Genomic DNA, 50,190 nt, shown 5'->3' with positions numbered 1-50,190 from the left:
AGCTTGGTCCGTTCCGGGTGCATCCCGTCGACCATCTTGTTCCCCGGCGTATTGAGGCAGTGCGACCCTGGCTGGGCTGCGCACACCGGACACGGCCGCCACTCCTGCACCGGGCCGGCGTCGTGGCCCAAGGTCATGGCGATCTCGCTGATCTCGTCGGCCAGCTCGTGCAGCCTCGGGTCGCGGTGCCGGACAGCGGCCCTGTGGATCTCTTGAACCGACTGTCGCGCCCGCTCCAGGTTGCGCCTTGCCGATGCGCCCGGATCAGAGGACATGCGCTGCGCCTTCCCGGGAGGGGTGGGATGAAACCGGCCAAGCCGCGACCGCGGCCGCAAGCTCCCGGTCAGCGAGCAGCAGGCACGGTCGATGTCGGGAATGGCAGGTTTATTGCCTCCCGCCGCGGATACTCCGCCTCGTGTTCGGTGGCTCGAGGTGTCGGATTGCCGGGGCAGGCAGACGCCGTGCGCGCCTACCGCGGCCAACCAGACTGATGACGGATGGTTGAGCCGGGCAGCGATCGGCGCGTACGGGAGAAGAAGAGCTGGCACCGGGCGACCGTCCTCGAGCTGTTCTTCGATCTCGTCTTCGTCTTCGCGCTCAATCGGATCAGCTTTCGGCTCCTCGAGGACTTTCACTCCGGGGGGCTCGGGTTCAAGGGGTTCGCCGAGACCCTGCTGCTGTTCCTGGGGCTGTGGTTCATGTGGCAGACCACTGCCGCGTTGGCCAGCCGGGTACACCCGGATTCGCTGCCGGGTCAGTTCATCGTGTTCTCCTCGATGGCTGGTGCCACCGTGATGGCGGTCGCCGTGCCGCAGGGGTTCGAGCAGCGGGCGTTGGTCTTCGCCGGTGCCTGGGTTGCGGTCCGGGTCAGCCGTCTGTTGCTCTATTTGCTGGCCAGGCAGGTGAGAACCGGCGGGTCCCCGCTACCGGGGCTGCTGTCGCTCGCCGGCAGCAGCGTGCCGTGGATCGCCGGGGCCTTGGTGAACGACCCGCTGTTGCGGGGCGGGTTCTGGGCAGTTGCGCTGGCGATCGAGTTCCCCGGGTTCGTGGTCGGCTTCCGTCAGTGGGCCGGCGGACAGGTCGCCGGCGAGCACCTGGCCGAGCGGTTGCAGCAGATCTTCTTGATCAGCCTGGGTGAGGCGGTCTTCGTGTCCGGCCGGGCGTTCTCCGACAGCGATCTCGCCCTCCCGCACGCGATGGGGTTCGCGCTCGCCTTCGTCGGCATCGTGCAGCTCTGGCGCATCTACTTCTACCGGGCCGGCCTGGTGCTGCCCGCGGCCATCACCGCCGCCCGGGACCCGACCCGTCAGTCCGTGGCGGCCGCCATGGCTCATCTGATCATGATCTCCGGGGTTGTTCTCGCCGGTGTCGGCTTCGAGCTGTACATCTTCGAGCCCGCCGGCCGGCCGGAGCCGAACTGGCTGGTGGCCATTCTCGGCGGTCCCGCCCTGTTCCTGCTCGGGCGCGCTCCCTTCGAACTGCAGGTCTTCGGCCGGATCTCCCGATCACGGCTGTTCGGGCTCCTCGCGCTCGGCGTGCTGATCCCGGCGGCGTGGGAGACTCCTCCGCTGGTCGCCGGTGCCGGCTCCACGGCTGTGCTGGTGGCAGTCGCCGTCGCGGACGCGGTGCGCGCCCGCAGCCGGGGATTAGAGCCACCCGCCACGCTGTTGTAGCGGAGGTGCGCCGGCCCACCGCGGGACGGGCCTGGCCTATCGGACGGTCACCTCCGGGTGAGGTCGAGTGCGATGTCGAGGATCATGTCCTCCTGCCCGCCGATGAGCGCGCGCCGGCCGACCTCGAGCAGGATGTCCCGGGCGTCGAGGCCGTACTGCCGGGCGGCGGTTTCGGCGTGGCGCAGGAAGCTGGAGTAGACGCCGGCATATCCGAGAGTGAGGGTCTCCCGATCGACCCGGACAGGTCGGTCCTGCAGCGGGCGGACGAGGTCGTCGGCGGCGTCCTGGAGGGCGAACAGGTCGCAGCCGTGCTGCCAGCCCTGCACAGTGGCCACGGCGATGAACGGCTCGATCGGGCAGTTGCCGGCGCCGGCCCCGTGCCCGGCGAGGGACGCGTCGACGCGAGTGGTGCCCTCCTCGACGGCGACGAGGCTGTTGGCCACGGAGAGGGACAGGTTCTCGTGGGCGTGAATGCCGATCTCGGTGGCGGGGTCGAGGACGTCCCGGTAGGCGCGGACCCGGTCGCGGACGCCGTCGAGGGTGAGCCGGCCGCCCGAGTCGGTGACGTAGACGCAGTGGGCGCCGTAGGACTCCATGAGCTTGGCCTGGGCGGCGAGCTGTTTGGGCTCGGCGAGGTGGCTCATCATGAGGAAGCCCGACACGTCCATGCCCAGTTCCCGGGCGGTGGCGACGTGCTGCGCGGCGATGTCGGCCTCGGTGCAGTGGGTGGCGACGCGGACCGACCGTACGCCGAGGGCGTGGGCCTGCTTGAGGTCGTGGATGGTGCCGATACCGGGCAGCAGCAGGGTGGTGAGGCGGGCACGGGTGACCGCAGCCGCGGCGGCTTCGATCCACTGCCGGTCGGTGTGGCTGCCGGGGCCGTAGGTGAGGCTGCCGCCGGCGAGCCCGTCACCGTGGGCGACCTCGATGCCGTCGACGCCGGCGGCGTCGAGGGCGGTGACGATGCGGGTGACGTCGGCCGGGCTGATGCGGTGCCGGGTGGCGTGCATGCCGTCGCGCAGGGTGACGTCCTGGATGAACAGGCGGCGCCGAGCGGGTGTGATGGCGTTCATCGGAGCGCTCCTTGTGCTGCGGCGAGGCGTTCGGCGACGCGGAGTGCCGCGGAGGTCATGATGTCGAGGTTGCCGGCGTAGGCCGGGAGGTAGTGGGCGGCGCCTTCGACCTCCAGCAGGACGCTCACCTTGGTGGTGACCGGTGTCGTGTCGTCGGGCAGCAGGGTGTGCACCGGTTCGTCCGGGGCCAGCGGGGTGAACTGCACGGGCTGCTTGAGCCGGTAGCCGGGGACGTACGCGGCGACGTCCGTGATCATCTGGTCGATGCTGGCGCGGACGGCGTCGTGGTCGGCGGGGCCGATGAGACACTGCACGGTGTCCCGCATGATCATCGGCGGCTCGGCGGGGTTGAGGATGATGATCGCCTTGCCGCGCCGGGCGCCGCCGACCTGTGCGATGGCGGCCGCCGTGGTCTCGGTGAACTCATCGATGTTGGCCCGGGTGCCGGGACCGGCGGACCGGGAGGCGATGGACGCGACGATCTCGGCGTACGGCACGGGCGTCACTCGGGAGACGGCCGCGACGACGGGGATGGTGGCCTGTCCCCCGCAGGTGACCATGTTGACGTTGCCGGCGTCGAGGTGCGCGTCGAGGTTGACGGCCGGTACGACGTACGGCCCGATGGCGGCGGGGGTGAGGTCGACGAGCGCCTTGCCGTACGGGGCGAGGGCGGCGGCGTTGGTCCGGTGCGCGCTCGCCGACGTGGCGTCGAAGACCACGGCGATGTCGGCGAAGTCGGGCATCGCGACAAGTCCGGCGACGCCGTCGGCGGTGGTCGGCACGCGCAGGCGCCGGGCGCGCGCGAGGCCGTCGGAGGCCGGGTCGATGCCGACCATCGCGGCCATCTCCAGCGTGTCCGACAGTCGCAAAACTTTGATCATCAGGTCGGTGCCAATGTTGCCGGATCCAAGGACGGCGACCTTCGTACGCGGCATCGACTGCCACCTTTCGTCAGGGGGTGGTGAAGGTGGCCTCGACGCTGCCGAGGCCGGTGAGGTGTGCGCGGACGTGCATGCCGGGGGTGACCGGGACCATCGGCCCGAGCGCCCCGGAGAGCACGACCTCGCCGGCGCGCAGCGGGTCGCCGTGCGCCAGGGCCGTGCGCGCGAGCCAGGCGAGAGCCGCCAGCGGGTCGCCGAGGCACGCCGCGCCGGCGCCGGCCGAGGCGGGGACGCCGTTCACGGTCATGGTCATCTGCACCGCCGCCGGTTCGACGGCGCCGAGGGGAACACGGTCGGCGCCGAGGACGAACAGCCCGCTGGATCCGTTGTCGGCCACGGTGTCGGCGAAGCTGATGTCCCACCTGGCGATGCGGCTGTCCACGATCTCCAGGGCGGCCACCGCGTAGGCGACCCGCTGTCGCACCGTGGCAGCGGTGATGCCCGCGTCGGTGACGTCGTCGGCGAGGACGAAGGCGACCTCGGCCTCGATGCGGGGTTGCAGCAGCCGGTCAAGGCTGATCGCCTCGGCCTGCGAGCAGGCCATGTCCTCGAAGAGCATGCCGAAGTCGGGCCGGTCGACCCCGAGTTGACGCTGCACGGCCGTGGAGGTGAGACCGACCTTGCGCCCGACCGCCCGCCCGCCGTCCCGGATCCGGGCCTCGGTCAACCGACGCTGGACGGCGTAGGCGAGGGTCTCGTCGTCGGGGCCGATGAGGTCACGGACCGGCGGGCACGGCGTGCGGGTCCGGGCGGCGGTACGCAGCCTGCGGTAGGCGGCGGCGACAGGATCGGCGGTGCCGGTGGTCATGAGATCTCCGTGGCCTGACCGCCGGCGGTCAGGCGGGTGAGGGCGTCGTGGAGGGCGCGGGCGTGCAGGTCGAACAGCGGCCTGAGGTCGACGCTGTCGCCGCCGATCTCCTTGGCGATGAAGAGTCCGTCGGCGCCGGCGATGGCGTACGTGGCGACCAGGTCGATCGCGTCGCGGTCGGCGTCCGGGGCGAGCATGGCGAGCACGGCGGCGAGCCGGGCGCGGGCGACATCCCGGACCTGTAGGAACATGCGCCGGGCGCTGGGCTCCTCCGGGCGGCGCTCAAGGGTGAGCATGAGCCCGAGGCGGAGGAAGTCGGGCGAGTCCAGCAGGGTCTTGGCGACCTGACCCGCCAGCGCCGTAACGCGTTCCCGCGCCGGGTCGGTGTCGTCGCCGGGAAGGGTGAGCGCGTCGGCCCAGATGTCGAAGCTGCGCTCGATGACCGCGGCGATGAGGTCGTCCTTGTTCTTGAAATGCCAGTAGATCGAACTGGCGGGCAGGCCGCACTTCTCGCTGACCAGCGCGATGCTGGTGCCGTCGTAGCCACGCACGCCGGCGACCTCGGCGGCCGCATCGAGGATGCGGCGGCGGGACTCCTCGCCGTTGGCCCGCCGTTTGCGTTCGCTGCGAGATTCCGTCATCGCACCCTTCCCAGGTTTCCGGCTGATGTCTTGACGATGTCAGCAGTGAAGCTTACCGTAGCGGTCACTACAACTGTAACGCTCATTACATTAATGCCATCGGGCTGCGGGAGGTCACGTGAGCGTCGAGGAAATCACCGCAGATCAGCGCGTGGTGCGCGTCGGCGCGCGAGACATCGCCGTCACCGAGCGGGGAGCCGGCCAAGCGGTGGTGCTGCTGCACGGCGGCGGGCCGGGAGCGTCGGGGATGTCTAACTACGCCCGTAACGTCGAGGCCCTAGCACAGCGGTTCCGAGTGGTCGTGCCGGACCTGCCCGGCTACGGCCGGTCCAGCAAGAGCATCGACCAGTCCGACCCGTTCGGCGACCTCGCCGGCGCGGTTGGCGGCCTGCTCGACGCGCTCGGCATCGACCGGGCCCACCTCGTCGGCAACTCCTACGGCGGTGCCGCCGCGCTGCGGCTGGCGCTCGACCGGCCCGACCGGGTCGGACGCCTGATCCTCATGGGCCCGGGCGGGATCGGCACGACCCGGCGTCCGCCGACGCCCGGCTTGAGGCGGCTGTTCGCCTACTACGGCGGCGAGGGCCCGACCCGGGCCAAGCTGGAACGGTTCATCCGCGAGGACCTGGTCTACGACGGCAGGGCCGTCCCCGCCGAGATGATCGAGGAGCGGTACCGGGCGAGCATCGACCCGGAGGTCGTCGCCGACCCGCCGCTGCGGCGCCCAGCCTCGCTCCGCACCCTGCTGCGGATGGATCTGCTGCGGGACAGGCGGCTGTCCCGGGCCGCCACGCGCGCGCTCGTGCTGTGGGGCGCCGACGACAAGGTCAACCGGCCGTCCGGCGGCCGGCTGCTCGCCGAGCGGATGCCGCACTGCGACCTGTACCTGGTCGCCAGGACCGGCCACTGGGTGCAGTGGGAACGCCCGGAGCTGTTCAACTCCCTCACCGCCGCCTTCCTCTCCGAGGAGTCCACATGAACGTGTTCGGCAAGGTCCACCTGGGCTACCTGTGCATCGAGACCACCCGGTTCGGAGACTGGCGCCGCTTCGGCGCCGACGGCGTCGGCCTGCACGTCGACGAACTCGACCGCGACCGGATGCGCTTCCGGCTGGACGACCACGAGTGCCGGCTGCTGCTGCAACGGGGTCCCGCCGAGGACGTGACCACGGTCGGCTGGCACGTCGACGACCACGAGGCGTTCGATGACATCGTCGCCCGCATCACCGCCTGTGGCGTCACGCCGGAACACGGCCACGGCGAGGAGGCGGCGCTGCGCGGCGTGCAACGGCTGGTGCGCTTCCCCGGCCCCAAGGGCCTGGTCCAAGAGCTGTACACCACCTCGATCACCACCACCGCGCCGCTGCGCATGCAGGCGAGCGGCTTCGTCACCGGCGACGCCGGCATGGGCCACATCGCCATCACCTCGCGGCAGCCGGACGCCATCCACCGCTACTACGACAACCTGCTCGACGCCAGGCTGAGCGACTTCATCGTCGAGACGATCAGCCGGGTCCGCTTCCGGATCCGGTTCCTGCGGGTCAACGGCCGCCACCACACCATCGCCGTGGCCAACACCGAGGGTCTGCGGATCGACCCGATCCGCACCGCGGTCCAGCACCTCAACACCCAGGTGGCCACGTTGCACGACGTGACCGCCTCCTACCAGCGCCTCAAGCAACTCGGCTTCACCATGGCCCTGGGCATCGGGCAGCACACCAACGACAAGGAGCTGTCCTACTACGTCCGGACGCCGTCGGGATTCGAGTGGGAGGTCGGCTGGAATCCGATCGTCGTCGACGAGGCCACCTGGGAACCCACCACCCACCAGGGGATCAGCATCTGGGGGCACACCCCCGAAGGCCAGACCGTCATCGACAAGCTCAACCAGTTCCGCCACGGCGCGGCCTCGCTGCGCCGCGCGGAGATCACCGTCCCGGCACTGAGCGGAGCCACCCCATGAACACCAGTCAGCACGAATATGACGTGATCATCGTCGGATACGGCCCGGTCGGCGTGACCGCCGCCAATCTGCTCGGCGGCATGGGCGTACGGGTCGCCGTGGTCGAGCGCGACGCCGCGATCTACCCCCGCGCCCGGGCGATCTCCACCGACGAGGAGACCATCCGGATCTGGCAGGCGATCGGCCTCGCGGAGCAGCTCAAGGAGAACATGCTCGCCGGCCGACCGATCGACTTCGTCGACGCCCGCGGCCGGTCGTTCCTCAGCCTCGCACCGGCCCCCCGGGGCAACGGGCACCCGCCGCAGCTGTTCATCTACCAGCCGGCCACGGAGCAGGTCCTCCGCGACGGCGTGGCCCGCTACCCGAACGTCGAAGTCCTGCTCGGCCACGACTGTGCGGCCGTCGAGCAGGACGGCACCGGCGTCACCGTCACCGCACGTGACCTGGCCGACGACACGGTGCGTACCCTGCGGGGCGCGTACCTGATCGCCGCCGACGGCGGCTCCAGCCCGATCCGGACCCGGCTGGGCGTCGGCTTCGACGGCCGTACCTACCACGACCGGTGGGTCGTCATCGACACCAAGGTCAAGCGGGACTGGGACACCGTCGACCGACTGCGCTTCCACTGCGACCCCGCCCGGCCCGCCGTGGACTGCCCGACCCCGCTCGGCCACCACCGCTGGGAATTCCCCGTCCTGCCCGGCGAGGACGAACAGGATCTGGTCAGCCACGACCACATCTGGCGGCTGCTGCGCCGCTACGGCCGGACGCCCGACGACGTCGAGATCCAACGGGCGGTCATCTACAGCCACCACGTCCGCTTCGCCGCCCGGTGGCGCATCGGGCGGATCTTCCTCGCCGGCGACGCGGCACACGCGATGCCACCGTGGATCGGCGAGGGCATGTCCTCCGGCGTACGCGACGCGGGCAACCTGTGCTGGAAGCTGGCCGCGGTCCTGCGCGGCGAGCTAACCGATGAGGTGCTGGACAGCTACGAGGTTGAGCGCAAACCACACGTGCGGGACATGACCGCGCAGGCGGTCCGCTTCGGGCGCATCATCACCGAGCGGCGCCCCGGCCTCACGGCTCTGCGCAACATCGCGTTCCGCCTCGTCATGCGGGTCCCCGCCATCCGCGCCTACATGCAGGAGGCGAAGTGGTTCCCGGACACCGTCTACCGGAAGGGCCTGCTGGACCACAGCGGTGGCAACGCAGCGGTGGGCAAGCAGCTCCCGCAGCCCTGGGTCCAGACCGACGCCGGTGACCCGGCTCGTCTCGACGACGTGCTCGCCGGTCGGTGGGTGCTGCTGCACACAGGCCCGGCACGGCCTTGGCCGGCCTGGGCGGCCGGCGGCATCAGGTGCCTGCAGGTCACACCGGCGGGCTCAGCCCCCGCGCCCGGCACCATCGTGGACGACGAGGACGTGCTCGTCCCCTGGATGCGCCGGCACCACGCCACCGTGCTGGCCTTGCGCCCCGACGTGGTTGTCTACGCCGCTGCCGCCGGTGACGCCGACCTGCCCCGCCCGCCGTTCGTCACTGCGTCGCCGATGCCGGTCGGCGAACCGGCGCCCCCGCCCGCCGCGACGACGATGTCCTGACGCACCCTTTCCCAAGCCACCAAGGAGAGCCGCATGCTCAACCTCGCGCTCATGCTCGAAGGCACCGCCGAACGGCTGCCGGGCCGGGACGCCGTCGTCCTCGGTGACACCCGCCTGTCGTACGCCCAACTCGACGGTGCGGCGAACCAGGTCGCGAACCTGCTCGCCGAGAGCGGCATCCGGCCGGGCGACCGGGTCGCGCTGTCGTGCCCGAACCTCCCCTACTTCCCCGTGGTCTACTACGGCATTCTGAAGGCGGGTGCTGTCGTCGTACCACTGAACGTCCTCCTCAAGGCCGGTGAGATCGCCTACCACCTGCAGGACTCGGGCGCCAAGGCGTACTTCTGCTTCGAGGGCACCCCGGAACTACCGATGGGGGTCGAGGGCTGGCAGGGGTTCGGCGGTGCCAACGGGTGCGACCATTTCTTCCTCATCACCGCGGACCTCCAGGCGGCGAGCCCGATCGAGGATGCCCGCACACTGGGCGCCGCGCTCGCCGGAAAGTCTCCCCGATTCGAGACCGTGGTCACCGAGGCCACCGACACCGCGGTGATCCTCTATACCAGCGGGACCACGGGACAGCCCAAGGGCGCCGAACTCACCCACGCCAACATGGTCATGAACGCCCTCACCTGCTGGCGCCTCTTCGGCGCCGTCGAGGAGGACGTCCACCTGGTGACGCTGCCGCTGTTCCACTCGTTCGGGCAGACGGTGCAGATGAACGCGGGCCTGTACGGCGGCGCCACGCTGGTCCTCCTGCCCCGGTTCGACGCCGCAACCGCACTGGCGCTGATGGAGCGGGAGCGGGTGACCTTCTTCGCCGGCGTGCCGACGATGTACTGGGGCCTGCTCTCCGTGGTCGGCAAGCACGGCAGCGCTCCGACGATCGCGGCCAAGCTGCGGATGGCGATCTCCGGCGGCGCCCCTTTGCCGGTGGAGATCCTCGAGCAGGTGGAGAAGGTCTACGGCGTTCGGATCCGGGAGGGCTACGGCCTCTCCGAGACCAGCCCCGTCGCCTCGTTCAACCACCCCGGGCGAAAGGCCAAGCCCGGTTCGATCGGGCAGCCGATCTGGGGGGTGCAGATGAAACTCGTCGACACGGACTGGAACGAGGTCCCGGAGGGCGAGTCCGGCGAGATCGCGATCCGGGGGCACAACGTCATGAAGGGCTACCACGGCCGTCCCGACGCGACCGCGGAGGTGATCCGGGACGGGTGGTTCCGCACGGGTGACGTCGCCCGCCGCGACGAGGACGGGTACTACTTCATCGTCGACCGGGCGAAGGACATGATCGTCCGCGGTGGCTTCAACGTGTACCCACGGGAGATCGAGGAGATCATCCTGGCTCACCCCGACGTCAGCCTCGTGGCCGTGGTCGGCGTGCCGCACGAGTCGCACGGCGAGGAGGTGAAGGCCTTCGTGATTCGCGACCCCGGATCACGGCTGACCGAGGGCGAGTTGGTGAGCTGGTGCAAGGAGCGGATGGCGAGCTACAAGTACCCCCGCCTGGTCGAGTTCCGAGACGAACTGCCCATGACCTCCACCGGCAAGATCCTCAAGCGCAGGCTTCGCGACCAGGCGTGAGCTTGATCAATCAACCTGAACAGGTCGCAGGTTTGTGAAGGTTAGGCGGGGTAACCCGCGCCATGACCGCTGACCGGAGCCCCCTGCCCCGACCTGAGGAGGTGATGGAGCAGTCAAGAGACCTGGCGGCGCTGGCTCGACGCCGCGGTGGTGCGGCTGGCAGGCTGCGGCTACGTCAGGTGGAGATCATCCTGGTCATCGCGGCGCAGTGCGGGCTCGCCGCCACCCTCGCCTGGGGGCTCGCGCACGAGGTGGCGGGGCGACCATCGCCGGTCTTCGCACCCAGCGCGGCCGTCGGCACAATCGTCGCCGCACTCGGACAGCGCGCCCGACGTACCGTCGAACTCATGCTCGGCGTCGGTCTGGGCCTGCTCATCAGCGACCTTCTGCTGCGTTATATGGGGTTCGGAGCCTGGCAGATCGGCGTGGTGGTGGCCCTGGCCATCGCCCTCGCCCTGCTGATGACGGGGCGCAGCGGGGCGCTTGTCGCCCAAGCCGGCAGTACCGCCGTCCTGCTCGCCACGCTGTCACCGGTCCAGCAGGGTCTGGAGTGGGCGCGGCTCGTCGAAGCTGGGTCGGGGGCCGTCGTCGGGTTGGTGGTGGTCGCGTTGCTGGTGCCGATCAACCCTATGCGCACTCTTGACCGCGCCGCCGCGCCGCTGGTCGAGGCCCTCTCCGCGCAGCTTCGGGAAGTCGCGGAGGCAATGAGAGCGCGAGACCCGGACCGCGCGGTACGGGCGCTCGACCAGTTTCGCGGCATGGATGCCGATCTCGAGCGGATGCACGAGGCGCTGGGTGGCGCCGAGGAGGTGACAACAATCGCGCCGGTGCGCTGGCCCCGCCGACGCGACGTCCAGCGCTACCAGCGCGGCATCCGGCACATGGATCGGGTGACCTTCGAGTGCCGGGAGATTGCCCGCTGGACCTCGACCTTGCTGCAGTACGACGAGCCGGTGCCGGAGGAACTGGTCGCGGCTGTGGAAAGGCTCGCCGAGACGGTTCGGGTGCTGCAGCGGGAGGCGCGAAAGGCTGGACCGTTCGAGCAGACCCGCGGCGCGGTGCTGGATGTCGCCCGGCTGGTCGGCCAGGCATGCCGCAAAGGCCTGAAGTCGTACGGGCAGGCTGTCGTGATTCAACTCCGCACGGCGTTGAGTGACCTACTTCGGGCGACCGGGTACGAGCCGGACACGGCCAACCGTATGGTGCGGGAGGCGGTCAATCTCTAGCGTCCGTCGGACCCGGGACCAACGCTGGCCTACGGACGAGTGTCGAGGTCGGGCAGCGGGCGGTGGCAGATCTCGTGGGCCTCCTCGGGCGGCAGGCCGAGCATGCGCAGCACGTCCTCAGTGACCTGGTCGGCGGCTGCGGCGTCGTCACGCTCCGGGTGGTCGTGCAGCAGCTGCCCCAGGCACAGCGCCGCGCCGGCCACGATCACCATCGCCAGCTCGGGGTCGCGCACGCGGAACCGTCCGGCGCGGGCGCCATCCTCGATGTCGCGCCGGGCTCGCGGCGCGAGGCCCTTGTCCGAGCCGGCGAGGGCCAGGCCGGTGCTGAGCAGGACCCTGCTCAGCTCGGGCTGTCGGCGGTGGAGGCGCCCGGTCAGCCGGAAGCTCTGTGCGAACACCTGGGCCGGGTCGTCCAGGCCCACGGTCAGCTCGTCGAGCAGGGCGCCGTAGCGATCGAGGGCGTCCTCGACGGCGGCCTCGATGAGCTGCTCGCGGCTGTCGAAGTGGTTGTAGAACGACCCCATCCCCACGTCGGCGGCCTGGGTGAGCTCCAGGATCGGCACGTTTGGCTTGCCGGCCGCGATGAAGGTCTGGGCGGCGCGTACGAGCGCCGACCGGGTGTGCGCCTTCCGCCGTTCCAGCCGGTTGGGTGCGTGCCTGGTCTGCTGGGCCATACCTGCGTGCTCACCTCTCCCGAGCCGGTCTGCGAGACCACCTTAACCCAGCCGGAACTCAGATCTGACGAAATCGTCATCCACCCTTGACTGACGCTACTCTCGTAAGTGACGATTTCGTCAACTTGGAGGGAGCGGGACATGATCGAGCACCACGACCCGCACACCGGTCTGCACAGTGAGCACGGCGCGTTGCGGGGCGAGCACCCGGGGCGGGCAAGGAACCCGATCGTCAAGGCGCACGACCTGGCCTGGCTGGAGTTCGAGAAGCCTGATCTGGGGCGGGCCGAGCTGTTCGCCCAGGCGTTCGGCTTCCGCACGTCGCTGCGTACCCCGGACGAGCTGCACCTGCGGGGCACCGACCCGGGTTCCCCCTGCGCGCTCATCCGCCGGGGTCCACGCTCGCGGTTCATCGGACCCGCCTTTCAGGCAGCCGACGCCAAGGACGTGCTGCGGCTCGCGGAGGCGATCGGCGCGAGGGTCGCCCCGCTGCCGGAGAGCCTGGGCGGGGTGACCGTGGACCTGGCGGACCCGAGCGGGGTGCAGGTACGGGTGGTCGCGGACACGCACCAGCTACCCGCGCTGCCCACCCAGCAGCCACTGGCCTTCAACATCGGGCACGACGTCGCACGCGTGAACGCCACCCAGCGGCCGCCACGGGAGCCGGCCACGGTCCAGCGCCTCGGTCACGTCGTACTGCAGACGACCCGGTACCTGGAGACACTCAACTGGTACCTCGAACACCTGGGTCTGATCGTCAGCGACTTTCTCTACCATCCGGGGCAGCGCGAGCGCGGCCCGGTCATGAGCTTCATCCGCTGCGACCGCGGCAGCACACCCACCGACCACCACACCCTCGCGATGACCCTCGGCCCGGCCAACCGGTACGTGCACTCCGCCTACCAGGTCTCCGACCTCGACTCGCTGGCCGCCGGCGGGGAGCACCTGCTCGACCGGGGCTACCGGCGGTCCTGGGGAATCGGCCGGCACATCCAGGGCAGCCAGATCTTCGACTACTGGCGCGACCCGGACGGCTTCCTGGTCGAGCACTTCACCGACGGCGACCTGTTCGACTGCACGCTCGAGCCGGGCTGGGCGCCGATGACGGCCTCCGGGCTGGCCCAGTGGGGTCCGCCCGCCACCAAGGACTTTCTCGGCATGAGACCCGGCCGGGAAGCGCTTCGCGAGCTGCACGCGGTCATCGGCGCGCTGCGCGAGGACAACGAATTCGACCTGCACCGCCTGCGCGGCCTGATGAAAGCGTTTGCCTTATGAGCACCTCCGTCCTGCGCACCGCCGACGCCTGGTGGGTGCTCACCCCCACCGGCGCCGCCAAGGTGCACACCAGCGCCACCACCACCGCGGAACTGCTGGCCGACCGGCCGGCGCTCGCCGCGGCCGCGACGAGCCGCGACACCGTCCCGGTCGAGGACCTCGCGCTGGTCTCCCCGGTGACGGCGCCCTGCCGCGTCGTCGCCCAGATGACCAACTTCGCCTCGCACGTCAAGGACAGTGGTGGCGATCCCGCAACCGTTCCCCTGACCTTTTTCCGTAAGGCCTCCGGCTCGATCAGCGGGCCGTACGCCGACGTGGTCCGCCCCGCGCATGTGCGGCTGCTGGACTACGAGGTGGAGATCGGACTGGTCTTCGGCCGCGAGCTGCCGGTCGGCACCACCATCACCGACGACAACCTCACCGACTACGTCGCCGGCCTGGTGGTCACCAACGACATCTCGGCGCGTGACGTCCAGCTGCCCAAGACCCAGTTCTACGAGGCCAAGTCCTACCCGAGCTTCACCCCGGTCGGCCCCGCGCTGGTGCTGCTCGACGCCGACGAACTCAAGCGGTTCACCGACCTGCGGCTGCGGCTGTGGGTCAACGGCGAGCTCCGGCAGGACATGACCGTCGCCGACATGATCTACCGGCCGGTCCAGGCGCTGCAGGCGCTGACCCGCTTCCAGCGGGTCGACCCCGGCGACCTGCTGCTGACCGGCACACCCATCGGAACCGCGCTAAGCGCGCCGCCGAAGCCGGTCATGTTCCTCGTCTCGCTGCTGCCGCCCGCGGTGAAGTGGAGGATGTTCTTCAAGGGTCAGACGCGCAACCCCAGGTACCTCAAGGACGGCGACGTCGTCGAGGCCACCATCGCCACCGACGACGGCGCGATCGACCTGGGTCGCCAGCGCACGGTCGTCAGGTACGCCCCATGACCGGGCCGCTGCTGTGGCCGGACTACGCCACGCCCGCCGACCTCGCCGCGATCGAGGCCGTTCCGCTCGAGGCGCGGGGCCTGCCGGAATCGACGTACGCGTTGCTCGCGCGAGCGGCCACGCGCTGGCCGGACCGTACGGCGCTCAACGTCCTGCCGGACGCCACGCGCTGGAATGAGCCGCAGCGCCGTACCTTCGCCGAACTCCTGGCCGACGTGCACCGGGTGGCGAACCTGCTCCACGGCCTCGGGGTGCGGCGGGGTGACGCGGTCGCCCTGATGTCCCCCAACTGCGCCGAGCTGATCACCGCGACGCTGGCCGCCCAGCTCGCCGGGATCGCGGCGCCCCTCGGCGGCGGCCTGTCCCGGCAACACCTCGCCGAGCTCCTCCGGCGCTCCGGTGCCCGCGTCCTGGTCACGGCCGGACCCGAACTCGCACCCGCCACCTGGAACACCGCGCAGGCGCTCGCCGGCGACGGCCTGCTCGACGTGATCCTGGTGCTGCGGCCCACCGGCGCCGACGGCGAGCCCGAGCCGCTGCCCGCCATCGACGGGGTGCGGGTCGGCTACCTCGGCGAGCTTGCCGCGGCCCAGGACGCCGCGGCTTTCGACGGCGAGCTGCCCCGATCCGTCGACCTGGCCGCGATGTTCCATACCGGCGGCACCACCGGCGCCCCGAAACTGGCCGCGCACACCCACGCCAACGAGGTTGCCGACGCGTGGATGCTGGCCGCCAGCAACCTGTTCGACCAGGAGACGGTGGTCTTCGCGGCGCTTCCGCTGTTCCACGTCAACGCACTCGTGGTCACCCTGCTCGCACCGCTGTTCAAGGGACAGACCGTCGTGTGGGCCGGCCCGCTCGGCTACCGCGACCCCGCGCTCTTCGGGACATTCTGGAAGGTCACCGAGCACTACCGGATCGCCGCGATGAGCGCCGTGCCGACCGTGTACGCCACGCTGGCCCAGGTCCCGGTCGACGCCGACATCAGCAGCCTGCGATTTCCCATGGTGGGGGCCTCGCCGCTGCCCGCCGCGGTCCGGGACAGCTTCCAGGCCCACACCGGAGTCGCGTTGACCGAGGGCTACGGGCTGACCGAGGCGACCTGCGCCAGCGCGCGTACCTTCCCCGACGCGCCGCGGCCAGGCTCGGTCGGGCAACGCCTGCCATACCAGCGGGTGCGAGTGGTCGCCGTGGACGGGACGTGGGACGAGCAGCCCGTCGGTGAGACCGGGATCCTGGCGATCAGCGGTCCGACCGTGTTTCCCGGCTACGTCATCGACCGGGACGAGAACGGCCCCGTCCTGGACGGACTCGGCAAGCTGGTCGACGGCTGGCTGGACACCGGCGACCTCGGCCGCGTCGACGAGGATGGGTTCGTCCATCTCGCCGGGCGGGCCAAGGACCTCATCATCCGCGGCGGACACAACATCGACCCCGCCACCATCGAGGACACGTTGCTGACCCACCCGCAGGTCACCGCGGCCAGCGCGGTCGGGCGCCCGGACGTGCACGCCGGCGAGGTACCCGTCGCCTACGTCACCCTCACTCCCGGCGCAACGGTCGCCGAGGAGGAACTGGGCGCGTGGGCGCGCGAGCGGGTGCCCGACCGCGCCGCCGCGCCCAGGACCGTCACGGTCCTCGACGAACTGCCCCTCACCGCCGTCGGCAAGCTCTACAAGCTCGGGTTGCGGGCGGATGCCGTCCGCCGGGAACTGCACGAGGCGCTCGACGGGATCGACGGCGTGCAGGACATCGAGGCCACGATCGAGGGCAGCTCCATCGTGGCCACCGTCAACACTTCTCCCTCCGCCGAGGACGCCGTCAAGGCGACGCTCGGCCGCTATGCCATCGATTGGCGATTGGTGGTTACCTCATGACCCTCGCTGCGTCCATCCTCGCGGCGCTGCTCGCGCTGGTCTTCCTCGCCCTGGGCACGGCGAAGATTCTGGCCCTGCAAGCGATGCGGGAGCTGGCCGGGGAGGCCGGTTTCACCGTGGGCGCCTATCGGCGTATCGGCCTGCTCGAGGTCGCCGGTGCGGTCGGACTGCTCATCGGCCTGTTCCAGCCGCTGCTCGGCGTGCTCGCCGGCGCCGGGCTGCTGCTCCTGCTCGCCGGGGCCCTCGTGGTGCACCTGCGCAAGGGAGACGGCCCGCAGAAGTACGCACCCGCCCTCGTCTGCGGGCTCCTTGTCGCCGCCTACCTCGTGCTTCAGTTCCTGACGTGGTGACATCGGTTCCAGTGGTCATCGTCGGGGCGGGCCCCACCGGGCTCACCGCCGCGACGCTGCTCGCCCAGTACGGCGTCGAGTGCCTCGTCCTCGAGCGCTGGGAGTCGATCTATCCCCAGCCCCGGGCCGTGGCCCTCGACGACGAGGTCCACCGCATCCTGGCCCGCCTCGGGCTCCGCGAGGAGTTCGCCGCGATCTCCCGGCCGCATCGCGGCCTGCGGCTGCTGGACCGGAACATGCGCGTGCTGGCCGAGTTCCGGCGCGACCTCGCGCAGGGCCGGCACGGCTACCCCGAGGGAAGCCTGTTCGACCAGCCGGAGCTCGAGGCGATCCTCCGCCGGAATCTCGGCCGGTATGGCACCGCCACCCTCCACGGCGGCGCCGAGGTCACCGCGTTGACCCAGGACGCCAGCGGGGTTCGGGTCGACTTCACCGACCCGGCCACGGGCGAGCCCGACTCCGTCCGCGCGGCGTACGTCCTTGGGTGCGACGGCGCCAACAGCCTCACCAGAGCCGCCATCGGCACGACCATGCGGGAGCTGGGTTTCACCCAACGCTGGCTCGTCATCGACGTGGTCACCGAGGCCGACCTCGGCCAGTGGGAAGGGGTGCACCAGCTCTGCGACCCAACCCGCGCCGGCACCTACATGCAGGTCGGAAAGACTCGCCACCGGTGGGAGTTCCGGCTGGCACCGGGGGAAACCGCCGCCGACTTCCACGACATGGGTCGGCTCCATCCGCTGATCTCCGCCTGGACCGGGACCGTTCCCGTCGCGGAGCTGGAGATCGTCCGCGCGGCCGAGTACACCTTCCGCGCGCAGGTCGCCGACCGGTGGCGCGACCGCCGGATGTTCCTGCTCGGCGACGCCGCCCACCTCACCCCACCGTTCATCGGCCAGGGCATGTGTGCCGGGCTGCGCGACGCGATGAACCTCGCCTGGAAACTCGCCGGCGTGCTTGGCGGGACCCTGCCCGAGACCGTGCTCGACACGTACGAGATCGAACGCACGCACCACGCGCAGGCCATGATCAAACTGGCGAAGCTGATCGGCACGGCGATGACGGCCGGCGGCGAGCTGGGCAGCATCATCCGCCGCGCGGTCGCGCCGCGCCTGCACCTCGTGCCCGGCCTCACGGAGGTGGCCACGGACAGCCAGACACCCCCGCTGCACCGCTCCGACCTGGTGATGCGGCCACGGCTGCGCCGCAGCCTCGCCGGCCGACTGTGCCCCAACGCGATCATCGATGGCGACCGCCGCTTCGACGACGTGGCCGCCGGCCGGTTCGCGATCGTCACGACCACCGAGCCGTCCGCCGCACAACGAGCCGACATCCACCGGCGGGGAGCCGTGCTCATCACCGCCCGACCGGGCAGCGAACTGCACCGATGGCTCCGGACAGGGAACGCTCGCGCAGCCGTCGTGCGCCCCGACGGCGCTGTGCTCAGTGCCAGCCGCCGGCCGCTCCCCCACTCGATCGACACGCTGCGGTCGGTGGGCGGATGATCCCGGCCCCGGGGCGCCCTGCGGTTGCTGGGCAGAGCTCCCCGGCCGGCCCGGCCGGACAACACACCGCGGCATCGGTCTCCCGAACGTCGCCCGGCCACGCCGCCGCGGGCCGCGGGCGCGGACGGCGCGGCGGATGCGGACCCGCCCCGGGTCAGACCGCGAGGGCCGCCCGCACCTCCCGCTCCGCCGTGGCTCCCCCGTCGCCGTGCGAGGTGATCCGGCCGGATTCGAGGACGTGGTAGCGGTTCGCCACCCGCAGCGCGAACCCGAGGTGCTGCTCGACGAGCAGCAGGCTGAAGCCGGAATGCCGGGTCAGCTCGACGATCCGCTCCTGGATCTCGGCGACCACCGACGGCTGGATGCCCTCGGTCGGCTCGTCGAGCATGAGCAGCCGCGGCCGGGTGATCAACGCCCGGGCGATGGCGAGTTGCTGACGCTGACCACCGGAGAGCAGCCCGGCCCGCCGCCGCAGCAGCGGACGCAGCGCCGGGAACAGGTCCAGCACCTCCGCCGTCGCCACCGCGCCGTCGCGCCGGCCGTCGGCGACGAGGCGCAGGTTCTCCGCCGCCGTCAGCTGCGGGAAGCACTGCTGGCCCTGCGGGACGTACGCCATGCCGCGCGCCACCCGCTCGTGCGGCGCGAGACGGGTGACGTCCTCGCCGTCCAGCTCGACGGTGCCGGCGGTCGGGCGCAGCAGGCCCGCCGCGACCCGCAGCAGGGTGCTCTTGCCGGCGCCGTTGTGCCCGAGCACCGCGGCCACCCCGTCGGGCGGGACGGCGAGGTCCACGCCGTGCAGCACCCGGGACCGCCCATATCCGGCGTGCACCCCACGCAGGGTCAGCATCATGCCTCCAGACCGCTGGGGACCGACCCGGCGTCGACCGGGTGGCCGAGGTAGACCTCCTGCACGCGCGGGTCCGCCTGGACCTGCGCCACCGTGCCCTCGCTGAGCACCCTCCCCGCGTGCAGCACGGTGACGCTGCGCGCGAAGCGACGCAGGAAGTCCATGTCGTGCTCGATCACCACCACCGTGCGATCCCGGCTCACCGTCTCCAGCAGGGCGCCCGTGGCGTCGCGCTCCTCGTGGCTCATCCCGGCGACCGGCTCGTCGAGCAGCAGCAGCCGCGCGTTCTGCACCAGCAGCATGCCGATCTCCAACCATTGCTTCTGGCCGTGCGCGAGCGTGCCGGCGAGCTGGTCGGCCCGGCCGGTCAGCCCGATGGTCTCCAGCGCGGCGGCCACCTCGTCGGGGATCCCCCGCCGACGCCGGGCCAGGGTGGCCCAGCTGCGGCGGCCGCCCGCCGCGATGTCGAGGTTCTGCACGACCGACAGCTCCTCGAAGATCGTCGACGTCTGGAACGTCCGGCCGATGCCGAGCCGGCTGATCCGGTGCACCGGGCGACCCAGCAGCTCCTGGTCGCCGAAGCACACCGAGCCGGTGGCCCGCACCAGACCGGTGATCGCGTCGACCAGGGTGGTCTTGCCGGCACCGTTCGGGCCGATCAGGAACCGGATGTCACCGGCGGGCACCTCCAGCGAGACGCCGTCGACTGCGGTGAAGCCGTCGAAGCTGACCCGCACGTCACGGACGGACAGCCCGTCCAGTCGGTCGTCACTCATGCCGTGCCGGCTGGGCATGCGCTCACGGCCCTCACTGCGCTCGGTGCGTTCACTCATGCCGTGCTGGCCGGGCATGCGCCCACGGCCCTCGCTACGCTCGGTGCGTTCACTCATGCCGTCGGCACCTCCGCCCGCTCGGCGCGTCGTCGGCCCAGCGCTGACCAGCCGCGCCGGCTCTGCTCCTCGCCGACGTCGCGGCGGCGGGCCAGCGCCCACAGCGCCGCAAGGCCGCCGGGAAGGAACGCCACCACCACCACGAAGAGCAGACCCTGCAGGTACGTCCAGGTGCCCGGGAAACGTTCGGAAAGGGCGGTACGCGCCCAGGCGACCGCCACCGCGCCGAGCACCGGCCCGAGCAGCGTGGCCCGGCCGCCCACCGCCACACCGATGACGAACTCGATCGACGGGACGATGCCGATGAGGGCGGGCGAGATGATGCCCACCGCCGGCACGAACAGCGCCCCGGCGAGGCCCGCCATGCCCGCCGCCACCACGTAGGCGACGAGCTTGACCGACGCCGGGTCGTAGCCGAGGAAACGGACCCGCTCCTCGCTGTCCCGCACCGCCACCAGCAATTCCCCGTAGCGGCTGTGGATGAGCTGGCGGGCCAGCGCGAGCAGCGCGAGCAGGACGCCGGCGATGATGAAGTAGACCGTCCGCTGGTTGACCGGGTCGTCCAGGTCGTAACCGAAGAAGCCCTGGATGTCGGTGAGCCCGTTGGTGCCGCCCGTGGTCCCCTGCTGGCCGATCAACAGGATCACCAGGGCGGCGGCGAGGGCCTGGCTGAGAATGGCGAAGTACGCGCCCCGCACGCGGCGGCGGAACACCAGTGAGCCGAGCCCGAAGGCGAAGGCCATCGGCAGCAGCACCGTGGCCGGCAGCGCGAACCACGGGCTGGCGAACGGCCGCCACCAGACGGGCAGTTCGTCGAGCTGCCCGTACAGCTGCATGAAGTCGGGCATCCCACCGGGACCCGCGTCGGCGAGCTTGAGGTGCATGGCCATCGCGTAGCCGCCCAGGCCGAAGAAGACGCCCTGGCCGAGGGTGAGCATGCCGCCGCGCCCCCAGGCGATGCCGATGCCGACGGCAACCATGGCGACGCAGAGGTACTTGGCGAGCAGGGCCAGCCGGAAGTCCGACAGCGCCAGCGGCGCGACGGCGAACAGCAGCGCCGCGCCGAACGCGAACCCCACCGCCGCGCGCAGCCGGGACCGGCCACCGGACCGGCTCGGAGGCGCGCTGTCGGCCGGGGCCGGTGCGCTGGCGGTGCTCGGCGGCGCGGGTGTCACGGCGGTCATGCGAGGCTCCTGGTCCGCAGGGTGAACAGGCCCTGTGGCCGCCACTGGAGGAACGCGACGATCGCCACGAAGACGATCACCTTGGCGACGCTGAGGGTCGTGAGGTACTCGCCGGTGGCCTGGAGGATCCCGAGGGCGAAGGCGACGATCACGCTGCCCTTGAGCTGGCCGATCCCGCCGACCACGACGACCAGGAAGGCGTCGATGATCAGGTTGGTGCCCATGGTCGGGCCGATCGGGCCGAGCAGGGTGAGCGCCACCCCGGCGAGCCCGGCCAGGCCCGAGCCGAGGAAGAAGGTCGCCCGGTCGACCCGGGCGGTGGGGATGCCGGACACCGCGGCGAGGTCGCGGTTCTGCACGACCGCGCGGATCCGACGGCCCAGCGGGGTGAGCCGCAGCGCCAGGGTGAGGGCGACGACGGCGGCCAGGGCGAGGGCCAGGATGAACAGCCGGTTGTTGGCGACCGTCAGCCCGCCGGGCACCGCCACGTTGCCGGTGAGCAGGTCCGGAGCGCGGGTCTGCACGTTCGGACTGCCGAAGATGTCCCGGGCGAGCTGTTGCAGCATCAGGGACACGCCCCAGGTGACCAGCAGGGTGTCCAGGGGGCGGGCGTAGAGCCGGCGGATCAGCAGGATCTCCAGCAGCACCCCCATCGTGCCGGCGACCACGAACGCCACCGGCAGCGCGACCAGCAGCGACAGGCCGGCGCCGGTGATGCTCTGTTGCAGCACGTACGTGGTGTAGGCGCCGGCCATGATGAACTCGCCGTGCGCCATGTTGATGACGTTCATCTGGCCGAAGGTCAGCGCCAGCCCGAGCGCGATGAGCAGCAGCACCGCGCCGATGCTGATGCCGGTGCAGAGTTGACCGAAGAGGACTGTCACGGTGGGTACTCCCGTACTGCTGGTCGGGGGCCCGGGCGGGGCGCGTCGTCGCGGTGCCCGCCCGGGGCCGGCGTCGTCAGCTCAGGCCGCTCGCCCACGGATAGGTCTTGAGGTACGGGTCCGGCGCGACCGGCTTGCCGGAGTTCCACACCTCGGTGATCAGGCCGTCAGCGCCGATCTTGCCGATGCGGGCGGTCTTGGCGATGTGCTGGGTCTTGCCGTCGACCGTGACCAGGCCCTCCGGCGCGTCGAAGGTGATTCCGTCGGAGGCGCCGCGGACCTTCTCGACGTCGAACGAGCCGGCCTTCTCGACCATCGCCTTCCACAGGTAGACGCTGACGTAGGCGGCCTCCATCGGGTCGCTCGTCGGCTTGTCCGCGCCGTACTTCGCCTTGTACGCGGCGACGAACTTGCTGTTCGCCGCGCCGGGCGTGGTCTGGTAGTAGTTCCAGGCGGTCAGTTGACCCTCCAGGTACTGGGTGCCGATGCTCTTGACCTCCTCCTCGGCGATGGACACCGACACCACCGGCATCGCGGCGGCGGTCAGCCCGGCCGACTTGTACTCCTTGAAGAAGGCCACGTTGCTGTCGCCGTTGAGGGTGTTAAAGACCGCGTTCGCGCCGGACGACTTGACCTTGTTGACGATGGTGCCGAATTCGGTGGACCCGAGCGGCGCGTAGTCCTCGCCGACCACGGTCATCCCGTTCGCCGCCGCGTACGCCTTGATGATTTTGTTGGCCGTCCGTGGGAAGACGTAGTCGCTGCCGACCAGGTAGATGGATTTCGTTCCCTGGGCCTTGAGGTAGTCGAGCCCGGGGACGATCTGCTGGTTGGTCGTCGCGCCCGTGTAGAAGATGTAGGGCGACTGTTCCAGACCCTCGTACTGCACCGGGTAGAACAGCAGCGCCTTGTTCTTCTCGAACACCGGTTTGACCGCCTTGCGGCTGGCCGACGTCCAGCAGCCGAAAACGGCGGCCACCCGGTCCTCGGAGAGGAGCTTCTCGGCCTTCTCCGCGAAGGTGGGCCAGTCCGAGGCCCCGTCCTCCCCGACCGGCTGGATCTTCTTGCCGAGGACGCCGCCGGCGGCGTTGATCTCCTCGACGGCGAGCATGATGGAGTCGCGGACGGTGACCTCGCTGATCGCCATGGTGCCGGAGAGCGAGTTGAGCAGGCCCACCTTGACGGTGTCGCCGGAGACGTCGGCGGTGACGCCGGCCGTGCCGCCCTCGTCACTGGTCTTGCTGCCGCACGCGGTCATGGCCGCCGCGGCGACGAGGGTCATGGCGCCCGCCAGGATGCGGCGGCCCCAAAGAAGTGACATCTAATCTCCCTGCGGTGGGCTCAAGTAGCGAAAGGACGGTCGGTGCGGTCCGGTGAAGTTGGCGATGCCGAGGTCGACGGGTGGACGTCGCCTGTGGTCATCGCATCGGCTACGGGCACGCAAAGCGTCGACCGGCATGATTGCGTGCGTGTTTCCCAGTCCTTAATTGACTGTTTCCCACGCACGTGGAGAGAGCGCATGCCACAACGACTGACACCGTCCCACGCGGGATGGTTTCAGCCGTGATTAGTTCGAAGAGAATTGCCACCACAATGGTCGGCGGACAGATTCCGCCGACGGTGGACAGACATTCGTGGTATCCGCCCCCTGGACGGATACTTCACGCAGGAAGTATCTTAGGGCCGGGCCGGGTGGACGTGTCAAGGGTCTGTACCGGGCGGTCAGATCTGGGCGAGCACGGTGAATTCGAGACCGTCGGCCTCGGCGAGGTAGATCCGCTGACGCACGTGCCGTCGACGCAGCCGCAGCCGACCGCGCGGCCCGTGGTACGCCACCGTGTCGGCAGCCGTCTCGATCGCCCGTACGTCGAGGGTGCGGGCCTGCCCGATCAGGGCGGCGAGCAGCATCACCCCCTCGTAGCAGGACTCCCCCAGGCTGCCCAGCGGCGGCGCCTCCACCCCGAACCGGCGGGCGAACTCGCCGTGGAAGTCGAGGTTCTCCTGCGTCACGAGGCCGGCGAAGAAGCCCGCCGTGCTGTAGAGCCGACGCGTCGCGCCCGCCCCGCTGGCCAGCAGCATGTTCTCGTCCATCAGGGTGCTCAGCCGCAGGCAACGCTGGTCCATCGCGGCACGCGCGAACGCCCGGTTGAACCGCACTGCGTCCGCGCCGACGAGCAGCATCACCACGGCGTCGGCCTCGCTGCGCTCGATCCGGCGTAACACGTCGTCGAAGTCGTGCGTCTCCAGCGGTAGGAACGCCTGCCCCACCACGCGACCACCGTCGCGCAGCGCGTACCGCTGGGCCGCCCGCGCGGTGCGCCGGGGCCACACGTAGTCGTTGCCGACCACGAACCAGCGGCGCACGCCCTGCTCCCCCGCGAGCAGCCGCATCGCGGGCCACAGTTGGGCGTCCGGAGTCTCGCTGGTCAGATAGACCCCCTCGGTACGCTCACCGCCCTCGTACAGGGCGGTGTAGACGTACGGCACGCGGTGCGCGACCCGGGGCGCGAGCGCCTGCCGCACCGAGGAGATGTGCCAACCGGTGACGCCCTGCACGGCACCCACCGACACCAGCGCCTCCACCTGGGCGGCCACCTCAGCCGGCGGGGCGCCACCGTCGACCGGCACCAGCCGCACCTCGCGGCCCAACACCCCGCCACCGGCGTTGATCTCCTCGACCGCGAGTTGGGCGCAGAGTTCGCAGGTCGGGCCGAACATTCCCGCCGGCCCGCGCATCGGGTACACCAGCGCGATGCTGACCACGGCCCGATCGACGGTGAGCCACGGCGGTGCCGGCGCGGACATGAGCCCATGATTGCCCGGCCGAGGTGGGAAAACCATAGCTCACCACGGACCGGGACGAGTCGCTACCATGACAGCCACCGGCCCAGGGAGTTCCATGTCAGACATGCCCGGGGCGCCAGCCGATCTGCTGCGCTCGCTCACCCGCGCCGAACGGCTGCTCTCCCGCCGGTTGGCCGCCGTTCTGGCCGATGACGACCTGACCACCGAGGCGTGGCGGGTGCTCTGCCTGCTCGCTGACGGTCTAGGCCATCCGATGAGCGAGGTGTCCGCCGAGGCGTCGTTGCCGCCGGGGACCCTCACCAAGTTGGTCGACCAGCTCGTCGACCGTAACCTGGTGTTTCGGCGGATCGACCCGCTGGACCGCCGGCGGATCCGGGCCTACCTGACCGCCCGGGGCCGCCGCGAGCACGCCCGCCTCGACGAGCGGGTCCGGACCAACCTCCTCGAGGCGGGCGTGCCGGCCGACACGGCCCTGCTCGACCACCTCGCCGACCTGATCGCCCGACTGGACCCGGCGGGTCGCCGCGACCACGCCGAGGCGGCCGGCCTTCGCCGCTGACCCCCGCTTCACTCCACCTTGGTGAGCAGCGGCTTGCCCTTCTCGACGACGTACGTGGCCAGCTCGACGGCCACCCCGTCACCGACGTTGCGGGCCTGGTGGTGGACGCCGTACGGCACGGTCAGGGCGTCACCGACGGTGCACACCACCGGCGGCTGACCTTCGAGGGTGTACTCCAGCGACCCCTGAAGCACACAGATGATCTCCTCGCCGGGGTGGAAGTGCTTGAATGGTGGCGAGTCCGGCTCGAACTCGACCCGACTCTGGATGACCTCACGGCCCTCGATGCTGAGATCGTGCCGCTGGAGGTCGACGCGCCACAGCCCGGGAGCGCCCTGCACGGCTGTCGGACTGATGGCCTCGGGTCGAGCCTTGCCACTCATCACGGCCTCCTGTGGGCGATCCGGCGACCGGCGATCGCACGCTTTCCGAGGATAGGAGCGTCCCGACCGCCGGGGGCCGAGATGCCGCACAACGGCGTACCGGATCAGGCGGTGACCTCGGCGAGGGCCGCATCGCCGAGGTGCGCGCGCAGCGTGTGCGCATCGGGCGCGGTGGCGCTCCAGAGCGTCGCCGGACCACCGGCCAGGGGCAGCCGGGCGAGGGTGCCCTCGACCGTCGCGGGCTCGGCGGGGCGCGACGGGTCCACCACCAGCAGCGACCCGGTGGCCGGCGCGCCGCCGAGCACCGCGGGGCCGGCCCAGCCGGGCGCGCCCGGTCCCACGGCCAGCGACTGGCGCAGCAGCGGCCGGCCGTCGTAGTCGACCCGGGTGTGTACGACGGCGGCTCCGGGGGCCTCGCCGTACCGGCCGCAGATCACCTCGTCACGCCAAGTCAGCCTCGCCCCCGCGGCCAGCTCGACCCGGGACTCGGCGACGTGGGCGCAGCCGGCCGCCACGACCAGTTGCTCGGGCAGCCAGTGCAGGACGCCGCCGTCGTGCACCACGGCGTCGACCGTCATCCGCGACACGACGTCGGGCCGGCCGGGCAGGGCGACCGAGGCGGCGACGGTGTGCACCCGCACCGCCGCCCCCGGTCCCACGTCGATCTCCAGGCGCAGGTCGTCGCCGGCGAGCGGGCCGGCCGCCCCGCCGACGACGTACACGGTCACGACTCGACCGTCCCCGGGCGTCTGTCGCAGCAGCAGCGGCGTCTCGCCGCGCAGCTCGGCGAGGACCGTGCCGCCCCGGCCGTCGGCCCGGGCCACCAGCCGGGCGTGCGCGCGCATCAGGCCGGGCCGACCCGCGCGGCGATCGGGTGCAGGGCCGCGTGGTGGGCCAGTTCGTGGCGGATCCAGTCGGCGACCCGCCCCGCCGTCGGGTCGCCGACGATCGACAGGAACACGGTCGGCAGGTCGCCGCGCCGGGCCCGCGCGTCCCGGTCCATGACGGCCAGGTCCGCGCCCACCATGGGGGCCAGGTCGGTCTTGTTGATCACGAGCAGGTCGGCGGAGGTCACCCCGGGTCCGCCCTTGCGCGGCACCTTGTCCCCGCCGGCCACGTCGACCACGAATATCTGCCGGTCCACCAGGCCCCGGCTGAACGTGGCGGTCAGGTTGTCCCCGCCGCTCTCGACCAGCACCAGGTCCAGCGGGCCGACCGCCTCGGCCAACTCGTCCACGGCGTCGAGGTTGGCCCCGATGTCGTCCCGGATGGCGGTGTGCGGGCAGCAGCCGGTCTCCACGGCGCGGATCCGGGTCGGGTCCAGCACGCCGGCCCGCTTGAGGAAGTCGGCGTCCTCGGTCGTGTAGATGTCGTTGGTGACCACGCCGAGTCGCAGCTCGCCGGCGAACGCCCGGCACAGGGCTGCGACCAGGGCGGTCTTGCCGGACCCGACCGGCCCGCCGATGCCGACGCGCAGCGCCCGGCCGGGGAGTGCCAGCGGCGGATGCGGGTCCACCCCCGGTTCGGGATGGGTGTGCGGAACGGTCTCGTCGTGCGGGGCAGGATTCGGGTCGGCAGTGGGCGCAGCGGTCGGCACAACGGTGTCAGGACGCAAAGAGACGCACCTCCCAGGTGGCATGAGCTTCGGCATGGATGTCGGCAAGGGGAGCGGCTGCCGCGGGCAGCCGCTCGGGTGGGTCGTCGGCGGCCCGGGCCGCCTCGGCGGCGGTGCCGTCGCACCGGGAGGCGAGACCGACCAGCAGGGCCTGGACCTGGTACGGGTCGAGGCCGAGCAGGCGTACGCCCGCACTGGCCGCACCGGTCACCGTCCCGTGGGCGGCGACCGTGGCGGTCTCGGCGCGGCTCAGGCCGGCGGCGGCGCAGAGCAGCCCGAGCACCAACGGCTGGTGCGCTCCGCCAGGTGTGCAGGGCAGGTCGTCGAAGGACGCCGCCGGCCAGATGGCCCGGCCGGCGCGCAGCAGGGCCCGTCCCTGGCGACGGGACACCGTGCGCAGCGCCGGTGCCGCCGTCCGGGCGTCCAGCTCCGCGTCGAGCAACGCCAGCGTGGACCCGCGTACGGCGGGACCGGCCGAGGTCATCGCCCGGTGTGCCGCCGCCGCGAACGCCGCGCCGACCAGCCCGGCGGTGGCCAGCCGGCCGGCCAGGAACGCCTCCAACGAGGCCAGGTCGGTGACCCGGCCGGCGGCGACGGCGGCCTCCAGGCCGCCGGAGTGGGCGTGCGCGCCGGCCGGGAAGCGGCCGTCGGCCAGGAGCAGCAGCAGGCTCGACGTCGCCATCAGAACAGGAAGTACCGCTGGGCCATCGGCAGGCGTGACACCGGGTCCGGCTCCACCACCTGACCGTCGATCCGCACGGTGAAGGTGTCCGGGTCCACCTCGATCCGGAGCATCGCGTCGTTCTCCGGCAGGTCGGCCTTGCCCCGCGAGCGCACGTCGGCGACGGGCACCACCCGTCGCCGCACGTCGAGGCGCAGCCCGGCGTCGAGGGCGGCCGGCGCGACGAACGCCAGGCTGGTGGCCGACGCCGCGGCGCCGTACGCCCCGAACATCGGGCGCGGCAGCATCGGCTGCGGCGTGGGGATGGACGCGTTGGCGTCACCCATCTGCGCGTAGGCGATCATGCCGCCCTTGAGCACCAGGTGCGGTCGTACGCCGAAGAACGCCGGATCCCACAACACCAGGTCGGCCAGCTTGCCCGGCTCGACCGAGCCGATCTCGGCGTCCAGCCCGTTCGCCATCGCCGCGCAGATCGTGTACTTCGCCACGTACCGGCGGGCCCGGTGGTTGTCGGCCGCGCCGTCGCCGGGCAGCGCGCCGACCCGCTCCTTCATGACGTGCGCGCTCTGCCAGGTGCGCATGATCACCTCCCCCACCCGGCCCATCGCCTGGGCGTCGGAGCCGATGATGGAGATCGCGCCGAGGTCGTGCAGCAGATCCTCGGCGGCCATGGTGGACGGTCGGATGCGGCTCTCGGCGAAGGCCAGGTCCTCCGGCACGGACGGGTTGAGATGGTGGCAGACCATCAGCATGTCCAGGTGCTCGGCGAGGGTGTTGGCGGTGTACGGGCGGGTCGGGTTGGTCGACGACGGCAGCACGTTGGGCTCGCCGGCCACCGTGATGATGTCCGGCGCGTGCCCGCCTCCCGCGCCCTCGGTGTGGTACGAGTGGATGGCCCGTCCGGCGATCGCCCGCAGCGTGTCGGCCACGAAACCGGCCTCGTTGAGGGTGTCGGTGTGGATGGACACCTGCACCCCGGAGGCGTCCGCCACCCGCAGGCAGGCGTCGATCGCCGCCGGTGTGGTGCCCCAGTCCTCGTGCAGCTTGAAACCGCCCGCGCCGGCGCGTAACTGCTCCCACAGCGCCTCTTGCGAGACGGTGTTGCCCTTGCCGAGCAGCAGCACGTTGACCGGCAGCATGTCCAGCGCCTCGTGCATGCGGGCCAGGTGCCAGGCGTTCGGGGTGACGGTCGTGGCCCGGGTGCCCTCGGCGGGGCCGGTGCCGCCGCCGACGAGTGTGGTGATGCCGCTGGCCAGCGCCTCGGTGACGATCTCCGGGCAGATGAAGTGCACGTGGGTGTCGACGGCGCCGGCCGTGAGGATCCGGCCGTTGCCGGCGATGACCTCGGTGGCCGGGCCGATGACCAGCTCGGGGTGGACGCCGGGCATGGTGTCCGGGTTGCCGGCCCGGCCGAGGGCGACGATCCGCCCGTCGCGCAGACCCACGTCGGCCTTGACCACGCCCCAGTGGTCGAGCACCACCGCGCCGGTGATGACGGTGTCGAGGGCGCCCTCGGCGCGGGTCGCCCGCGACTGGCCCATCGACTCGCGGATCACCTTCCCGCCGCCGAAGACCGCCTCGTCGCCGCCCACGCAGTGGTCGGTCTCCACCTCGATCAGCAGGCTCGTGTCGGCCAGCCGGATGCGGTCGCCGGTGGTCGGCCCGTACAGGTCGATGTAGCGGTCCCGCCGCACGGCGCTCACCGCAGCGGCCCGTCGGTCGTCGGCGCCCCGCTCGTCGGCGCGTCCGTTCCCGGTGCCGTCGGCGACGCTTGGTCCAACGGCCCGGCGCACTCGCCGCGGAGGCCGGGCACGACGCGTGCGCCGCCGAGCGGGACCAGCTCGACGTTGCGGCTCACGCCCGGCTCGAACCGGACCGAGGTACCCGCCGCAACGGCGAGACGCTGGCCCCAGGCGGCGGCCCGGTCGAACATCAGGGCCGGGTTGGCCTCGGCGAAGTGGTAGTGCGAGCCGACCTGCACCGGACGGTCGGCGGTGTTGACCACGACCAGGGTGGTCACCGGCCGACCCACGTTGATCTCGACCGGGCTGGCCGCCGGCAGGATCTCCCCGGGGATCACGGGATCGGGTGGTGCACCGTCACGAGCTTGGTACCGTCCGGGAACGTCGCCTCCACCTGCACCTCCCTCAGCAGCTCGGGGATGCCGTCCTGGACGTCCTCGCGGCCGAGCACCGTCCGGCCGGCGGACATGAGTTCGACCACCGACCGCCCGTCGCGGGCCCCTTCGAGCAGGAAGGCGGTGATGATCGCGACGGCTTCGGGATAGTTGAGTCGCAGGCCGCGCTCGCGGCGGCGGCGAGCAACGTCGGCCGCGACGTGGACAAGCAGGCGGTCCTGCTCGTGCGGGCTGAGGAACACGGGATTCTCCGGTGGGGATCGGCGTGGCCCGCTCGCCGTCGGCTCCGCACGGAGCCGCGCCGGGCAGCACCACCCGGAGAACGAGCTGGAGTCACACGACCGCCGCGACGACCGCCGACGGGGTGGCCCGGGACTCCACCATCCCGGCCCGCGCGACGGGCATCCGGCGGTGTCGGTCGGATGCGGACCGCACCGCCCACCGCTTCAGCAGACCGTAGAGGATCGCCACCGGCGGGGGCAACAGTGTGCTCGGGATGAGGGGATCGAGCCGTGCCGGCGTCGGCGTCGGATGACCGGGGGCGGCCTGCCCATCGCCACGCGCGTCTATTTACAGTGGATAGGTTCAAGGCTTCATAGAAGAGGCGCACGGACACCGGGTCGTGCGGGCCGTCGATCGTCTGCTCGGCAACGCACAGGTCCCACTCCTCGTTCGGGCCGAACGGCGCCTTCCAAAGGTTCGTGACGTCCTCGGGGACGTCCGGGAACTGCGCGTACCCCTCGATGAGGTGCCGGCGCGCTTCGAGCTCGGGCACGAGCAGTCTGGTCATGGCCTCATCCTGCCTGGCTCGTCGCCCCCCGATCCGGGCGCCGGCCGCCGGGGAGCGTCGGCGCGACCGAGGCGACCGCCCAGGCGGGCAGCGTGAGGTCGATGTCGAGGACGCCGTCGTCGCCGACGGTCAGCGTGCTGCGGTGGAGGCCGTCGGCGACGTGGCGCAACTCGGCGGTCTGTTCCCGCGTGATGTTGAGCGGGGCGCCCATCTGGTACCAGGCCTCGGCGACGTTCCCGTGCTCCCAGTCGAGGATCTCCACGGTGAGCTCGGTGCCCGGGCGCAGCCCCTCGACCCGGTGCCGGACGCGGCGCTCGGGGCCCATCTCGGCGAGGGCTCGCGTCTCGGCGTAGCTGTTGCGGGACGCGAGCCCCGTCGTGCCCATCTCGGCGGGGTAGTTGTAGAAGATGGCCGACACGTCACCCGTCGCGGACGAGCGGGTGATGGCGCCGTCGGGCAGCTCGGCCAGGAGGCGGTCACCGAGGCGGTGGAGCATGGCCATCGCGTGGAACGTCGGCTTGTGCAGGCCGTTCTCGTTGACGAACCCGAAGCCTCCGTGGAAGGGGCCGATGCCGCCGCCGCCCTCCTCGAACACGTCGGTGAAGGTCCAGTAGGAGATCGAGTCGGCCAGCGGCGCGCCCTTGAGGAACGCCCGGACGATGTACGCGGCGGCGAAGAGCGTGTCGTGGATCGCGTCGCGGCTCGACGGCGAGGTCGACCACTCGGTGATGTGCACCTCGGCGTCCGGGTACGGGCTGTTCTCGATGATCGTGCGCAGGACCTGCAGGTCGACGTACGTGGCGTCCTTCTGGCGCGTGATCGCGCTGACGTTGCCCAGGGAGTCCGCCGCGTAGTCGGTCGGGTACAGGTGGGTGGAGAGGAAGTCGACCGGCAGCCCGCGCTGCGCGCAGTACTCGATCAGCTCGTGGATCCACACCGGCTGCCAGTCGAGCTCGTCGGGGTCGGTGGCCACCGCGGTCTCGACCTCGAGCGACGGGTCGTGGGTCTCTCCGGAGTAACGGGCGTCGGGCACGAACACGCTCGTCGCCGGGCCGCCGACCCGCAGCCGGGGGTCGATGGCTTTGATCGCGCGCGCCGTGGCCTCGTACAGCTCGAAGTACTCGGTGCGCGTCCCGGTCCAGAAGTTCGGCACGAGGTTCGGCTCGTTCCACACCTCGAACGGCCACTGCCGCACCTCGTCGATGCCGTACCGCTCGATCCAGTGCCGCACAGTGGCGTCGACCAGCGCGACCCAGCGGCCCATCTCCTTCGGCGGGCTGCAGTGCGCCTTCCACCAGAACAGCGTCTCGGTCTGGGTGGCGAGCTGGCGCGGCATGAACCCGAGCTCCACGAACGGGCGGGCGCCCGCGTCGAGGATCGCGTCGAACACCTTGTCGACATACGCGAACGTGTAGACCGGCTCGGGCAGCGGCTGGTTCGGGCCGAAGCCGCCGCCGTTGTCCGTCCGGTAGACGAACATGTCGTCGTGGAACAGGCCGTGGAAGCGCACGTGCCGGGCGCCCAGCACCTGGACGGCCTCGCGGAAGTGCGCCTGCCAGTCCGCCCGCAACGCCTCGTTCGCGCGGCCAGCACCGACGCACTCGTTCCACACGTGATGCAGCGGCACCTCGGCGGGTGCCTGCCCGTCGATCAGCAGGGCTGACGTCGCCTGCTCAGTCATGGACAGCTCCTTCGCTCTGTCGGCGAGTAGGGTTTGCGAGCCCGGTGGTGTCGCTGACACGGAACCAGTCCACGTCGACGTATCCCCCGGGCTCGGCAGTGGCGTAGTTGAAGAGGGCGAACCGGTACCCGGTGAAGTGCGCGAGGTCGTACTGCATCTGCATGGTGTCGCCCAGCCACGTCCAGTTGCTGCCGTCGTACGAGTACGCGAACGACGCCGTATCGACGGCATCCCGGAAGTCGACGTCCGCGCGCAGGTAGACGACGTCCGCCCGCAGCGGCACCGGTGCGCTGGTGAAGGCGATGACGCCGTCGCCGCCTGCCCGGCGCATCACCAGGCTCTTGGTCCCGGCCTCCATCGTCACGGCGATGTATCCGTACTTGCGCTGGTAGGCGGAGATGCCCGCGACGTCCCCGTCCTTCATGTGCGAGACGTCCAGCGAGATGGCGCCGGAGCTCGTGGGTCCGAGCGTGCGTTGGGTGAGCGTGTTGCGCGCATCGAGGATGCTCGAGGCGACGCTGCCCGTGGTCAGCCGCAGGTGTCCGGGCCGCTCGGTGAGCGACCAGAACCGGTTGTCCGGGTTGTGGTTCCACTGCCACTGGAGCCCCAGGTCCGACCCGTTCCATGCGTTCTCGGCGGACTCTGCCAGGAGGTCCGCGTTGGCCGTGTTCCAGTGGCCCGCACGCTCAAGGAGGTTGTCGAAGTCGTCCGAGGCGACGACGGCGGCCCCGTCACCGGCTGTCCGTGCGGCGGCGGCGGGCGCTTCCGGATTGAGAGCGAACACCGGCCACCCGTCGTCATCCCAGGTCACGCCAACGAGCTGAGGCGAACGACCCAGCGGGCCCTCGTCCTGGAACAGCATGGCGTACCACTGCCCGTCGGGCGTCTGGACGACTCCACCCTGGGCCACGCCGGTTCCGGGTCGGCCCCCGACCGTCACGCCCTGGCTGAGCACGACCCGGCCCTCCCACACGCCGCCCGCCGACTGCGGCGTCAGTGACGTCGACCGCCACAGCACCTCTTGGCGGATGCCACCCGACGGCCACTCGATCATGAAGACGTAGTAGTAGTCCCCGATCTTGTACGCGTGAGCGCCCTCGGCATTCAGACCGCTGGTCTGGTCGACGTTGGCGTCCTCGACGAGCCGCGTCGCCGGGCCGTCCCAGGCAAGGGTCCCGTCCTCGTGTCGCCGCAGCCTGCGCAGGTCGATCGACCCGCCACCGTAGACAAGCCAGACGTCGTCGCCGTCGAACAGCAGCGACTGATCGTGGGCGTACCCGTCGAGCACCGACCTGCTCCACGGCCCGCGCTCGATGTTGGGAGTCGAGTAGATGTACGTCCGCTGCGTGGTGAGGCTGCCGACCGACACGTAGTAGGTCCCGTCATGGAACCTGATGCTCGCTGCCCAGCTGCCCTGGGCGTACGCGTCCTGGCCGTTGCGCAGCGCCAGCGCGTCCGTGTCGTCGAGGATCGCCGCTGTATACCCAGCGATGGACCAGTGCACCAGGTCGCTCGAGCGCATGATCGGGACGCTCGGCGCGAAGTACATCGTCGTGCTGACCATGTAGTAGTACCGGCCGTCGAAGACGACGTCCGGATCGGGCACGTCCGCGAAGATGACAGGGTTGGTGAAGCCTGCCCCCGCCCCGCCGTCGCGGATGTTCAGGTTCGGTCGGTCCATCAACGCAGCTCGAGCGCCACGGTGACGTAGGAGTGGGCGGGCAGGTCGACCTCGAGCCCTCGGGGGTGGGGGCGCACCCCGGCATGGTCGGTGGGGGCGACGGCGTCGGGCTGCTCGGGGGTGTTGTGCGCGTCGAGCGCGGTGGCGGTCAGCACCCGCGCGGTGTGCCCGACGACGTCGCGGCCGCGCAGGTCCAGGACGAGGATGCGGTCCGTCTCGGCGTCGAGGTTGGACAGCGAGACCAGGGCGGTGTCGCCCTTGACCGACGCGGACGCCGAGACCAGCGGCAGCTCGGTCGCGTCGACAGCGCGGGTCTCGACGTCGCGCAGGTGCACCGCGAGGGCGGCGGCGTCGTGGTGGCCGGTGTTCATGGCGAAGACGTGGTACGTCGGGGTGAGCACGAGCGCCCCGGTGTCGGGGTCGGTGAGGATCATGGCCTGTAGCACGTTGACGGTCTGGGCGATGTTCGCCATGACCACGCGCTCGGCGTGACGGTGGAACGCGTCGAGGTGCACGGAGGCGACCAGGGCGTCGCGCAGCGTGTTCTGCTGGTACAGGAACCCGGGGTTGGTGCCCTTCTCCACGTTCCACCACGTGCCCCACTCGTCCACGACCAGGCCGACCTTGCGGTGCGGGTCGTAGCGGTCCATGACCGTGGAGTGCCGGGTGAGCAGCTCCTCCATGCGCCGGGCGCGGGCCATGGTCACGTACCACTGGTCGGTGCTGAACCCGGTGGCGTCGCCCTTGTCCGACCACGACCCGGCCATCGTGTAGTAGTGCAGCGACACGGCCTGGAACGGGCCCGCCGGCTCGGCCGGATCCGCCGCCAGGTCGTCGAACGAGCGCAGGAGCGTCTCGGTCCAGTGCAGGTCGGCCTCGTTCGCGCCCGCCGCGATCCGGTACAGCCGGTTGCCGCCGTGGTTGCGGGTGTAGGTCGCGTACTGCCGGGCCAGCGAGGCGAACTGCTCGGCGCGCAGGTTGCCGCCGCAGCCCCACGCCTCGTTGCCCAAGCCCCAGAACGGCACCCGCCACGGCTGCTCGCGCCCGTTCGCCCGCCGCAGCGCCGCCATCGGTGAGTCGTCCGCCCGGGTCAGGTACTCCACCCAGTCCGACATCTCCGCCACCGACCCGGACCCCACGTTCCCCGACACGTACGGGTCCGCACCGAGCAGCTCGCACAGGTCCATGAACTCGTGCGTGCCGAACGCGTTGTCCTCCACCACGTCGCCCCAGTGCGAGTTGACCATCCGCGGGCGGCTCTCGCGCGGGCCGATGCCGTCCCGCCAGTGGTAGTCGTCGGCGAAGCAGCCGCCCGGCCAGCGCAGGTTCGGAATCGAGATCGCCCGCAACGCCTCGACCACGTCCGAGCGGATGCCCCGCACGTTCGCGACCGGCGAGTCCTCACCCACCCAGAACCCGCCGTAGATGCACCGCCCCAGGTGCTCGGCGAAGTGCCCGTACACGTGCCGGCTGATCGTGGCGCCGGGCAGGTCGAGGTCGATCACTGCGGTCGTGGTCGTCGTCATTGTCTTCCCATCAGTTGCGTGTTCCGTCATTGCAGGCCTCCGCGAGGAGCTCGCGGAAGCCAGACGCGCATCGGGCCGGGGGCGCGGTTGCCCCAGGTCGAGAACGGGATCGCTGTCACCGCGTGCTCGTCGCCGAACTCGGTGGCGGTGTCGGGGCCGTAGAGGCCGTCCGCGGCGTTGATCACGCGGCACCTCAGGACGAGCGTGTCGCGCTCGCCGACGGTGATCGGCGCGGGCAGGACCGCGAGGTCGTCGACGTCGAACGGTGCATCCAGGTCCGCCTGCTCGACGCAGTACACAACTGGTCCCCGTTCGACGGCCACCGCTCCGCGCAGCGCGTCGACGCGGTGATGGGCGGTGGTCAGCCGCGGCGTCAGGTCGAGGTCGAGCACGTAGCGGGCACCCGGCTCCAGCGGCGCCCGGGCGTACCCGTCGCCACCGCACTCGCGAGGGCCGTCGGGGCCCACCAGGGTGGAGCGCGGCGACCATCCGGGGATGCGCACGGACAGCTCGGCGCCGGGGACGACGTCACCCTCGACGCGGATCTCGACCCGTCCGTCGGCGGGATAGCCCGTGACCATCCGGACCGTGCCCGTCCCGAGTTCGGCGGGCAGGTCGATCTCCGCGTCCGCGAGCTGGTGGAGCCAGAGCGCGCCGTCGGTGACGGTGGCGACGTAGGCGCTCAGCTGAGCGACGGTGCGGGCGATGTTCGGTGGGCAGCAGGCGCACACGTACCAGGGCGCCCGCTCGCGGGGCGCGTTCTCCTCCGAGTGGTGGTCGCGCCGCTGCTGCAGCGGGTTGGCGTAGAAGAACCGGGTGCCGGTCGCGTCCACGGCGGCCGCGAGCGCGTTGTGAACTTCTCGCTCGATGGTCTCCGCGTACCGGGCGGTGCCGGCGCCGCCGTCGGCCAGGAGCATCCGCCAGGTCCACAGCAGGTCGGCGACGGTGGCGCACGTCTCGGCGTAAGCGCGCTCGGACGGCAGCTCGTAGTCGTCGCCGAACGCCTCGTCTCGGTGGCGGGATCCGAACGCGCCCGAGAGGTACATCTTGCGGTCGTGCGCGCTGTTCCACTGGGCGTCCATGGCCCGCAGCAGGGAGTCGTCGCCGGTCTCGACGAACACGTCGGTCACGCCGGCGTTCAGGTAGAGCTGCCGGACGGCGTGTCCGACGGCGGCCGTCGACTCGCGCACCGGGCGGTGGTCCTGGAAGTAGTGGGCTCCGAGCGACCCGGCGGGCAGCAGTCCGTGGCCGCGCAGGTCGATCATTCTGGATGCGAGGTCAAGGTACGTGCGCTCCCCCGTCAGCCGGTACAGCTCCACCAGCGCCGTCTCGATCTCGGGGTGTCCGCAGATCCGGTCCTCGCCCCCGGGACCGAACCGCTCGACGAGCAGGTCGGCGAGACGGCGGGCGACGTCGAGCAGGTCGGTGCGTCCGGCGGCGCGCACCAGTGCGACGGCCGCCTGGATGAGGTGCCCGGCGACGTACATCTCGTGCGTCCACTCGAGCGCCGCGAACTTCTTCTCCGGTGCGACGCCCTGAATCCACGTGTCCACGTACCCGGAGGGCTCTTGCACGCGCGCCACCAGGGCGATGACGTCGTCGAGCCATGAGTCGAACGCGCGCGTGCGGGTGCGGGCGATCTCCCACGCGACGGCCTCGATCACCTTGTAGAGGTCGGAATCGGCGAACACGAGGCCGCGGAACTCCGCGTCCGACTCCCCGAGGAGCCGGCGGAAGTTGTCGAGGACACCGGAGACATCCAACTGCTCGATGCAGTGCGGGATGGTGGCCTCGCCGTTCCGCTGCTGCCAGGCTGCCAGCGGACCACCGACAAGGCGCACGGACGGGATCGGCAGCGGCCGGTGCCGCGTCCCGGCGATCGGGGATGCGGGGACGGCGCGCACGGCGAAAGTGCGCGCAGGGGCGCTCACAGCATGGTCTCCTTCGACCGGAACGGGCTAGCGGGGCGCGCGGCGTTCCGCGCATGAGTGCACGGCCCTACGCGCCACCGCGGGTGGAGCCACGCACCACGAGACGGACGGGCGCGACGACGTGCTCGGCCGGGCCGGTCCAGCCCGCCATTTGCCGGTGCAGCAGACCCACCGCGGTCTCGGCGACACCTTCATGGTTCGCATCGACGGAGGTGAGGCCGGGCGGGACGAAGCTCGCCATGTCGAGGTTGTCGAACCCGGCGAGCTGGACGTCGACGGGCACACGAAGCCCGCTCTCCGCCAGGGCCGCGACGGCGCCGAGCGCGATGACGTCGGTGACGGCGAAGACGCCGTCGAAGGGCAGACCGGACGCGACGACATCGAGCAGGGCATCGCGTGCGGCCGCCGGCGTGTAGGTGGAGATGGGCACGACATAGCGTGCGTCGACGTCGAGGCCGGCATCGCGAAGTGCGCGCTCCCAGCCAATGCGGCGGTCCGACGTCATCATGTGCGCGGTGTCGAACGTGCAGCCCAGCGCAAGGATGCGCCGCGAGCCGTGCTCGATCATGTGCGCCGTTGCGAGGCGGGCGCCCTCTTCGTTCGCCAGCCGCACGTGGCTGAACCGGTCGGGCACGTCACGCTCGCCGAGCAGCACGATGGGCTTGGAGGTGCGCACGCGGTCCAGCTGGTCGCGGTCGAGGCCGGCGACGGACAGCAGGACGCCGTCGTAGAGCTGGAGTCGCGCGACGCTCAGCGCCGCCATCTCATGCTCCGGGCTGCCGCTCGTCCGCTCGAGGACGAGGTGCCGGCCCTCGGCCTCGATCAGCGGCGCGATCTTGTCGGCAACCTCCCCGAAGTAGTCGTGGAAGCTGGGCACGATGAAGGCGACGGTGTCGGTCCGTCCCGCGCGTAGGTGTCGCGCGGTCAGGTTGACCTCGTACCCCAGAGCCTCGACGGCGGCCATGACACGGGCACGGGTCGGCTCGCCGACCGGGAGGCGCTCGTTGAGAACGTTCGACACGGTCATGGCCGACACGCCCGCCTCACGGGCGACGTCCGCCATCGTGACCATGGGTATTCTCCTTTCCGCGAGGTTCTGCCAGCCCAGCAGCCCCTGACGAGACGCTCGCCGCCCGGCCACAGCACGGGGTGCCGTCATATTATCGATAAAATACTGCTTGGCAAGTGCGTCCAACGAGCCTGATGGGGCGAACTTCTGGTGACCCGGTGACGCGGTCGGGCACCCGACACGCCTACGGCGCCACCATGGTCACCATCTCGCCGGCCTGCACCGACACCCTGCGCCTGATGCGCACCTGCCCGTCTCCGGGCACGTCGATGACCACCTCACGCGTCGCCAAGGCGTGGAGCACCACGCTCGACAGCACCCCGTCGCGCCACTCGAGATCGACGGCGCGACCGCACCGAGGTTCCCGTCGATCTGGAAGACCGCTCCGCCGGGCCATCCCTCGAGCGGGTGCAGGTCGAGCAGCGAGCGGGACGACAGCGGGCCCAGCAGCGTCTCGATCGCGCGCTCGGCGCGCACCCCGTCACGCAGCCGCGCGGCCAGACACAACACCCACGCCTGGCTCCACCCGGTGTAGCCGGAGCCCTCGGCAAGACGAAGCGAGAGCGCGGCGCGTGACGCCTCGACCTCCTCGTCCGGCTCGATGGCGGCCCACCGGCTGCCGGGAAAGACTCCGTAGAGGTGAGACAGGTGCCGATGCCCGAGCTCCTGCGGCTCGAGGTCGTCCGCCCACTCTCCCCGGACGCCGCCGAACGTCGCGGGCGCACGCAGCCTTCCCAGCGCGGCGCGCGCCTCGCACACGAGGTCGGCATCTTCCGTGTCCCGGCCGTGGCCGCCGAGATCTTGCCGCTCTGGGCCCGATCGTGCTCCCACTCGATCCATCCGAGGGGCTGGAACGCCTGCACCCAGCGGTCCGGCTGCAGCGCCCGGGCGACTTCGTCGGCTCGCCGGTGATCGCCTGCGGCCACGGCCGCACGCAGCGGCGCGACGTCTCCCGGGTCGCACCAGACCCCGGGGGCGGCGGGCCCCCCGGACCAGAGCGTGTCGAGGTTGAGGTCGAGACGCTCAGTGCCCGGGCGGCCGTGAACGGCGGCGGCCCAGGGCACCGTTACCGAGCAGGTAGCAGTCGGCAAACCCGTCGGCGGGGGCGTCGTTTCTGGAGGGTGTGGCGCATGCGGCTCCTTGCGTGTGGACCGGGACGTCACGGCGGAGTCTCGGTTCGTGCGCGGGGCTTGACGGAAGCCGATCGCCTCTCTACTTTATCGCTAAAATTACGCCGGGATTAAGACACGAGGCCGAATTCGTGTCCGCAGCGCACAGCTTCCGGTCAACATCGCCCGGACAGTTGCCCCACAGCAGAGACGTCCGGACAATTCCCGTAAGGAGACACATGAAGCGCACCCCAAGACTCGGCGGCCTGCGCTGGACCGGGCGGCGGCTCACCGTGGCCGCCACGGCCATGGCACTGATCGCCCTGCCTGCCTGCTCGCCGGACAAAAAAACGGACGACTCAGCAACGCTGAGCCCCAGCAACCCGACGACGCTCACGGTCTGGATCACGACGGCCCAGCAGGCCCCGGCAGACGACAACAAGATCACCAAGCTGCTCAAGGACAAGCTCGGTGTCACCCTCAAGTACGAGATCGTCACGCCGGACAACGAGGACCAGAAGATTGGTGTCACGCTCGCGGGCGGTCAGTACCCCGACCTCATCGGCACCGGCGACCTGAAGCAGCGTTTCCTGGAGGGCGGCGCTCTCCTGCGCCTGGACGACATGCTGAAGTCGGGGAACTACCCCAACCTCGCCGCGCACGTCAAGGACGACATCAAGAAGATGAGCTACTCGGGCGACGAGGTGGACAAGGGCCTGTACATCTTCCCGAACTACAACCGCTTCTACGGCGACGTCACCGGCGGCATCTACTACGGTCCCGCGTTCTGGATCCAGAAGCGTGTGCTCGCGGACGCCGGCTACCCGGACCTCAGCAACATGACGCTCGACCGCTACTTCCAGCTCATCTCGGACTACAAGGCGAAGCATCCCCAGACCAACGGCGCCCCGACCGTCGGCTTCGAGATTCTGGCGTCCAAGGGCAAAGAGTGGGGCATGACCAACCCGCCGGCGCTGCTGGCAGGCTCCCCGAACAACGGTGGCGTCATCGTCGACAGCAACAACCAGGCGTCGATCTACGCCGACAAGGACGTCGCGAAGAACTTCTACAAGGTCCTCAACCAGCAGTACAGCTCGGGTCTCGTCGACCGCGAGTCCTTCACCCTGACGTACGACCAGTACACCGCGAAGCTGGCCACCGGCACCGTCCTCGGCATGCACGACCAGGGCTGGGACTTCACGACCGCCACCCAGTCGCTGCAGAGCGCCGGCAAGGACGAGTACACCTACGTGCCCCTCATGCCCGTCTACCCCGGGGCGAAGCCCTACTACGCCGACCGCCCCGTCATGAACATCAACCAGGGGTTCGGCGTCTCGGTCTCCAGCAAGCAGCCGAAGAAGGCACTGAAGTTCCTCGACACCATGCTCAGCGAGGAGTGGCAGAAGATCCTCTCCTGGGGCATCGCTGGCGAGGACTACCAGGTCGGCGCCGACGGCGTCTTCACCCGCACGGACGAGCAGCGCAAGAACTACAAGGACATCACCTGGCGTTCCCACAACCGTCTCGACGCGCTGCTCGACATGCTGCCCAAGCACAACGGCAAGTTCTCCGACGGCAACGCCTACAGCCCCGACGACCAGCCCGCCGAGTTCTACGCGACGCTGAGCGACTACGACAAGAACTTCATGGCGAAGTACGGCAACAAGAAGACCTGGCTTGACTTCATGAACAAGGTGCCGGAGAACCCCAAGTACTACCCGGCGTGGAACATCAAGCTCTCCGACGAGGCCAACCAGGTCAACCAGCAGCTGACCGACACCAGCGTGCAGAACCTGCCGAAGATCATCGCCGGCAAGCCCGCCGACTTCGAAAAGAACTGGCAGGCCTACCTCGACGCCATCCACAAGGTCGACGTCAAGGTGTACGAGGACCAAGTCAACGCTGGCATCAAGGACCGTCTGGCCAACTGGTAACAGTCCGCGAGCAGTCGTGGTGGGCGGCGTGCGCCCCCCACCACGACTGGGTTCTCGATTACCACCCACTGCTCCTGACGACGAGGTTGGTCAGATGACGGACGCCACGGTCAGCACCCTTGTGACCGCCACCGGGCTCGAACCGGCCCTGGAGCCCGCGAGCAGCTCGCGCGCCCAGAAGCGCAAGGCCCGAAAGAATGCAGCGAAGGATCCCAAGCGCAAGATCACCTGGGACAGGGTCTGGGCGCAGCGAGCCCTGCTCGCGATGTCCGTCCCGCTGCTGCTGTACCAGATCCTGTTCAAGTACGTTCCGGTCTACGGCTGGGCGATCGCCTTCCAGCACTACAAGCCGGGTCGCGGCAGCATCTGGAACCAGCAGTGGGTGGGCCTCGATAACTTCCACAACCTGTTCACCGGTGTCAACGGTGAGCGGTTCCGCCGGGTCGTGGTCAACACGATGGGACAGTCGGTCCTGACCCTGATCGTCGGGACCCTCGGGGCCATCGTCCTAGCGCTGCTGCTGAACGAGGTCAAGAACCTGCCGTTCAAGCGGATCCTGCAGAACATCACGTACATGCCCCACTTCCTCAGCTGGGTGATCGTGGCGAGCCTGGCATCGGTGGCGCTCTCGCTGCCCTCCTCCGGCGGGTTCATCAACCAGGGCCTCATGAACCTGCACCTCGTCGACCATCCGGTACTGTTCCTGACCCAGCCGAACTACTTCTGGGAGATCGTCGCCGGGACGAACCTGTGGAAGGAGCTGGGCTGGAACACGATCCTCTACCTGGCCGCGATCACTGCGATCGACCCGGGCCTGTACGAGGCCGCCGAGGTCGACGGAGCAGGCCGCTATCGCAAGATGTTCAGCATCACGCTCCCGAGCATCAGGCCCACGATCGTCGTGCTGCTCATCATCAACAGCGGCTGGATCCTGTCCACGAACTTCGAGCTGCCGTACTTCCTCGGCAACGGCCTGGTGTCCGACAAGTCCGAGACCATCGACGTCTTCGTGCTGCGCTATGGCTACCAGCTGGGCAACTACAGCCTCGCCGTCGTCGCGGGCATCTTCAAGACCATCGTCGCCATCATCCTGGTGGGCTCAGCGAACCTAGCGGCCAAGCGCCTCAACCAAGAGACGCTGGTCTAGGAGGACTTCATGTCAAGCACCCCTGTCGCGAAGCCTCTGGCGCGGCTCGCATCACCAAACAGGTCACCGCGTCACAGGTGGACGACCGAGCGGATCATCTTCACGACGCTCAACACGACCTTCCTGCTGGCCCTCGCGGCGCTCATGATCTACCCGCTGCTGAACACGCTCGCCATCTCCCTGAACGACGGCAACGACGCCGTCCGTGGCGGGATCGGCATCTGGCCTCGGGTCTTCTCGCTGCAGAACTACGACGTCGTGTTCAACATGACCACGATCTACCAGGCGTTCTTCATGAGCGTCCTGAAGACGGTCGTGGTGGTGGCGACAAACCTGCTGTTCACCTCGATGCTCGCCTACGCGCTCAGCCGCAAAGAGTTCATCTTCCGCCGCCCGATCACCCTGATCTTCGTGCTGACGATGTACTTCGACGCCGGGCTGATCCCCAACTACCTGCTCATCAAGGACCTGGGCATGCTGAACAGCTTCCAGGCCTACTGGGTGCCGACGATCATCAGCGCGTTCAACCTGATCATCCTGCGCACGTACATGAAGTCGATCCCCGACGAGATCATCGAGTCGGCACGGATCGACGGCGCGGGCGACTTCCGCATGTGGTGGCAGATCGTGATGCCGCTGTGCAAGCCCACGCTGGCCGTGGTGGGTCTGTTCGTGGCCGTGGGCAGCTGGAACTCCTGGCTGGACACCCTGCTCTACAACTCGGGCGATCCGGCGTTGACCACGCTGCAGTACGAGTTGCAGAAGCTGCTGGCGAGCTCGATGAACGCCGGCATGAACTCCGTGGCCGCCACGGGCAGCGCGGCCTCTGGCGGGCAGGTCACCACACCGATCGCGCTGCGGTCGGCGATCACCATGGTGGCGGCCGTCCCCATCCTGTTCGTCTACCCGTTCCTGCAGAAGCACTTCGTGTCCGGTCTCATGATCGGCTCCGTGAAGGGCTGATGGCGTCGGCCTCCCGCCCACCGCGGCAGGCCGACCCCGTCCTAGGGCCCGCAACTCCGCACACTGAAAGGCCCCGACCATCTTCCGTTACAACCCCGCGTCGCGACTGTGGCGCATCCTGGACTCGCTCGGCTCCGTCATCGTGATCAGCCTGTTCTGGCTCGTGAGCCTCGGCCTTGTCGTGACGGCGGGAGCGGGAACGGTGGTCGCCTACGAGGTGTGCCGCCGGTACGTCCTGGGCAAGGACGCAGGCCTCTGGGCCATCGCCACGAAGGCCTTGCGGCAGAGCTGGAGGCAGGCGACCCTCGTCGGCCTGCTGGCCGTCCCGGTCGCGGCCGTCGGCATCCTCACGCTCTCCTACCTGCCCACTCTCGGGCTGGCCGAGGTCTGGGTGCCGCTCCTCGTCATCGGACTTTTCCTCCTGCTCCTGGTCTTCTGGTGCCTCCCCCTCGTAGCCCGCTTCACCAACCCCACCTGGCGCCAGGTGCGCAACGGGCTCACCTTGGGGCTGACGACGCCCAGCCTGACGTTCCTGCTCGGGATCGCCGTGGTCCTCGGGAGCGTCGCCATCTGGAACTTCATGCCCGCGGTGTTCGTGGTACCCGGCCTGATCCTCCTGTGGTGGTGCTACCTGCTCGAGCGGTTCTTCGTCGCCCGGGGGTACGTGCCACCGGAGCCGGAGGAGGCGGAGGTTTGACGCTCTCCAGCCGTGGACCTGAGTTGTCTCGGGGTGCGGCTCCGTCAAGGCTGAGCATGCCCGGCGATGTCGGTCAGTGGCGTGGACCGCCGATCGCCGCGGGTCCACGCCGCCGAAGTCGTTCTTCGAGAGCCTGCCACGCGAGCTCGAGGAGGCCGCTCAGATCGACGGGCTCGGCTGGTTCGGCATCTTCGTCCGGATCGTGCTGCCGCTGTCGAAGGCCGTCTTGGCCAGGGTCTTTGAAAGGAGTAGTTGTGGAGGTCATGAAGGACTACGTCCTCGGGGACACGATCGCCCGCTACCTGCAGCCTGGTCCGGGCGGGCCGGTGGGAATGATGCTCTTCCCGGCCGCAATGGCAGGCCAGATCGCCGAGAAGTCGTCTGCCATCGACTCGCTCGTCCAGATCAAGACCGTCGGTGACACATACCCGGGCGGTTCGGCTGGTCGTTCGTTGCGGAACGGCGGCACTGTCGCCACGCTCACCCTCGTGTCGCAGCGCGAGGTCACGACCGACGCCGGTGTCACGGTCGTGACGCTTTTGCGCACGCACCAAGGGTGCCTCGTCGAACACCATCTGCGGTGGCAGTCGGGCGAGGCCGCGCTGGACTCATTTGCTGTCCTTCGCAACGAGGGACCGGACACGGTGACGCTGGAGCTGCTCTCGTCGTTCTCGCTCACTGGTCTGACGCCCTTCGCCGGGGGCGACGCCCCCGGCGATCTGATTCTGCACAGGCTGCGCAGCGCCTGGTCGGGCGAGGGGCGTCTGGTGTCTGACCACGTCGAGGACCTGGGCCTGGAGCCGGCCTGGGCCAGCTGGGGTCGGTGTCTGCGCTTCGGTCAGGTCGGATCTTGGCCGGTGCAGGGGTTCTTCCCGACGGCGTTCGTCGAGGACAGCCGCGCTGGTGTCTGCTGGGGCGTGCAGATTGCCCACCCGGCCTCGTGGCAGATCGAGCTGGGCCGCACGGACGCCGCCCTCAACCTGTCGGGCGGGCTGGCGGACCGTGAGCTGGGCCACTGGACGAAGAGCGTGGCTCCCGGGGAGGAGTTCCGTACCCCCGTCGCGTACCTGACGGTCACGCAGGGTGGAGTGGACGACGCCGCCCACCGGTTGACGGCTCGCCACCGGCTCTTCCTGGATGTGCCCGCGGTCGAAGAGGCTCTGCCCGTCATCTTCAACGAATACTGCACCACCTGGGGTTCGCCGTCGCCGCAGAACCTTGGGGCGATCGTCGACCGGCTTGCGGGCAAAGGGATCCGGTATCTCGTCATCGACAGCGGCTGGTACAAGGCCGAGGGCAGTGAATGGTTCAACGGTCACGGCGACTGGGAACTGGACCGCCGAACGTTCCCCGACGGGCTGACCGAGGCGCTTGATCACGTGCGGTCCGCCGGGATGATCCCCGGCATCTGGTTCGAGTTCGAGACGGTCGGCTCCCGGGCCACGTCATTCACGCTAACCGACCACCTGCTCAAGCGCGACGGCGTCCCCGTCACCGTAGGCGACCGGCGCTTCTGGGACTTCCGCGACCCGTTCGTGATCGGGTACCTCAAAGAGCGGATGATCGACTTCCTCAAGGCCAACGGCTTCGGCTATCTCAAAGTCGACTACAACAACAGCATCGGAATCGGGTGCGACGGAGCAGAATCCCTCGGTGAGGGGTTGCGACAGCAGATGGCCGCAGTCCAGGGCTTCTTCCGGACGATCCGCGAGGAGATGCCGGAGCTCGTGATTGAGAACTGCGCGTCCGGCGGCCACCGGCTGGAGCCCTCGATGCTGGCCCTCACTAGCATGTCGTCCTTCTCGGACGCCCACGAGTGCGCGGAGATCCCCATCATCGCCGCCAACGTGCAACGCGCACTGCTCCCGCGGCAGAGCCAGATCTGGGCAGTGCTGCGCAAGCAGGACTCCCCACAGCGGCTTGCGTACTCGCTCACCGCGACCATGCTCGGCCGGATGTGCCTATCGGGCGAGGTCCACGAACTGAGTGACGAGCAGTGGGCTGTGGTCTCCCGGGCAATCTCCTTCTACAGGTCGGCGGCCCCTGTGATCAAGAACGGTGTCAGTCACCGGTTCGGACCGAAGGTGAGGAGCTATCGGCACCCCGAAGGGTGGCAGGCGGTCCGGCGATTGTCCAACGACGGCGCCCAGATCCTGGTCGCAGCCCACCGGTTCGGAGCCGCTGAGCGAACTCCGATCGAGGTTCCTTTGCCACCGGGGAGGTACGAGGTCAGCGACCTCTACTCCCACCGCGAGAGCGTGGTCAAGCTGACCGAGGAACTAGTAGCCGTGGAGCTGGATGAGCCGTTCTCTGCCGCGGCATTGGTGCTCACGCAGATCGAGTGAGATATGCCGGGAATCCCGGTCCGCGCCGGCCGCCGTACGGTTGGCCGCGCAACGTCGCAGTCGGGTGCCGCGGCCCCCAGGTGGGGTGGCGACGGCAGTTTCTGATCGCTAGGCGCTCTGCGAGCACTTCAGAGTGAGCCGTAGGTCTCTCACGGATCCCAGAAAGTCGTTGGCGGCATTGGACTCGCCATCGTCTCGCAACACTCAGACGCAGACATCCAGGTATCGATAGAAACTCTAGGAATTGAGATCGTCAATGGCCAGCAGCGCTCTTACTTTCCCTGTCCCTGAGGCCGAGGTTCCCGGCGTGGAGCTGCACGTCGCGAAGTCTGGTTCCGACACCGCCGCCGGAACCGCGGAGGCCCCCCTGCTCACGATCGGTGCCGCCGCGGCGCTGGCTCAGCCGGGGGACACGGTCGTCGTGCACGAAGGCGTGTACCGCGAGTGGGTGAACCCGCCGCGCGGCGGTACGGCTGCTGCGCCGATTACCTACCAGGCTGCGCTGGGCGCGGACGGCCTGTTCGAGACGGTGACGATCTCGGGTGCTGAGGTGATCGCCGACTGGCATCCGCACGCGGACTCGGCGGGCCGGGTCTGGGTGGCGACGGTGCCGAACTCCCTGTTCGGGTCGCGCAACCCGTACCTCGAGCGCATCGGTGGGGACTGGTTCTTCGACCAGGTCAACGCCTGGCACACGGGCGAGGTGTATCTCGACGGCAAGTCGTTGTACGAGTCGCTGACCATGGCCGGCGTCGAACACCCCGAGGCCACCGTGGACTCGTTCGACCAGGCGGGCTCGCTGCTGACCTGGTACTGCGAGGTGGGCGACGACGTCACCACGATCTGGGCGAACTTCGGGGGCGCCGACCCGGCGGAGCACGAGATCGAGATCAACGCGCGCACGTTCGTGTTCTGGCCCGCCGCCACGGGCATCGACTACATCACCGTGCGCGGCTTCACCCTGACGAAGGCCGCCACGCAGTGGGCCCCGCCCACCGCGCTGCAGGAGGGCCTGATCGGCCCGCACTGGTCGAAGGGCTGGGTGATCGAGGACAACACCATCACCGACTCGAAGAACGTCGGCGTGTCCCTGGGCAAGGAGGCGAGCACCGGGCAGAACGAGGCCACCGCGGGCCCGAAGGGAGCCAAGGGCGGCACCCAGCGCGAGCGCGAGGTGATCCAGCGGGCGCTCGCCCTGCGCGGGCCCGACGCCGGCGAGCCGCACCCGTGGCACCGGGACCACGTCGGCTCCCACACGGTGCGCCGCAACACGATCCGGGACTGCGAGCAGGCTGGCATCGTCGGGCACCTGGGTGCGGCGTTCTCGACCATCAGCGACAACCACATCTTCCGCATCCACGTGAAGCGCCAGTGGCACGGCGCCGAGGTGGCCGGCATCAAGCTGCATGCCGCCATCGACACCGTGATCAGCGGAAACACCATCCATCACACGCACCGAGCCCTGTGGCTCGACTGGCAGGCCCAGGGCACCTTGGTGCGGCGCAACGTCTTCTACGCCTCCACCGCCGAAGACTTCATGGTCGAGGTCTGCCACGGCCCGTACCTCGTGGACTCGAACCTCTTCCTGTCCCCGTGGGCGGTCAAGGACATGTCCAGCGGCGGCGCCTACGTCCACAACTACATCGCCGGTCGCATCGCGAACTGCACCGAGCACCAGCGGTACACCCCGTACCATCTCCCGCACTCCACGGCCGTCTACGGAGTCTCGAACATCCTCGGTGGAGACAACCGGTTTTACAACAACGTTTTCGTCGGCGACCACGCGCGCGCCGAGCACACCGAACCGCAGTCGGAGCCGACGCTCGCGAGCTTCTGGTCCGGCGCGATCGACATGGACGGCGTGCCCGGGCAGGCCACCTTCGTGCCCACCCCGGTGGGCACCTCGCAGTACGACGCCTATCCGACGGCGCAGGAGTACCCGAACGAGGACGGCAGCGCGCTGGCCGGGCCGCGCCTCCCGGTCTGGGTCGAGGGCAACCTCTACGCGGAGGGCGCCGAGCCGTTCCGCGCGGAATCCACGGCCATCATCACAGGTGCATCACCCGTGCGAGTCGAGGTGCTCGACACCGCAGCCGGCACCCTTCGCGTCGAGGTGACCCACCCGGGCGGCACGCACGTGGTCGCCCCGGTGACCACCGAGCGCCTCGGGACCAGCTACCAAGCCGAGTCGGGCTACACCAACCCCGACGGGTCTGACCTGGACCTGGGCGCCGACCTCTGTGGGATCCTCCGGGGTGAGGTTGTGCCCGGGCCGTTCGCCGCATCGGCGCCCGTCACCCGGATACTCACCGCGCCAGAACCGGCGGGCCGGCGAGCCCTCGCAGCAGCCCCGGCCCGGGCTCGCTGACGATCCCGGGCGTCTTGCTCCAAGATCGCCCTCAGCGGAACCACCGGGAGACGGAGCGGACGCCGCCTCGCCGTCCTGTTCGGCGTCGGCGACCGCATCGCGAGGTACTACGCCGGCTGCTGCTCACCGACGGCCCGGTTCCAGATGCCGCCCCTTAAACAGGGCTCTTCGAAGTTAGCGGGGGTCCGGCTCGCACCGTCAAGGGGATCCGCGCTGTTCTCCGCTCGGCGCTCTCACCGGCCGTGGTGGAGGAGCTGGTCGTCAAGAACGTGGCGGCTCTCGCGAAGCTCCCACCGATTCGCGCTCGGAAGGGAAGCCGTGGAGCAGCGAGGAAGCACGGGCGTTCCTCGAATCATCCCGCGATGGCGACGATTACCCGTACGCCGCCTACGTCCTGGTCCTCGTGCTCGGCCCACACAAGGTGAAGTCCTCGGCCTCACCTGGGACCACATCGAGTGGAACGGCTGGGACGAGCCTTGCACCCCGCACGGCGAGGAATTCTGCGAGCACTGTCGGGAGCAGTACGACATCGGGCTCGTCATCGACAGGCAACTCCAGCGGGTACGCGGTCAGCTCCTGCACCGAGCTACCAAGACCGAGGAATCGGACGCCCCCCTCCCGCTACCGGCCATCTGCGTCACCGCGCTGCGGCGGCGCCACCGCCAACAGGAGGCGGCAAGACAGAAAACCGGCGAGGCGTGGCACGACATCCTGGGTTCCACAGATGTTGGGCGGTCTAGGCACATGGATCACGGGAAGATGCAGGTCAGAGCGTTGCCGGATAGCGGGACGGCCGGATACGCCTAGTGACACGGTTCCCGGAATCAGGCCTTGCTGA

Annotated in this window: 44 protein-coding genes and 4 pseudogenes; 20 read left to right on the top strand and 28 right to left on the bottom strand. The window is 70.1% G+C overall.

The window, feature by feature from the left end:
- On the bottom strand, positions 1-275 hold a 275-nt coding region (locus EFE23_RS28950; RefSeq protein WP_204348484.1), incomplete at its 3' end, for a zinc finger domain-containing protein.
- 222 nt (positions 276-497) lie between these two features.
- On the opposite strand from EFE23_RS28950, the gene EFE23_RS15525 reads away from it, so the two are divergent.
- Complete coding sequence (locus tag EFE23_RS15525; protein WP_123241640.1) at positions 498-1,673, top strand: low temperature requirement protein A; 1,176 nt, start codon at positions 498-500, stop codon at positions 1,671-1,673.
- Positions 1,674-1,720: 47 nt separating this feature from the next.
- Here EFE23_RS15525 and dmpG read toward each other — a convergent pair whose 3' ends face one another.
- From dmpG to EFE23_RS15505, 4 genes are read right to left on the bottom strand one after another with little or no spacing between them, the layout of a single operon-like run.
- Entirely contained in the window at positions 1,721-2,746 is a 1,026-nt protein-coding gene (gene dmpG, locus EFE23_RS15520; protein WP_123241639.1) for a 4-hydroxy-2-oxovalerate aldolase, read from the bottom strand.
- Positions 2,743-3,681, bottom strand: coding sequence for an acetaldehyde dehydrogenase (acetylating) (locus EFE23_RS15515; RefSeq protein WP_123241638.1), 939 nt, complete (start codon positions 3,679-3,681; stop codon positions 2,743-2,745). Before EFE23_RS15515 ends, dmpG begins: the two co-directional genes overlap by 4 nt.
- Positions 3,682-3,697: 16 nt before the next feature.
- Positions 3,698-4,495: a 2-keto-4-pentenoate hydratase gene (locus EFE23_RS15510; protein WP_123241637.1), complete on the bottom strand. Its 798-nt coding sequence runs from the start codon at positions 4,493-4,495 to the stop codon at positions 3,698-3,700.
- Positions 4,492-5,136 carry a TetR/AcrR family transcriptional regulator gene (locus EFE23_RS15505; RefSeq protein ID WP_123241636.1) on the bottom strand — a complete coding sequence of 215 codons (645 nt, stop codon included), beginning with the start codon at positions 5,134-5,136 and terminating at the stop codon, positions 4,492-4,494. The genes EFE23_RS15510 and EFE23_RS15505 overlap by 4 nt, the downstream gene beginning before the upstream one ends.
- Positions 5,137-5,254: 118 nt before the next feature.
- Between EFE23_RS15505 and EFE23_RS15500 the strand changes: the two genes are divergently transcribed.
- From EFE23_RS15500 to EFE23_RS15480, 5 genes are all read left to right on the top strand, one after another.
- Positions 5,255-6,115: an alpha/beta fold hydrolase gene (locus EFE23_RS15500; protein WP_233601002.1), complete on the top strand. Its 861-nt coding sequence runs from the start codon at positions 5,255-5,257 to the stop codon at positions 6,113-6,115.
- Positions 6,112-7,098 carry a VOC family protein gene (locus EFE23_RS15495; protein WP_123241635.1) on the top strand — a complete coding sequence of 329 codons (987 nt, stop codon included), beginning with the start codon at positions 6,112-6,114 and terminating at the stop codon, positions 7,096-7,098. Before EFE23_RS15500 ends, EFE23_RS15495 begins: the two co-directional genes overlap by 4 nt.
- Positions 7,095-8,699, top strand: coding sequence for a bifunctional 3-(3-hydroxy-phenyl)propionate/3-hydroxycinnamic acid hydroxylase MhpA (gene mhpA / locus EFE23_RS15490; protein WP_123241634.1), 1,605 nt, complete (start codon positions 7,095-7,097; stop codon positions 8,697-8,699). The genes EFE23_RS15495 and mhpA (EFE23_RS15490) overlap by 4 nt, the downstream gene beginning before the upstream one ends.
- Positions 8,700-8,732: 33 nt before the next feature.
- A complete protein-coding gene (locus EFE23_RS15485) occupies positions 8,733-10,283 on the top strand; it encodes a long-chain-fatty-acid--CoA ligase (protein ID WP_123241633.1) in 1,551 nt (516 codons plus the stop codon).
- Between the two features lie 179 nt (positions 10,284-10,462).
- Complete coding sequence (locus tag EFE23_RS15480) at positions 10,463-11,509, top strand: FUSC family protein (RefSeq protein WP_233601001.1); 1,047 nt, start codon at positions 10,463-10,465, stop codon at positions 11,507-11,509.
- A 29-nt stretch (positions 11,510-11,538) separates the two neighbouring features.
- Here EFE23_RS15480 and EFE23_RS15475 read toward each other — a convergent pair whose 3' ends face one another.
- On the bottom strand, positions 11,539-12,183 hold the full coding sequence (locus EFE23_RS15475) for a TetR/AcrR family transcriptional regulator (RefSeq protein WP_123241632.1): 645 nt from the start codon (positions 12,181-12,183) through the stop codon (positions 11,539-11,541).
- A gap of 141 nt (positions 12,184-12,324) precedes the next feature.
- On the opposite strand from EFE23_RS15475, the gene EFE23_RS15470 reads away from it, so the two are divergent.
- From EFE23_RS15470 to mhpA (EFE23_RS15450), 5 genes are read left to right on the top strand one after another with little or no spacing between them, the layout of a single operon-like run.
- Positions 12,325-13,458: a VOC family protein gene (locus EFE23_RS15470; protein ID WP_123241631.1), complete on the top strand. Its 1,134-nt coding sequence runs from the start codon at positions 12,325-12,327 to the stop codon at positions 13,456-13,458.
- Positions 13,455-14,393: a fumarylacetoacetate hydrolase family protein gene (locus EFE23_RS15465; RefSeq protein WP_123241630.1), complete on the top strand. Its 939-nt coding sequence runs from the start codon at positions 13,455-13,457 to the stop codon at positions 14,391-14,393. The genes EFE23_RS15470 and EFE23_RS15465 overlap by 4 nt, the downstream gene beginning before the upstream one ends.
- Complete coding sequence (locus tag EFE23_RS15460) at positions 14,390-16,270, top strand: acyl-CoA synthetase (protein ID WP_123241629.1); 1,881 nt, start codon at positions 14,390-14,392, stop codon at positions 16,268-16,270. The genes EFE23_RS15465 and EFE23_RS15460 overlap by 4 nt, the downstream gene beginning before the upstream one ends.
- Complete coding sequence (locus tag EFE23_RS15455; protein WP_123241628.1) at positions 16,267-16,620, top strand: DoxX family protein; 354 nt, start codon at positions 16,267-16,269, stop codon at positions 16,618-16,620. The genes EFE23_RS15460 and EFE23_RS15455 overlap by 4 nt, the downstream gene beginning before the upstream one ends.
- Complete coding sequence (gene mhpA, locus EFE23_RS15450) at positions 16,617-18,125, top strand: bifunctional 3-(3-hydroxy-phenyl)propionate/3-hydroxycinnamic acid hydroxylase MhpA (RefSeq protein ID WP_123241627.1); 1,509 nt, start codon at positions 16,617-16,619, stop codon at positions 18,123-18,125. The genes EFE23_RS15455 and mhpA (EFE23_RS15450) overlap by 4 nt, the downstream gene beginning before the upstream one ends.
- A gap of 154 nt (positions 18,126-18,279) precedes the next feature.
- On the opposite strand, the gene urtE is transcribed toward mhpA (EFE23_RS15450), so the two are convergent.
- The 6 genes from urtE to EFE23_RS15420 all read right to left on the bottom strand — a co-directional run bounded on the left by urtE (position 18,280) and on the right by EFE23_RS15420 (position 24,735).
- Positions 18,280-18,972, bottom strand: coding sequence for an urea ABC transporter ATP-binding subunit UrtE (gene urtE, locus EFE23_RS15445; RefSeq protein ID WP_123241626.1), 693 nt, complete (start codon positions 18,970-18,972; stop codon positions 18,280-18,282).
- Positions 18,972-19,748 carry an urea ABC transporter ATP-binding protein UrtD gene (gene urtD / locus EFE23_RS15440; protein ID WP_123241643.1) on the bottom strand — a complete coding sequence of 259 codons (777 nt, stop codon included), beginning with the start codon at positions 19,746-19,748 and terminating at the stop codon, positions 18,972-18,974. Before urtD ends, urtE begins: the two co-directional genes overlap by 1 nt.
- A 110-nt stretch (positions 19,749-19,858) precedes the next feature.
- The gene (gene urtC / locus EFE23_RS15435) at positions 19,859-21,046 is read right to left on the bottom strand and encodes an urea ABC transporter permease subunit UrtC (RefSeq protein ID WP_123241625.1); all 1,188 of its coding nucleotides are present in this window, start codon (positions 21,044-21,046) and stop codon (positions 19,859-19,861) included.
- The gene (gene urtB / locus EFE23_RS15430; RefSeq protein ID WP_123241624.1) at positions 21,043-21,930 is read right to left on the bottom strand and encodes an urea ABC transporter permease subunit UrtB; all 888 of its coding nucleotides are present in this window, start codon (positions 21,928-21,930) and stop codon (positions 21,043-21,045) included. The genes urtC and urtB overlap by 4 nt, the downstream gene beginning before the upstream one ends.
- 76 nt (positions 21,931-22,006) lie before the next feature.
- Positions 22,007-23,251, bottom strand: coding sequence for an urea ABC transporter substrate-binding protein (gene urtA / locus EFE23_RS15425; protein WP_199737091.1), 1,245 nt, complete (start codon positions 23,249-23,251; stop codon positions 22,007-22,009).
- Positions 23,252-23,652: 401 nt separating this feature from the next.
- Positions 23,653-24,735 carry a substrate-binding domain-containing protein gene (locus tag EFE23_RS15420; RefSeq protein ID WP_123241622.1) on the bottom strand — a complete coding sequence of 361 codons (1,083 nt, stop codon included), beginning with the start codon at positions 24,733-24,735 and terminating at the stop codon, positions 23,653-23,655.
- 103 nt (positions 24,736-24,838) lie between these two features.
- Here EFE23_RS15420 and EFE23_RS15415 point away from each other — a divergent pair, with 103 nt between their 5' ends.
- Positions 24,839-25,294: a MarR family winged helix-turn-helix transcriptional regulator gene (locus tag EFE23_RS15415; RefSeq protein ID WP_233601000.1), complete on the top strand. Its 456-nt coding sequence runs from the start codon at positions 24,839-24,841 to the stop codon at positions 25,292-25,294.
- A gap of 8 nt (positions 25,295-25,302) precedes the next feature.
- Here the strand turns inward: EFE23_RS15415 and EFE23_RS15410 are convergent, their stop codons facing one another.
- From EFE23_RS15410 to EFE23_RS29765, 16 genes and pseudogenes are all read right to left on the bottom strand, one after another.
- Complete coding sequence (locus EFE23_RS15410) at positions 25,303-25,677, bottom strand: cupin domain-containing protein (protein ID WP_123241620.1); 375 nt, start codon at positions 25,675-25,677, stop codon at positions 25,303-25,305.
- A gap of 104 nt (positions 25,678-25,781) precedes the next feature.
- Entirely contained in the window at positions 25,782-26,522 is a 741-nt protein-coding gene (locus EFE23_RS15405) for an urease accessory protein UreD (protein ID WP_123241619.1), read from the bottom strand.
- The gene (gene ureG / locus EFE23_RS15400; RefSeq protein ID WP_233600999.1) at positions 26,522-27,193 is read right to left on the bottom strand and encodes an urease accessory protein UreG; all 672 of its coding nucleotides are present in this window, start codon (positions 27,191-27,193) and stop codon (positions 26,522-26,524) included. Before ureG ends, EFE23_RS15405 begins: the two co-directional genes overlap by 1 nt.
- 88 nt (positions 27,194-27,281) lie before the next feature.
- On the bottom strand, positions 27,282-27,974 hold the full coding sequence (locus tag EFE23_RS15395) for an urease accessory protein UreF (RefSeq protein ID WP_123241617.1): 693 nt from the start codon (positions 27,972-27,974) through the stop codon (positions 27,282-27,284).
- The gene (locus EFE23_RS15390) at positions 27,974-29,677 is read right to left on the bottom strand and encodes an urease subunit alpha (protein WP_123241616.1); all 1,704 of its coding nucleotides are present in this window, start codon (positions 29,675-29,677) and stop codon (positions 27,974-27,976) included. Before EFE23_RS15390 ends, EFE23_RS15395 begins: the two co-directional genes overlap by 1 nt.
- Positions 29,674-30,054, bottom strand: a complete 381-nt coding sequence (locus EFE23_RS15385; protein ID WP_123241615.1) for an urease subunit beta — start codon at positions 30,052-30,054, stop codon at positions 29,674-29,676. The genes EFE23_RS15390 and EFE23_RS15385 overlap by 4 nt, the downstream gene beginning before the upstream one ends.
- The gene (locus EFE23_RS15380) at positions 30,051-30,353 is read right to left on the bottom strand and encodes an urease subunit gamma (protein WP_123241614.1); all 303 of its coding nucleotides are present in this window, start codon (positions 30,351-30,353) and stop codon (positions 30,051-30,053) included. Before EFE23_RS15380 ends, EFE23_RS15385 begins: the two co-directional genes overlap by 4 nt.
- Before the next feature lie 91 nt (positions 30,354-30,444).
- On the bottom strand, positions 30,445-30,582 hold the full coding sequence (locus EFE23_RS28180) for a hypothetical protein (protein ID WP_158675868.1): 138 nt from the start codon (positions 30,580-30,582) through the stop codon (positions 30,445-30,447).
- 323 nt (positions 30,583-30,905) lie between these two features.
- Positions 30,906-32,582 (bottom strand): GH39 family glycosyl hydrolase, encoded by a 1,677-nt coding sequence (locus EFE23_RS15375; RefSeq protein WP_123241613.1) that lies wholly within the window; start codon positions 32,580-32,582, stop codon positions 30,906-30,908.
- Entirely contained in the window at positions 32,575-34,263 is a 1,689-nt protein-coding gene (locus EFE23_RS15370) for a glycoside hydrolase family 43 protein (RefSeq protein WP_123241612.1), read from the bottom strand. Before EFE23_RS15370 ends, EFE23_RS15375 begins: the two co-directional genes overlap by 8 nt.
- Positions 34,263-35,789 (bottom strand): alpha-N-arabinofuranosidase, encoded by a 1,527-nt coding sequence (locus tag EFE23_RS29305; protein WP_123241611.1) that lies wholly within the window; start codon positions 35,787-35,789, stop codon positions 34,263-34,265. The genes EFE23_RS15370 and EFE23_RS29305 overlap by 1 nt, the downstream gene beginning before the upstream one ends.
- A 26-nt stretch (positions 35,790-35,815) precedes the next feature.
- A complete protein-coding gene (locus tag EFE23_RS15360; RefSeq protein ID WP_199737090.1) occupies positions 35,816-37,720 on the bottom strand; it encodes a glycoside hydrolase family 127 protein in 1,905 nt (634 codons plus the stop codon).
- 67 nt (positions 37,721-37,787) lie between these two features.
- Positions 37,788-38,792: a LacI family DNA-binding transcriptional regulator gene (locus EFE23_RS15355; RefSeq protein ID WP_123241610.1), complete on the bottom strand. Its 1,005-nt coding sequence runs from the start codon at positions 38,790-38,792 to the stop codon at positions 37,788-37,790.
- Positions 38,793-38,973: 181 nt separating this feature from the next.
- Entirely contained in the window at positions 38,974-39,108 is a 135-nt protein-coding gene (locus tag EFE23_RS29300) for a hypothetical protein (protein WP_255421142.1), read from the bottom strand.
- Positions 39,109-39,146: 38 nt separating this feature from the next.
- Positions 39,147-39,629: pseudogene (locus EFE23_RS29770) on the bottom strand (glycosyl hydrolase family 95 catalytic domain-containing protein); the annotation flags it as partial.
- Positions 39,611-39,853, bottom strand: a pseudogene (locus EFE23_RS29765) (glycoside hydrolase N-terminal domain-containing protein); the annotation flags it as partial. The pseudogenes EFE23_RS29770 and EFE23_RS29765, both read right to left, overlap by 19 nt.
- A gap of 284 nt (positions 39,854-40,137) precedes the next feature.
- Between EFE23_RS29765 and EFE23_RS15345 the strand changes: the two are divergent.
- From EFE23_RS15345 to EFE23_RS29560, 8 genes and pseudogenes are all read left to right on the top strand, one after another.
- Entirely contained in the window at positions 40,138-41,832 is a 1,695-nt protein-coding gene (locus EFE23_RS15345; RefSeq protein ID WP_233600998.1) for an extracellular solute-binding protein, read from the top strand.
- A 94-nt stretch (positions 41,833-41,926) separates the two neighbouring features.
- Positions 41,927-42,979, top strand: a complete 1,053-nt coding sequence (locus tag EFE23_RS15340) for an ABC transporter permease (protein ID WP_123241608.1) — start codon at positions 41,927-41,929, stop codon at positions 42,977-42,979.
- A 9-nt stretch (positions 42,980-42,988) separates the two neighbouring features.
- Complete coding sequence (locus EFE23_RS15335; protein ID WP_123241607.1) at positions 42,989-43,942, top strand: carbohydrate ABC transporter permease; 954 nt, start codon at positions 42,989-42,991, stop codon at positions 43,940-43,942.
- A 142-nt stretch (positions 43,943-44,084) separates the two neighbouring features.
- Entirely contained in the window at positions 44,085-44,639 is a 555-nt protein-coding gene (locus EFE23_RS15330; RefSeq protein WP_123241606.1) for a YesL family protein, read from the top strand.
- A 76-nt stretch (positions 44,640-44,715) separates the two neighbouring features.
- A pseudogene (locus tag EFE23_RS28940) lies at positions 44,716-44,865 on the top strand (ABC transporter permease subunit); the annotation flags it as partial.
- Positions 44,866-44,902: 37 nt separating this feature from the next.
- Entirely contained in the window at positions 44,903-46,984 is a 2,082-nt protein-coding gene (locus EFE23_RS15320; RefSeq protein ID WP_123241605.1) for a glycoside hydrolase family 36 protein, read from the top strand.
- Between the two features lie 307 nt (positions 46,985-47,291).
- The gene (locus tag EFE23_RS15315) at positions 47,292-49,352 is read left to right on the top strand and encodes a right-handed parallel beta-helix repeat-containing protein (RefSeq protein ID WP_158675865.1); all 2,061 of its coding nucleotides are present in this window, start codon (positions 47,292-47,294) and stop codon (positions 49,350-49,352) included.
- A 188-nt stretch (positions 49,353-49,540) separates the two neighbouring features.
- Positions 49,541-50,060 (top strand): annotated as a pseudogene (locus EFE23_RS29560) (site-specific integrase); the annotation flags it as partial.
- Positions 50,061-50,190 lie beyond the last annotated feature (130 nt).

This window comes from Micromonospora solifontis (genome assembly GCF_003725545.1).
Taxonomy (GTDB): domain Bacteria; phylum Actinomycetota; class Actinomycetes; order Mycobacteriales; family Micromonosporaceae; genus Micromonospora; species Micromonospora solifontis.
This window is presented reverse-complemented; position numbering and strand designations above follow the sequence as displayed.

Coding starts and splice junctions, on each gene's coding strand:
- EFE23_RS15370 (WP_123241612.1), bottom strand. CDS start 34,263: ATGGACCGACCGAACCTGAACATCCGCGACGGCGGGGCGGGGGCAGGC.
- EFE23_RS15420 (WP_123241622.1), bottom strand. CDS start 24,735: ATGTCCGCGCCGGCACCGCCGTGGCTCACCGTCGATCGGGCCGTGGTC.
- EFE23_RS15465 (WP_123241630.1), top strand. CDS start 13,455: ATGAGCACCTCCGTCCTGCGCACCGCCGACGCCTGGTGGGTGCTCACC.
- EFE23_RS15340 (WP_123241608.1), top strand. CDS start 41,927: ATGACGGACGCCACGGTCAGCACCCTTGTGACCGCCACCGGGCTCGAA.
- urtD (WP_123241643.1), bottom strand. CDS start 19,748: ATGAGTGACGACCGACTGGACGGGCTGTCCGTCCGTGACGTGCGGGTC.
- urtE (WP_123241626.1), bottom strand. CDS start 18,972: ATGCTGACCCTGCGTGGGGTGCACGCCGGATATGGGCGGTCCCGGGTG.
- EFE23_RS15505 (WP_123241636.1), bottom strand. CDS start 5,136: ATGACGGAATCTCGCAGCGAACGCAAACGGCGGGCCAACGGCGAGGAG.
- EFE23_RS15515 (WP_123241638.1), bottom strand. CDS start 3,681: ATGCCGCGTACGAAGGTCGCCGTCCTTGGATCCGGCAACATTGGCACC.
- urtC (WP_123241625.1), bottom strand. CDS start 21,046: ATGACCGCCGTGACACCCGCGCCGCCGAGCACCGCCAGCGCACCGGCC.
- EFE23_RS15525 (WP_123241640.1), top strand. CDS start 498: ATGGTTGAGCCGGGCAGCGATCGGCGCGTACGGGAGAAGAAGAGCTGG.
- urtA (WP_199737091.1), bottom strand. CDS start 23,251: ATGTCACTTCTTTGGGGCCGCCGCATCCTGGCGGGCGCCATGACCCTC.
- mhpA (WP_123241634.1), top strand. CDS start 7,095: ATGAACACCAGTCAGCACGAATATGACGTGATCATCGTCGGATACGGC.
- dmpG (WP_123241639.1), bottom strand. CDS start 2,746: ATGAACGCCATCACACCCGCTCGGCGCCGCCTGTTCATCCAGGACGTC.
- EFE23_RS15485 (WP_123241633.1), top strand. CDS start 8,733: ATGCTCAACCTCGCGCTCATGCTCGAAGGCACCGCCGAACGGCTGCCG.
- EFE23_RS15415 (WP_233601000.1), top strand. CDS start 24,839: ATGCCCGGGGCGCCAGCCGATCTGCTGCGCTCGCTCACCCGCGCCGAA.
- EFE23_RS15410 (WP_123241620.1), bottom strand. CDS start 25,677: ATGAGTGGCAAGGCTCGACCCGAGGCCATCAGTCCGACAGCCGTGCAG.
- EFE23_RS15375 (WP_123241613.1), bottom strand. CDS start 32,582: ATGACTGAGCAGGCGACGTCAGCCCTGCTGATCGACGGGCAGGCACCC.
- EFE23_RS15475 (WP_123241632.1), bottom strand. CDS start 12,183: ATGGCCCAGCAGACCAGGCACGCACCCAACCGGCTGGAACGGCGGAAG.
- EFE23_RS15355 (WP_123241610.1), bottom strand. CDS start 38,792: ATGGTCACGATGGCGGACGTCGCCCGTGAGGCGGGCGTGTCGGCCATG.
- EFE23_RS15470 (WP_123241631.1), top strand. CDS start 12,325: ATGATCGAGCACCACGACCCGCACACCGGTCTGCACAGTGAGCACGGC.
- EFE23_RS15335 (WP_123241607.1), top strand. CDS start 42,989: ATGTCAAGCACCCCTGTCGCGAAGCCTCTGGCGCGGCTCGCATCACCA.
- EFE23_RS15460 (WP_123241629.1), top strand. CDS start 14,390: ATGACCGGGCCGCTGCTGTGGCCGGACTACGCCACGCCCGCCGACCTC.
- EFE23_RS15510 (WP_123241637.1), bottom strand. CDS start 4,495: ATGACCACCGGCACCGCCGATCCTGTCGCCGCCGCCTACCGCAGGCTG.
- EFE23_RS15405 (WP_123241619.1), bottom strand. CDS start 26,522: ATGCGCGCGCACGCCCGGCTGGTGGCCCGGGCCGACGGCCGGGGCGGC.
- EFE23_RS15495 (WP_123241635.1), top strand. CDS start 6,112: ATGAACGTGTTCGGCAAGGTCCACCTGGGCTACCTGTGCATCGAGACC.
- EFE23_RS15395 (WP_123241617.1), bottom strand. CDS start 27,974: ATGGCGACGTCGAGCCTGCTGCTGCTCCTGGCCGACGGCCGCTTCCCG.
- EFE23_RS15320 (WP_123241605.1), top strand. CDS start 44,903: ATGAAGGACTACGTCCTCGGGGACACGATCGCCCGCTACCTGCAGCCT.
- EFE23_RS29305 (WP_123241611.1), bottom strand. CDS start 35,789: ATGACGACGACCACGACCGCAGTGATCGACCTCGACCTGCCCGGCGCC.
- EFE23_RS15345 (WP_233600998.1), top strand. CDS start 40,138: ATGAAGCGCACCCCAAGACTCGGCGGCCTGCGCTGGACCGGGCGGCGG.
- EFE23_RS15455 (WP_123241628.1), top strand. CDS start 16,267: ATGACCCTCGCTGCGTCCATCCTCGCGGCGCTGCTCGCGCTGGTCTTC.